The 57,671-nt window shown below is 64.9% G+C and carries 42 protein-coding genes and 1 tRNA gene; 32 read left to right on the plus strand and 11 right to left on the minus strand.

Annotated features, from left to right (window positions below; translation table 11 throughout):
• Positions 1–268: 268 nt before the first annotated feature.
• The 3 genes from B4920_RS18890 to B4920_RS18900 form a co-directional block, all read right to left on the minus strand.
• Entirely contained in the window at positions 269–1,081 is an 813-nt protein-coding gene (locus B4920_RS18890; protein ID WP_216819950.1) for a class I SAM-dependent methyltransferase, read from the minus strand.
• A gap of 86 nt (positions 1,082–1,167) precedes the next feature.
• Complete coding sequence (locus B4920_RS18895; protein WP_254050992.1) at positions 1,168–1,863, minus strand: hypothetical protein; 696 nt, start codon at positions 1,861–1,863, stop codon at positions 1,168–1,170.
• A 96-nt stretch (positions 1,864–1,959) separates the two neighbouring features.
• Positions 1,960–2,436 (minus strand): Lrp/AsnC family transcriptional regulator, encoded by a 477-nt coding sequence (locus B4920_RS18900; protein WP_079436237.1) that lies wholly within the window; start codon positions 2,434–2,436, stop codon positions 1,960–1,962.
• Positions 2,437–2,569: 133 nt separating this feature from the next.
• On the opposite strand from B4920_RS18900, the gene leuA reads away from it, so the two are divergent.
• The 3 genes from leuA to B4920_RS18915 all read left to right on the plus strand — a co-directional run bounded on the left by leuA (position 2,570) and on the right by B4920_RS18915 (position 6,927).
• Positions 2,570–4,270 (plus strand): 2-isopropylmalate synthase, encoded by a 1,701-nt coding sequence (gene leuA / locus B4920_RS18905; protein WP_079436238.1) that lies wholly within the window; start codon positions 2,570–2,572, stop codon positions 4,268–4,270.
• 343 nt (positions 4,271–4,613) lie between these two features.
• A complete protein-coding gene (locus B4920_RS18910) occupies positions 4,614–5,678 on the plus strand; it encodes an NAD(P)-dependent alcohol dehydrogenase (protein ID WP_173862683.1) in 1,065 nt (354 codons plus the stop codon).
• Between the two features lie 61 nt (positions 5,679–5,739).
• Positions 5,740–6,927 (plus strand): porin, encoded by a 1,188-nt coding sequence (locus B4920_RS18915; protein WP_079436239.1) that lies wholly within the window; start codon positions 5,740–5,742, stop codon positions 6,925–6,927.
• A gap of 46 nt (positions 6,928–6,973) precedes the next feature.
• On the opposite strand, the gene B4920_RS30860 is transcribed toward B4920_RS18915, so the two are convergent.
• The 3 genes from B4920_RS30860 to B4920_RS18930 all read right to left on the minus strand — a co-directional run bounded on the left by B4920_RS30860 (position 6,974) and on the right by B4920_RS18930 (position 10,886).
• Positions 6,974–8,293: a PAS domain-containing protein gene (locus B4920_RS30860; RefSeq protein ID WP_216819951.1), complete on the minus strand. Its 1,320-nt coding sequence runs from the start codon at positions 8,291–8,293 to the stop codon at positions 6,974–6,976.
• Between the two features lie 99 nt (positions 8,294–8,392).
• Positions 8,393–9,430, minus strand: a complete 1,038-nt coding sequence (locus B4920_RS18925; protein WP_079436240.1) for a zinc-dependent alcohol dehydrogenase family protein — start codon at positions 9,428–9,430, stop codon at positions 8,393–8,395.
• Positions 9,431–9,635: 205 nt separating this feature from the next.
• A complete protein-coding gene (locus B4920_RS18930) occupies positions 9,636–10,886 on the minus strand; it encodes a GTP-binding protein (RefSeq protein WP_079436241.1) in 1,251 nt (416 codons plus the stop codon).
• A 439-nt stretch (positions 10,887–11,325) separates the two neighbouring features.
• Here B4920_RS18930 and B4920_RS18935 point away from each other — a divergent pair, with 439 nt between their 5' ends.
• Both B4920_RS18935 and B4920_RS18940 read left to right on the plus strand, forming a co-directional pair.
• On the plus strand, positions 11,326–12,492 hold the full coding sequence (locus B4920_RS18935) for an acetyl-CoA acetyltransferase (protein WP_079436242.1): 1,167 nt from the start codon (positions 11,326–11,328) through the stop codon (positions 12,490–12,492).
• Positions 12,489–14,051 (plus strand): class I adenylate-forming enzyme family protein, encoded by a 1,563-nt coding sequence (locus B4920_RS18940; protein WP_079436243.1) that lies wholly within the window; start codon positions 12,489–12,491, stop codon positions 14,049–14,051. Before B4920_RS18935 ends, B4920_RS18940 begins: the two co-directional genes overlap by 4 nt.
• On the opposite strand, the gene B4920_RS18945 is transcribed toward B4920_RS18940, so the two are convergent.
• Together B4920_RS18945 and B4920_RS18950 are read right to left on the minus strand one after the other, a co-directional pair.
• Positions 14,039–14,725, minus strand: a complete 687-nt coding sequence (locus B4920_RS18945; protein ID WP_079436244.1) for a M24 family metallopeptidase — start codon at positions 14,723–14,725, stop codon at positions 14,039–14,041. The genes B4920_RS18940 and B4920_RS18945 overlap by 13 nt on opposite strands.
• A 36-nt stretch (positions 14,726–14,761) precedes the next feature.
• On the minus strand, positions 14,762–15,820 hold the full coding sequence (locus B4920_RS18950; RefSeq protein WP_079436245.1) for an FAD-binding oxidoreductase: 1,059 nt from the start codon (positions 15,818–15,820) through the stop codon (positions 14,762–14,764).
• A gap of 133 nt (positions 15,821–15,953) precedes the next feature.
• Between B4920_RS18950 and B4920_RS18955 the strand changes: the two genes are divergently transcribed.
• The 22 genes from B4920_RS18955 to B4920_RS19060 all read left to right on the plus strand — a co-directional run bounded on the left by B4920_RS18955 (position 15,954) and on the right by B4920_RS19060 (position 46,449).
• Positions 15,954–17,426, plus strand: a complete 1,473-nt coding sequence (locus B4920_RS18955) for a PLP-dependent aminotransferase family protein (protein ID WP_079436246.1) — start codon at positions 15,954–15,956, stop codon at positions 17,424–17,426.
• Positions 17,427–17,689: 263 nt separating this feature from the next.
• On the plus strand, positions 17,690–18,406 hold the full coding sequence (locus tag B4920_RS18960; protein ID WP_079436247.1) for a CoA transferase subunit A: 717 nt from the start codon (positions 17,690–17,692) through the stop codon (positions 18,404–18,406).
• A 3-nt stretch (positions 18,407–18,409) separates the two neighbouring features.
• The gene (locus B4920_RS18965) at positions 18,410–19,045 is read left to right on the plus strand and encodes a CoA transferase subunit B (protein WP_079436248.1); all 636 of its coding nucleotides are present in this window, start codon (positions 18,410–18,412) and stop codon (positions 19,043–19,045) included.
• 620 nt (positions 19,046–19,665) lie between these two features.
• Positions 19,666–21,705 carry a sigma-54-dependent Fis family transcriptional regulator gene (locus B4920_RS18970; RefSeq protein ID WP_216819952.1) on the plus strand — a complete coding sequence of 680 codons (2,040 nt, stop codon included), beginning with the start codon at positions 19,666–19,668 and terminating at the stop codon, positions 21,703–21,705.
• A gap of 186 nt (positions 21,706–21,891) precedes the next feature.
• A complete protein-coding gene (locus tag B4920_RS18975) occupies positions 21,892–22,311 on the plus strand; it encodes a metalloregulator ArsR/SmtB family transcription factor (RefSeq protein ID WP_079436250.1) in 420 nt (139 codons plus the stop codon).
• Positions 22,312–22,561: 250 nt separating this feature from the next.
• Complete coding sequence (locus B4920_RS18980) at positions 22,562–23,137, plus strand: acyl carrier protein (protein ID WP_161493338.1); 576 nt, start codon at positions 22,562–22,564, stop codon at positions 23,135–23,137.
• Positions 23,134–24,417, plus strand: a complete 1,284-nt coding sequence (locus B4920_RS18985) for a beta-ketoacyl-[acyl-carrier-protein] synthase family protein (protein ID WP_216819953.1) — start codon at positions 23,134–23,136, stop codon at positions 24,415–24,417. Before B4920_RS18980 ends, B4920_RS18985 begins: the two co-directional genes overlap by 4 nt.
• The gene (locus tag B4920_RS18990) at positions 24,414–25,550 is read left to right on the plus strand and encodes a beta-ketoacyl synthase N-terminal-like domain-containing protein (RefSeq protein WP_079436252.1); all 1,137 of its coding nucleotides are present in this window, start codon (positions 24,414–24,416) and stop codon (positions 25,548–25,550) included. Before B4920_RS18985 ends, B4920_RS18990 begins: the two co-directional genes overlap by 4 nt.
• On the plus strand, positions 25,547–26,824 hold the full coding sequence (locus B4920_RS18995; protein ID WP_216819954.1) for a beta-ketoacyl synthase: 1,278 nt from the start codon (positions 25,547–25,549) through the stop codon (positions 26,822–26,824). Before B4920_RS18990 ends, B4920_RS18995 begins: the two co-directional genes overlap by 4 nt.
• The gene (locus B4920_RS19000; protein WP_161493339.1) at positions 26,817–28,106 is read left to right on the plus strand and encodes a beta-ketoacyl synthase N-terminal-like domain-containing protein; all 1,290 of its coding nucleotides are present in this window, start codon (positions 26,817–26,819) and stop codon (positions 28,104–28,106) included. Before B4920_RS18995 ends, B4920_RS19000 begins: the two co-directional genes overlap by 8 nt.
• 19 nt (positions 28,107–28,125) lie before the next feature.
• Positions 28,126–31,005: an aminotransferase class III-fold pyridoxal phosphate-dependent enzyme gene (locus B4920_RS19005; RefSeq protein ID WP_079436253.1), complete on the plus strand. Its 2,880-nt coding sequence runs from the start codon at positions 28,126–28,128 to the stop codon at positions 31,003–31,005.
• Between the two features lie 29 nt (positions 31,006–31,034).
• Positions 31,035–31,838 carry an SDR family NAD(P)-dependent oxidoreductase gene (locus B4920_RS19010; protein ID WP_079436254.1) on the plus strand — a complete coding sequence of 268 codons (804 nt, stop codon included), beginning with the start codon at positions 31,035–31,037 and terminating at the stop codon, positions 31,836–31,838.
• A gap of 5 nt (positions 31,839–31,843) precedes the next feature.
• Positions 31,844–32,611: an SDR family NAD(P)-dependent oxidoreductase gene (locus B4920_RS19015; RefSeq protein WP_079436255.1), complete on the plus strand. Its 768-nt coding sequence runs from the start codon at positions 31,844–31,846 to the stop codon at positions 32,609–32,611.
• Complete coding sequence (locus B4920_RS19020; RefSeq protein ID WP_079436256.1) at positions 32,599–33,855, plus strand: DUF1302 family protein; 1,257 nt, start codon at positions 32,599–32,601, stop codon at positions 33,853–33,855. Before B4920_RS19015 ends, B4920_RS19020 begins: the two co-directional genes overlap by 13 nt.
• A gap of 34 nt (positions 33,856–33,889) precedes the next feature.
• On the plus strand, positions 33,890–34,717 hold the full coding sequence (locus tag B4920_RS19025; RefSeq protein WP_161493340.1) for an outer membrane lipoprotein-sorting protein: 828 nt from the start codon (positions 33,890–33,892) through the stop codon (positions 34,715–34,717).
• On the plus strand, positions 34,692–37,301 hold the full coding sequence (locus B4920_RS19030; protein ID WP_079436258.1) for an RND family transporter: 2,610 nt from the start codon (positions 34,692–34,694) through the stop codon (positions 37,299–37,301). Before B4920_RS19025 ends, B4920_RS19030 begins: the two co-directional genes overlap by 26 nt.
• A gap of 426 nt (positions 37,302–37,727) precedes the next feature.
• Entirely contained in the window at positions 37,728–39,665 is a 1,938-nt protein-coding gene (locus B4920_RS19035; RefSeq protein ID WP_079436259.1) for a hydantoinase/oxoprolinase family protein, read from the plus strand.
• A 17-nt stretch (positions 39,666–39,682) separates the two neighbouring features.
• The gene (locus B4920_RS19040) at positions 39,683–40,069 is read left to right on the plus strand and encodes an acetone carboxylase subunit gamma (protein ID WP_079436260.1); all 387 of its coding nucleotides are present in this window, start codon (positions 39,683–39,685) and stop codon (positions 40,067–40,069) included.
• 87 nt (positions 40,070–40,156) lie between these two features.
• Entirely contained in the window at positions 40,157–42,292 is a 2,136-nt protein-coding gene (locus B4920_RS19045) for a hydantoinase/oxoprolinase family protein (RefSeq protein ID WP_079436261.1), read from the plus strand.
• 46 nt (positions 42,293–42,338) lie between these two features.
• A complete protein-coding gene (locus B4920_RS19050; RefSeq protein WP_079436262.1) occupies positions 42,339–44,615 on the plus strand; it encodes a hydantoinase B/oxoprolinase family protein in 2,277 nt (758 codons plus the stop codon).
• On the plus strand, positions 44,612–45,475 hold the full coding sequence (locus tag B4920_RS19055) for a hypothetical protein (protein ID WP_079436263.1): 864 nt from the start codon (positions 44,612–44,614) through the stop codon (positions 45,473–45,475). Before B4920_RS19050 ends, B4920_RS19055 begins: the two co-directional genes overlap by 4 nt.
• Before the next feature lie 191 nt (positions 45,476–45,666).
• Entirely contained in the window at positions 45,667–46,449 is a 783-nt protein-coding gene (locus B4920_RS19060; protein ID WP_079436264.1) for a ZIP family metal transporter, read from the plus strand.
• A 51-nt stretch (positions 46,450–46,500) separates the two neighbouring features.
• Here the strand turns inward: B4920_RS19060 and B4920_RS19065 are convergent, their stop codons facing one another.
• A complete protein-coding gene (locus B4920_RS19065) occupies positions 46,501–49,302 on the minus strand; it encodes a TonB-dependent receptor (RefSeq protein ID WP_161493341.1) in 2,802 nt (933 codons plus the stop codon).
• 70 nt (positions 49,303–49,372) lie between these two features.
• Complete coding sequence (locus tag B4920_RS28920; protein ID WP_139379562.1) at positions 49,373–49,822, minus strand: hypothetical protein; 450 nt, start codon at positions 49,820–49,822, stop codon at positions 49,373–49,375.
• Between the two features lie 247 nt (positions 49,823–50,069).
• Here B4920_RS28920 and B4920_RS19070 point away from each other — a divergent pair, with 247 nt between their 5' ends.
• The 5 genes from B4920_RS19070 (at position 50,070) to B4920_RS19090 (ending at position 56,763) form a co-directional block, all read left to right on the plus strand.
• Entirely contained in the window at positions 50,070–51,086 is a 1,017-nt protein-coding gene (locus tag B4920_RS19070; protein ID WP_079436266.1) for a YCF48-related protein, read from the plus strand.
• Between the two features lie 113 nt (positions 51,087–51,199).
• Positions 51,200–53,584: an RND family transporter gene (locus B4920_RS19075; protein ID WP_079436267.1), complete on the plus strand. Its 2,385-nt coding sequence runs from the start codon at positions 51,200–51,202 to the stop codon at positions 53,582–53,584.
• 91 nt (positions 53,585–53,675) lie between these two features.
• A complete protein-coding gene (locus B4920_RS19080) occupies positions 53,676–55,223 on the plus strand; it encodes a DUF1302 family protein (RefSeq protein WP_079436268.1) in 1,548 nt (515 codons plus the stop codon).
• 22 nt (positions 55,224–55,245) lie between these two features.
• On the plus strand, positions 55,246–56,556 hold the full coding sequence (locus B4920_RS19085; RefSeq protein ID WP_079436269.1) for a DUF1329 domain-containing protein: 1,311 nt from the start codon (positions 55,246–55,248) through the stop codon (positions 56,554–56,556).
• A gap of 130 nt (positions 56,557–56,686) precedes the next feature.
• A tRNA-Met gene (locus B4920_RS19090) sits at positions 56,687–56,763 on the plus strand.
• A gap of 264 nt (positions 56,764–57,027) precedes the next feature.
• Here the strand turns inward: B4920_RS19090 and B4920_RS28925 are convergent.
• Positions 57,028–57,213 carry a hypothetical protein gene (locus B4920_RS28925; RefSeq protein ID WP_139379563.1) on the minus strand — a complete coding sequence of 62 codons (186 nt, stop codon included), beginning with the start codon at positions 57,211–57,213 and terminating at the stop codon, positions 57,028–57,030.
• Between the last annotated feature and the right edge of the window lie 458 nt (positions 57,214–57,671).

The raw sequence follows: 57,671 nt of genomic DNA on the forward strand, positions 1-57,671 counted from the left end.
GTGCTCAACAAGGCCAACGGCACCTACAGCCTGACCGACGGCGGCAACCTGGTCGGCACCGTCGCCAAGCCGGGCTATGACCCGAACGGCTACATGCTGGGTGTGAACCACGTGTTCTAAAACCAGCGCGGCCCTGCGGGGCCAGGCTGGGAAACCGCCTGACCCTGCAGGGGCTCGAGCTTGTTGGGGCGAATTCATTCGCCCTCAGCCGGTTGAGCACAGTCCGCTGGCGAATGAACTCGCCCCCACAGGGTGCCCCGGCCGACGCCTACCTGTTCCCGGCCTTGATGAACTTGAGCGTGAACTTGTCGCTCTCGCCGATGGCCAGGTAGCGCGCCCGGTCCTGGTCCTTGAGGCGTAGCGTGGGCGGCAGCGTCCATACCCCGGCGGGGTGGTCCTTGGTGTCCAGCGGGTTGGCGGCGACTTCGGAGCGGGCGACGAGCTTGAAGCCGGCCTTCTCGATGCGGGCGATGACTTCGTCCTCCCGCAGGTAGCCGGCCTGCAGCTGCTCGGCGGACGGGCGGTCCGTGCGGGCGCGGTGGTCTACCACGCCGAGCACGCCGCCGGGCTTGAGCACCGCGTGGAATTCGCGGAGCACCGCGTCGGCGTTGCCGTCGGTGACCCAGTTGTGCAGGTTCATGAAGGTCAGCAGCAGGTCGACGGAGTCTGGCTTGAGCGTCGTCGTCAGGCCGGGGCTGAGGGCCAGTTCGACCTTGCCGTACAGCGTCGCCTGGCTGGCGATCAGGCCGCCGATGGCGTCGTGCTCGGCGCGGGCGGCGGCGGGGTTGTGGTCGCCGGCGTGCAGGGCGGCGATGTAATGGCCGTGGTCGCGCAGGTAGGGGGCGAGGATCTCGAACCACCAGGCGCCGACGCTGGGCCAGATCTCGACGACCGTCTGGCCGGGCTTGATATCGAAGAATTCGAGGGTCGCCGCCGGCTGGCGGGCGGGGTCGCGCTGGCGGTTCTTCTCGCTGCGCTGGGGGCCGTCGATCCAGTGCTGGAGGGCGTTGTCCGCGTGGGCGGGGGCGATCAGCTGGCAGGCCAGGACGAGGGGCAGCAGAAGGCGTTTGAGGGTGGGCACGGTGTTCCTTTGTCGGGGCATGTTCAGGTCGGGGAGTTTATGCTTATGTGGTGGCAGGAAGCCTTCAGTGAATGGGCTAGGGTGTTTCAGAAGCCGTCCCCGCCGGCATGGCGGAAGTCGTTGTCGATCCAGGCCTGAGCCGTGGCCGGGCTGAGCTTGAAGTCCGGCGTCACCCGCTGCTGGGCGACCAGCTCGCCGTCGGAGCCGAAGGCGTTGAGCAGGGCATGGGGTTCGTATTCGTCGGGCACGATGTCCAGCGTCACGTGCCACTCGGCGTCCTGGGCGAAGACGGTCAGGCGCTTGTGCAGGCGGGCCTGCAACTGCAGGCGCTGGCGCTGCATGGCCTCCTCGGCAGATTTGACCAGGGTGAGGAACTCGCCGTAGTTGAGGGGCTTGGGGTTGCGCAGGTCCCGGTCCAGGTCCCACGGGGCCAGCAGCGCGGGTTCGCTGTCGCCGTCCCGGAGCAGTTCGACGCTCCATTCGCCGTCGTTGCGCAGCACCCGCGCGGTCCAGCCGTTCTCCTGCCACAGGCGGCTCTCACGGATTGCGTCGCCCTTGTCGGTGGGGGCTTCGACGAGCTTGGGCAGGGGCGCCGGGAAGGGGCGCCGTGCTGCCACGGGGGCGGAGGGCGCCACCAGGCCGCCGCTGGCGTTGACGAAGGCCAGCTGGGTGGGCGCGTGTTCGGCGGTCAGTGCGGCACGGGACAGCCGCCGGCGTGGGGCCAGGGCAGGCGGCAGCGGCGCCGCGTCGAGGGGGAAATCGAAACTCATCTGGGCGTTCATGGGCAGCGCGTCATGCGGACGCTTCAAGCAAATGATGTATTGACTGTACAAAATAACACTATTTGCTTCAAGCCCGCGCCGCTACTCCGTCTGCGCCTAGCGACCGTCCAGCCCCACCGGCAGCTCGGTACGATCCACCACCCGGCGCAGCACGAAGCTGGTGTGCACGCCGGTGACGCCCTGGATGCGGGTGATGCGGTTGAGCAGCAGGTCCTGGTAGGCGTCCATGTCGCGGATCACCACCTTGAGCTGGTAGTCCGACTGCTGGCCGGTGATCAGCAGGCATTCGAGCACTTCCGGAATGTCGCTGATGGTGGCCTCCAGGCTGGCGAAGCGCTCCGGTGTGTGCTGGTCCATGGAGATGCCGATCAGCGCCATCAGGCTGAGGCCGAGTTTTTTTGCGTCGAGCAGAGCCCGGTAGCCGGTGATCAGGCCGGACTCCTCCAGCGCCCGGACCCGGCGCAGGCAAGGGGAAGGCGACAGGCCGATGCGCTCGGCCAGATCCTGGTTGCTGATCCGCCCGTCCTGCTGGAGGATGGCGAGAATTTGCCGGTCGTAGCGGTCGAGTTCCATTTAATTGCGTAAATTTGTTTGCGGTTGAAATTTTGTGTCTATTTTAAGGCGATCTTGCACGTAAAACGCAAGCACCTGCCACGCCGCTTTCCGTAAGATTCACCCATCGAATTCAATCTTCCGGAGCACCAAAATGCCGCAGCAGATTCCCGCCAAGTACAGCGCCTTCCCGCCCGTACAACTCACCGACCGCCAGTGGCCTAGCCGCGTCATCGACAAGGCGCCGATCTGGATGAGCACCGACCTCCGCGACGGCAACCAGGCCCTTTTCGAGCCGATGAACGCCGACAAGAAGATGCAGATGTTCAAGACCCTCTGCGCGATCGGCTTCAAGGAAATCGAGATCGCCTTCCCGTCCGCCTCGCAGACCGAGTTCGACTTCGTGCGCGGCTTGATCGACGGCGGCCACATCCCCGCCGACGTGAGCATCGAGGTGCTCACCCAGGCCCGCGAGCACCTCATCCGCCGCACCTTCGAGTCCCTCAAGGGGGCGAAGAAGGCCATCGTTCATGTCTATAACGCCACCTGCAAGACCTTCCGCGACAACGTCTTCGGCATGAGCAAGGCCGAGGTGGTGGCGATGGCTGTCGATGCGGTGCGCCTCATCCGCACCCTTGCCGACGAGATGCCGGAAACCGCGATCACCCTCGAATACAGCCCGGAGCTCTTCACCGCCACCGAGCTCGACTTCGCCAAGGAAGTCTGCGACGCGGTCACCGAGACCTGGGGCGCCACGCCCGAGCGCAAGGTGATCCTCAACCTCCCGACCACCGTCGAGATCGCCACGCCCAACGTCTATGCCGACCAGATCGAGTGGATGCACAAGAACCTCGCCCGCCGCGACAGCGTGATCATCAGCCTCCACCCGCACAACGACCGCGGCACCGCCGTGGCCGCCGCCGAGCTCGGACTCATGGCCGGCGCCGACCGCGTCGAGGGCTGCCTCTTCGGCAACGGCGAGCGCACCGGCAACGTCGATCTCGTCACCCTCGCCCTCAACATGCACACCCAGGGCGTCGATCCGCAGCTCGACTTCTCGGACATCAACGCTGTTGCCCGTACCTACGAGCACTGCACCCAGTTGCCTGTTCATCCGCGCCATCCGTACGTGGGTGATCTCGTCTTCACGGCCTTCTCCGGCTCCCACCAGGACGCCATCAAGAAGGGTTTTTCCGCTCAAAAGGCGGATGCGCCGTGGAACGTGCCCTATTTGCCCATCGATCCCGCCGACGTCGGTCGCAGCTACGATTCGGTGATCCGGGTGAATAGCCAATCCGGCAAGGGGGGCATCGCCTACTTGATGGAGAACGAATACGGCGTGGTGATGCCGCGCCGCTTGCAGGTGGAGTTCTCCGGCGTCGTGCAGCGCTACACCGATGCCCATGGCGGCGAGGTGAGCGCCGACGGCATCTGGCGCTTGTTCTCCGAGACCTACCTCGACACCGCCGCCCCGGTGCGCTACTGCAGCCACCACCTCGTCGAGAACGGTGCGGTGCAGGGCATCCGCTTGAGTGTGGAGATCGACGGCCAGCCGCGCATCCTCAATGGCGAAGGCAACGGCCCGATCAACGCCGCCGTGCATGCCCTCCAGAGCGCCGGCATCCGCGTCCAGGTACGCAGCTACGAGGAACGCTCGATGGTGCCGATCGGCGATGACGGCAACGCCCAGGCCTGCGCCTTCATGGAAATGGCCGGCGAGACCCGCAGCGACTGCTACGGGGTCGGCATCGACGCCAACATCGTCACCGCGTCGATCAAGGCGCTCGTCAGCGGTGTGAATCGCGCCCAGGCGGCGAGCCGCGTGGCATCCCGGGCCGCAGCTCCGGCGGTCTGAGCAGGGCGGGTTCGATACGGCGGCGCGGAGGCACCCAGCGGGCTGCCGACGAGGCTCCGGCCACCGGAATCGACATACCCGACTCACCGTCCGGTGTCGTCCTGAATGCGGACGGCATCGGACGGTGGCGTTGTAAATGCGGTTGCAGAAGGGCGCCGCGAATTGTCCACGAATTGCCCGTGAATCGATTCGCGTGCCGCGGAAATAAAGGCCCCACGTCACTCTAATCCATCCGTTTATTTGTCTGGCACATCGCTTGCTGATTCGGCGCGGCTTTTCCGAAATGGAAAAGCCATTCCGAAAACGACAGCCGCGAGCGGCAAATAAATCTGGAGGAGCAGAAATGGCAAATACGATGAAGGCCCTGGTCATGCGGGGTCTGCACGACGTGGCGGTGCTGGAGCGGCCTATTCCTGAGGCCGGGCCGAACGATGCGATCGTCAGAACCACGGTGGCGATGGTGTGCACGTCCGACTGCCACACCATCGAGGGCGGCCTCGGCGAACTGCAGGACCGGGTCCTCGGCCACGAGGCGGTGGGCGTCATCCACGCGCTGGGCAGCGCGGTGCGCGGCTTCCAGGTCGGCCAGCGGGTCGCGGTGAATGCGATCACCCCCTGCTACAAGTGCGAGAACTGCCAGCGCGGCTTCACCTCCCAATGCCAGGTGATGCTCGGCGGCTACAAGTTCACCGCCCAGAAGGACGGCAACATGGCCGAGTACTTCCACGTCAATGACGCGGAGGCCAACCTGGCGCCGATCCCCGATGGGGTGTCGGACGAGGCCGCGTGCTACACCACCGACATGATGTCCACCGGCTTCAAGGGCGCCGAGAACGCCCGCATTCCGCTCGGCGGCTCGGGCGTGGTGTTCGGCATGGGGCCGGTCGGCCTGATGGCGGTGGCCGGCACGCGCCTGCTCGGCGCCGGCCTGGTGATCGCCGTGGATTGCGTGCCGTCGCGGCTGGAGCTGGCCCGTTACTACGGCGCCGACGTGACGATCAACTTCAAGGAGCAGGACCCGATCGCCGAGATCCTGCGCCTCACCGGTGGCCACGGTGCCGATGCGGCGATGGATGCACTGGGCTCCCAGCCGACCTTCGAGAACTGCGTGAAGGCGACCCGGGCCGGCGGGGTGATCTCCAACATCGGCTATTTCGGCCACGGCGACTACATCAAGATTCCCCGCGCCGAGTGGGGCGTCGGCATGGGCGAAAAGACCATCACCACGCTGCTCTGTCCGGGTGGCCGCGAGCGCATGGGGCGCCTGCTGCGCCTGATCGAGAGCGGGCGCGTCGATCCGACCCGCCTCACCACGCATCACTTCAAGTTCTCGGAAATCGAGACGGCCCTCCACCTGATGACCACCAAGGCCGACGGCATCATCAAGCCGGTCATCCACTTCGACTGAATCGCCACGCCTCTCTTCCGGGCTGAGCGCAGCCCGGTGAATCCAGCAACAGGAATACGACATGAACGCAAAATTCCATGCGCAGCTCTGCGCAGGGGCGGCCCTGTGCGCCCTTTTCGGGCCGGCCGTCGCCGTAGCCGACGAAGGTTTCACCCTGCTCGACGGCGACAAGGGCCGGCTGACGATCTACGGCACCCTCGACGGCGGCCTGCTCAGCCGCAGCGGCAGCAACGGCGCCTACGCGGCCCAGGCCGGCAGCAGCTTCGCCGGCCACAAGTCGGAGCTGACCAGCGGCATCGAATCGGAGAGCCGCCTCGGCTTCAAGGGCAGCCGCGACCTGCGCAACGGCATCACCGCGCTGTTCCAGCTCGAGGCGGGGATCTCCATCGACGACGGCAAATCCACCCTCAGCGATGCCCAGGGCCACAGCCTGTTCCGCCGCAAGTCCTTCGTCGGCCTCAGTGGCGGCTACGGCACGGTGGTTCTGGGGCGCATCGACGGCGGCCGCTACAGCGTGGCCGGCAAGTACGATCCGTTTGCCAACGGCACGGTGGCCAACATGGCGTCGGTGCAGGTGCATGGCACCCGCGCCGACAACGCGGTGGCCTACATCTCGCCGGCCTGGAACGGCCTGTCCTTCCTGGCTGCCTACACCACCAGCCTGGTGGGCCAGGAGAACCCGGGCAACCGGAACGACGGCCGCCTGTGGGCCTTCATCCCGTCCTACTCGAAGGGCCCGCTCAACCTGACCCTGGATTTCGAGCAGCTGGCGCCCAAGGGCAGCGAGGAGCACAAGACCAACATCCTGGTCGGCGGCGCCTCCTACGACTTCGGCCCGTTCAAGCTGCACGGCTATTGGGAGAGCATCAAGACCGACAACTACAAGGACGTCTTCGATGGCAGCTTCGCCACCTATAGCGCGCTCCTGAATCACCGCAGCTGGATGGTCGGCGCTTCGGCGCCGGTGTGGGGCGAGCAGGCCCGGGTGCGGGCGTCCTACGTGGTCCTCGATGACAAGACCTCCCTCGACGCGAGTTGCCGCAAGTGGGGCATCGGCGGCGTGTTCTACCTGTTCGAGCGCAGCGCCTACCTGTATGCCGACGTGGCCAAGATTCAGAACAGCGCCAACGGCATCTGCTCGATCCAGCCCAACCCGGCCCGCACGGCGGTGGACTCGGGCGGCGTCGGCTCGCCGGTGGGCGGCTACGGCACCACCGGTTTCGACCTGGGGCTGAGCTACAGCTTCTGACCAGCCGTTAGTGCGCCCGGCTCCCAGGTGGAGCCGGGCGGACCGTTCAGGGCTCCTCGGTGGCCATCTTGCCGATGCGCGCGGTGGTTTCGCGGGTGCGCTCGGCGAGCTTGCGCACTTCGTCGGCGACCACCGCGAAACCGCGGCCGCTCTCGCCGGCGCGGGCGGCTTCGATGGCTGCGTTGAGGGCCAGCAAGTTGGTCTGATCCGCGATTTCCTTGATCGTGCCGACCAGTTCGCCGATGCGGTGCAGGGTGGCTTCCAGCTTGGCTTGCTGCTTCTCGCGAATCTCCCGCTGTTCGTTCTCGCGCAGCCGGGTGTCGATGTCGGTCAGGGCGCCGACCGCCCGCAGCGGTGTGCCGTCGGCGGCGCGGCGCGTCTGCGCCGAGGCGCGGAACCAGCGGTACTCGCCATTCTTCAGGGCCAGGCGGTGGGCCTCGTCGTAGGGCGTGCGGCCACTGCGGTCGGCCAGGTGGTTGAGGAAGGCCTTCAGCACGCGCTCCCGGTCTTCCGGATGGAGGCGCGAGGACCAGGCTTCGAGCGTATTCGGAAAATCGTTCTCGTCGCTGAAACCGAGCATGCGCCGCAGCTGCTGCGACCACCACACGGTGTTTGACGGGTGAAGGGCGTCGCCGCCGACGATCTCGATGTCCCACAGGCCGTCGCTGAGCAGTTCGCGGACCAGCTCGAAGCGTTCCAGGCTGCGCTTGAGCAGGGCGTCCTGCTCCAGCGTGTCGTGGATGTCCACCAACGAGCCGGCCACCCGCAGCGGTGTGCCGGACGGATCGCGCAGGGTCGTGCCGATGGCCCGGAACCAGCGGTAGCCGCCGTCCTTGCGGGCCAGCCGGTACTGGATGTCGTAGGGCGTGCGGCCGCTGCGGTCGCTCAGGTGGGCGCCGAAGGCCGCACTCACCCGGCGGGCGTCGTCCGCATGCAGGCGCTGGCTCCAGCTCTCCAGCCGGTCGGGGAAGTCCCGTTCGTCCTCGAAGCCGAGCAGGCGCCGCAGCTGGGGCGACCACCACACCACGCTGTCCGGATGGGCCGGGTCGCCGGCGGCCAGGTGAATGTCCCACAGCCCCTCGCCGCTGGCGCTGCTGATCAGGTCGAAGCGCTCGGCCAGTTCGGCGGCCTCGCGGCGGGCTTCGGCGAGGGCTTCGTCGAGGCGGAGGGCGTCCTCTTCAAGGGCGTCCGCGCGACGGCGGGTTTCGGCCGCGCGGTTGAGTGCGCCCTGGTGGGCTTCCTGCAGGCGGGTGTCGAGCTGGGCGAGGCGTCGGGAGCCCCGGAACGGGGTGAGCAGCGGGGTTCCGCCGACAAGGGCGTCGGCGAAGTGCTCCAGGTGGGCGAGCCACTGGCGGTTGGCAAACACGTTGGTCGGTCTCCGTGGAGAAAGGGACTGAAAGAGGGCGCGCGCCGGGGCCGCCCGGTGATGGGCGGCCCCGGCGGGACGTGCTGCGGGCAGATGCCGTCAGGCCGAAATGACGACCTTCAGGGCCTTGCTCCGGGCGGCGCCGGCGAAGGTCTCGTAGGCGTCGAGGGCCTGGTCCAGCGTGAAGCGGTGGGTGATCAGCAGGGACGGATCGAGCTTCTTCGATTCCACCGTCTTCAGCAGCATGCCGGTGGTGGCGGTGTCCACCAGGCGGGTGGTGATGGAGATGTTGTGGGCCCACAGGGTTTCCAGGTGCAGGTCCACCTTGGTGCCGTGCACGCCCACGTTGGCGATCACTCCGCCGGCGGCGACGATGTTCTCGCAGATGCCGAAGGTAGCCGGGATGCCCACCGCCTCGATGGCGGTATCCACGCCGCGTCCGCCGGTGAGGGCCTTGACCGCCTCGGCGGCCTTGCCGTCGCCGCTATTCACTACGTCGGTGGCGCCGAAGCGTTTGGCTACCTCGAGCCGGTTGTCGTCCAGGTCCACCACGACGATGCGGGCCGGCGAGTAGAACTGGGCGGTCAGCAGCGCCGCCAGGCCGACCGGGCCGGCGCCGACGATGGCCACCGTGCTGCCGGGCTGCACCTTGCCGTTGAGCACGCCGCACTCGAAGCCGGTGGGCAGGATGTCGCTGAGCATCACCAGGGCTTCCTCGTCGGCATCGGCGGGGATCGGGTAGAGACTGGTATCGGCGTGGGGCACCCGCACGTACTCGGCCTGGGTGCCGTCGATCAGGTGGCCGAGCTGCCAGCCGCCGGTGGTGCAGTGGGAGTACATGCCCTTGCGGCAGAACTCGCACTTGCCGCAGCTGGTGATGCAGGAGATCAGCACCCGGTCGCCGGGCTTGAAGGTGGTGACGCCGGCGCCGACCGCTTCGACCACGCCAACCCCTTCGTGGCCGAGAACGGTGCCGGGGGTGACGGTGGGTACGTCGCCTTTCAGGATGTGCAGGTCGGTGCCGCAGATGGTGGTCTTGGTGACGCGCACGATGGCGTCGCTGGCATCCTTCAGCACGGGCTTGGGACGTTCTTCCAGGGATTTCTTGCCGGGACCGCCGTAGACGAGGGCCTTCATGGGTTTTTCTCCGATTGTGTTTATGGATTGCCGTACCCCCGCTGCCGGGTGGCCCCGGGGTGGGGCTTTACAGCAGGGGGCATGCCATCCGCAAGGCGCGGCCGCCGTCGGTGGGAAGCATCTTGTTTTGAAAGAAATTTCCTGCGCCGGGGCGGTGGCGGGCGGCGGACCGGCGACCGATCTCCGGACGCCCGCCGTCCGACGATCAGACGCTGGCCGTCCTGCGTGTGAAACGCCGCGGCTGGACGACCCAGCCCTCGAGCTGCAGGCTGCCGGGGGCGGTCAGTGCGACCCGTTCCGAGAACCAGCAACGGGTCGGTAGCAGGGGCGTGGCGGCGGTGGCGCGGATGGCCGCCGAATCGCCGGGCAACTGGGCGAGGGCGGCCCGGATGGCGTCGGCCGCCTCTGCCGGGAGCTGGCGGGTGATGAACACCAGGCGGCCGCGCCGATCCTCGAAGGCGCCTTCGTCCGGCCAGGCCGGCAGCGTGACGGGTGGGTAGGCGACGTTCTGCACGCACTGGACGACCCGCGGCCGGGACTCGCCGGCCACGTTGATCAACCCCTTCACGCGCAGCAGTTGCGGGCCGTGCTGCTGCAGGACGCGCCCCAGCGTCAGCGCAAAACCGAACCATGGCACCGGCGCCTCGAAGCGCAGCACGAAGCTCGACACGCTACCGTCGTGGCGCGCGGCATGGGCCGGGGGCACGGTGGCATGGCTGTGGCCGGCGCGGGTCCAGCTGATGGCCGGCGGGGCATGGCGGGCCTCGGCATCGCGGGTGCGCTCGGCGCCGAGCCAGGCGGCCACGTCGGGCAGCTTGTCACCCGGCGCATAGACGCCGGCGCCGAACAGCCGCTCCGGCTCGATCTGGCCGTGGCGGACCTCGATGCGCGGGGCGCCGGGGTTGAGCTCGGCGAGGCGGGCGTTCAGTTGCGCGCGGCCGTCGGAGTCGGCGAGGTCGCCCTTGGTGATCAGCAGGCGGTCGGCCATCGTCACCTGGCGTACGGCTTCCGGGTGGGTGTCGAGCTGGTCCAGGGCGTGGGTGGCATCCACCACCGTCAGCACGCTGTCGCAGACATAGCGGGCGGCAACGAAGCGCTCTTCCATCAGCGTGTAGACCACCGGCACCGGATCGGCGAGGCCGGTGGTTTCGATGACGACCCGCGAGACCGGCGGAATTTCCCGCCGGGAGCTGCGCTGATGGAGCGTCTTGAGGGCCTGCACCAGGTCGCCCTGCACGCTGCAGCACAGACAGCCGGAGTCGAGCAGCACGGTGCTGTCGTCGATCTTGTCCACCAGGTGGTGATCCACGCCCACTTCGCCGAATTCGTTGATCAGCAGCGCCGTGCCGGCCATCGCCGGGTTCTGCATGAGGGCGTTGAGGAGGGTCGTCTTGCCGGCACCGAGGAAGCCGGTGAGCAGGCTGACCGGGATGCGGTCGACGGGGGCGGTCGTCATGGAATGTCTCCTGTTGTTGTGTTTTGTGGGGTGTCGAGAACACGAGCCTGCCTTCTGTAGGGGCGAATTCATTCGCCCTCGGTCGGTTGCGCAGGCTCTGCGGGCGAATGAATTCGCCTCCACGGGGTGGTGTGTGGCAAGGGCTGTGCCACGGAGACTGCGTGGCGCAGGAGCGCGGCTGGCAAGGCATGGGTGGGGGATGAGCGAGTCCGGGACGTCCGGGAAGCAGCCGCAAAAAACTGGAGATGCGTCCGAATTCCGGTCGTGTCGTCCTGCCGCGGCGGTGGCGAGCTGCTGGCGGCGGTGATTTGCGCCCGCCGATTCAAGGGTTTGGCGGCGAGGGACGGAAATGCCCGGACGGGCATGGCCCTTGCCATTTCGTCGTGGCGGCGGCGCAGGGCGTCGCCCCATCCACACCGTAGAAAATAAAGGAGACGACATGGGGGTTTGCATCATCGGCTGGGCACATTCGCCCTTTGGACGGCTGGACGGCACGGACCTGGAAGCCCTGATCGGCGGTGTCAGCCGCGACGCGCTGGCGCATGCCGGGGTCGATCCGGCGGACGTGGACGGCATCTGGCTCGGGCACCTCAACGGCGGCTTCGTGCCGGACATCTTCTGTTCGTCGCTGGTCCTGCAGGCCGATCCGCGCCTGCGCTGGTGCCCGGCGACCCGCGTGGAGAACGCCTGTGCATCGGGGGCGGCGGCGGTGTTCGCGGCCTGCGACGCGATCGAATCCGGGCGCGCCGGCTTCGCGCTGGTGGTCGGTGCGGAGAAAATGACCGCCGTGTCCGGCCCGGAGGTCACGCGCATCCTCGGCTCGGCGTCCTATGTGCGCGAGGAGGCCGCCCACGGCATGACTTTCCCCGGCCTGTTCGGCGAGCTGGCCACGGCCTATTTCCAGTGCTACGGCGACCACGCGGCGACGCTGGCACGGATCGCCGCCAAGAACCACGCCAACGGGGTGCGCAACCCGTGGGCGCAGATGCGCAAGGATCTCGGCTTCGAGTTCTGCAACAGCGTGTCGGAGCGCAACCCGCGAATCGCCGGGCCGCTGCGCAAGACCGATTGTTCATTGGTGTCCGACGGCGCGGCGGCGCTGGTGCTGGCCGACGATGCCCTGCTCGCCGACGCCCGGCGGGCCATCCGTTTCCGGGCCCGGGCGCAGGTGAACGATTTCCTGCCGATCTCCCGCCGCGACGTGCTGAGCTTCGAAGGGCCGCGGCGGGCCTGGGGTACGGCGCTGACCGGCGCCGGCTGCCGGGTCACCGACCTGTCCTTCGCCGAGGTGCATGACTGCTTCACCATCGCCGAGTTGCTGAGTTACGAGGCGATGGGCCTGGCGCGGCCGGGCCGCGGCGCCGACCGGCTGGCCGACGGCACGGTCTATCCGGGCGGTGCGTTGCCGGTCAATGCGTCCGGCGGCCTCAAGGCCAAAGGCCACCCGATCGGCGCTACCGGCGTGTCGATGCACGTGCTGGCGGCCATGCAGCTGGCCGGCGAGGCCGGCGACATGCAGGTGGAAGGGGCACGCCTCGGCGGCGTCTTCAACATGGGCGGCGCGGCGGTCGCCAACTACGTGAGCATCCTGGAGCGGCACAAATGAACCTGGCCCATATCCTCGCGCGCTCGGCGCGGACCTTCCCCGAGCGCCCGGCGCTCCTCGTCGGCGACCGTCAGCTGCATACCTACGCGGCGCTGGCGGCCCGTTCGGCACGGCTGGCCGGCTACCTGCGCCAGAACCTCGGGCTGGAAGCCGGCGAGCGGGTGGCGATCTACATGAGCAATTGCGCCGAATACCTGGAGTGTCTCTACGGCATCCTGTGGGCTGGCCTGGTGGTGGTGCCGATCAACGCCAAGCTGCATCCCCGCGAGGCGGCGTGGATCGTCGGCAATGCCGGCGCGCGGCTGGTCTGCGTGTCGGCGGACCTGGCCGGCGAACTGGCGCCCGTGCTGCACGACGAGGGGGGCGTGGTGCCGCTGCTGGTGCCCGGCGATGGACATTACCTGCGCGCCGTGACGGCGCTGGCGATCCCGGTGCAGGAGCGGACGCCGGACGCGCTGGCCTGGCTGTTCTACACCTCAGGTACCACCGGCCAGCCGAAGGGGGTGATGCTGAGCCACCGCAACCTGCAGACGATGACCGCCTGTTTCTTCACCGACGTGGATCCGGTGGCCCGCGACGACGCTGCGGTCTATGCGGCGCCCCTGTCCCACGGGGCCGGGCTGTACAGCTTTCCCTACATGCTGCGCGGTTGCCGCCACGTGATCCCGGAGTCCGGCGGCTTCGAGCCGGACGAGCTGATCGCGCTGTCCCGCTCCGTCGGCCGCCTGTGCCTGTTCGCCGCGCCGACCATGGTGCGCCGCCTGGTGGACCGGGTGCAGCGCAGCGGCGCCGATCCGTCCGGCTTCCAGACCATCGTCTATGGCGGCGGCCCGATGTACGCCGACGACATCCGCATCGCCCTCCACGCGATGGGGCCGCGCTTCGTGCAGATCTACGGCCAGGGCGAATCGCCGATGACGATCACCGCCTTGTCGCGGGAGGTGCTGGCCAACAGAGCGGATCCGGACTGGGCCTCGCGGGTCGCCTCGGTGGGCGTCGCCCAGGCCCTGGCCGAAGTGCGCATCGTGGATGTCGAAGGGCGCAGCCTGGCCAGCGACGAGGTCGGCGAGGTGGTGGTGCGCGGCGATGCGGTGATGTCCGGCTACTGGCGCAACCCGGCTGCCAGCGCGGCGACGCTGCGCGACGGCTGGCTGTGGACCGGCGACATGGGGAGCATGGATTCCCATGGCTTCGTGACCCTCAAGGACCGCTCCAAGGACCTGATCATCTCCGGCGGTTCCAACATCTACCCGCGGGAGGTGGAGGAGGTGCTGATCGCCCATCCGGCGGTACGCGAGGTGTCGGTGATCGGCCGCCGGGATGAGGACTGGGGCGAATCGGTGGTGGCCTTCGTGGTTCTGGAGGAGGGTTCCCGGGGGGTTGGGGCCGACGAGCTGGATCGCCACTGCCTCGACCGCATGGCCCGCTTCAAGCGTCCGAAGGAATACCGCTTCGTCGATGCCCTGCCGAAGAACAACTACGGCAAGGTGCTGAAGACCAGCCTGCGCCGCTTGTTGCTTGAGGCGCAGGCCGGTTGTATCCCGGATCAGGCGAAGTAGGCGTCTTCGAGCAGCAGGTCTTCGAAGAAGGCGCCGTATGTCCCGGTCGGGTGACGGATGTGGATTTCCAGTACCCACAGCAGTCTGGAGGGGGTGAAGTCCACCTCGGCCAGCGGACCGTCATGGACTGCCGCGTGGGGGAAGTCGGCCAGGCGGTGTCCCGACAGATCCATGTTCAAGACCCACCCCCGGGCCTCTGCGCACGCCACGGCGTAGGCGTAGAGGTCCCGGCCGGTGGCGCCCTCATCCAGCCACTTGCGGCGTACGGCATGGAAGATTGCCCGGGCGTCGTCGGCGCAGCGCTGCTTGTCGGGGTCGGTTCCGGTGACGAAGCTGTCGCCGCCGTCGCCTTCCCAGTCCTTCCAGACCGGACCGATATCGATGAAGAATATGTCGTCGCTGCCCAGCACGATGCCCGGATCGGAGGGGGCGCCGAAGGTCTTGGTGGTGTTGCTGCCGAAACGGACGTACACGTCATGCCAGCCACGCACCATGCCTGCCGCGGCCAGCATGTCGCGCGCCATCTCGACGGCATCTTCTTCCTGCATGCCGGGCTGCACGGCGGCGGCGATTGTCCGGATGGCATCCCGGGTCTTGTCCCGCACGGCCAGCAGGCGTTCCGGGTCATAGGCGGCGCCAACGCCTTCAAGGCGGGATTGGTCTTGGGTTTTCATGGGATTCCTTTCGTAAGGATGGGTGGAGAAAGAGGGTCAGCCGCAGGCCAGTTGCAGGCCGTCGAGATCTGCAGCCATGCTGATCCGGCAGGCGAGGCGATGGCCGGGCAGGCTGTCGAGGGCGAGCAGCAGGCGGGCTTCCTGGCGGTCGGGGCGCGGAAGCCGCTCGCTCCAGGGCGGGGGCACGAGAACGCGACATGTTCCGCAGGCGGCCTGGCCTCCGCAGACGCCGGCAAGCAGGCCGGCCTTTGCCAGCACCGGCATCAGCGGGCTTCCTGCTGCCGCTTTCAGCGCGTGGGTCTGTCCATTGGCGTGTGCATTGACTGTCAGCGCGGAATGCCCGGAGCTTTCCGCCGTCGCGGCGACGGCCGGGACGAAGGCATCGGCCAGGAAGCGGTCTGGCGCCAGCCCGAGCGTGTCGACCAGTTGCGCGCGGGCGCTTGCCACCATCAGCGGTGAGCCGCAGGCGTAGACCGTTGCATCCGCAAGCGGCGGACGCTCCCCGACGATGCTGTCCTGCACGAATCCGCGCTGGCCATGCCAGCTATCCGTCGGTTCGGCGAGCACGGGAACGAAGCGGAAGTGGGCGTGCCGCCGGGCCAGGGCATCGAAATGATCCCGGAGGTACAGGTCGCTCTCCTGGCGGCCCCCCCAATACAGGGTGATTGGCCGGCGCTCATCTGCCGACAGGGCTTGCTCCAGCAGTGCCTTGAGAGGGGCGATGCCGGTCCCCGTGCCCAGCATGAGGACCGGTGAATGCGGTGTGCCGCAGGCTCGCCAGACGCACTCGCCGTAGGGGCCGCTGACGGACACTACGGAGCCGGTGCGGTCGTCACCGGTGAGCCAGCCCGAGAAGTGCCCGCCGTGCAAGAGACGAATGTGCAGTTCGATACGGCCGTCGTTTCTGCATGGGCTGGCTGGGGAATAGCTGCGCTGCACGCCGTCGGGCAGGCGGAGGCAGACGAACTGCCCTTCCTGGTAGGGAAACGGCGTGCCGTCGACGCTGCTCAGCACGACGCGCCGTACCTCGTCCGAGAGTGGATGGATTTCAGCCAGGCGGAAGAGCTGCTCGCCGGCGGGAGGGATGACAGTCATTGCTGAGGCTCCGCATCAGAAGATGTGAAGCATGCTAGGCTTGCCCTGGCCCCTTAAAAACATCCAGTCTTGTGAATTCTACTGGTCCAGTTCCTGCCCTCCCTGTCGTCACTCCAAAGCCCGCCTGGCAATCATGTTGCGTCCCTGGAAGCTGAACCTGGCGGTCCGCCGGCGAGACGGCCTGCCCGTGCACTTGCAGATCGCCCAGTACTTCATCGACGAGATCTGCCGGGGAAGGCTTCCGCCGGGTACGCCCTTGCCCGGCAGCCGGGCGTTGGCCGAGGAACTCGGCATCAACCGCAAGACGGCGGTGTCGGCCTACGAAGAGCTGATTGCACAGGGCTGGCTGCGCTCCGAGGGGCGCCAGGCGACCTTCGTGGCGCTGGAGCTGCCGCGTACGTCCGCTGCGGATTCACCGCTCCAGGCCGACGAGATGCCGGTGCCCGACTACCCGCTGTATGGGGCGCGATACGAAAGCCCGCCGCTGGAGAACGGTTGCGTGGCGTTTTCGGACGGCGTACCGGATACCCGGCTGATCCCCTTCGAAGTCCTCGGCCGCGCCTACCGGCGGGCCTTGATTGCAACGGCGCGTGCCAATCGTCTGGCCTATGGTGATCCCCGCGGAGAACCCGCCTTGCGACAGGAGCTGGCGGCGATGCTGAGCGCCGAGCGGGGATTGCGGGTCGGCCTGGACAACATCTGTGTCGTCCGCGGCAGCCAGATGGGGATCTATCTGGTCGCGCGCCTGCTGGCCCGCAGCGGTGACCACGTGGCCGTGGATGCCTTGAGTTACCCGCCGGCACGGGAGGCCTTCCGGGCGGCGGGAGCGCAGGTTCACGGGGTGGAGATGGATGCTTTCGGGATGCGGCCGGAGGCCCTCGAGCGCCTGTGCCGGCAGCATCGCCTCCGGGCCATTTACGTCACCCCTCATCACCAGTTTCCCACCACGGTGCTAATGCCGGCCGAGCGGCGCATGCATATCCTGGCCCTGGCCGAGCAGTTTGGTTTTGCGGTCGTCGAGGACGATTACGATCACGAGTTCCATTTCGCGCGGCGCCCGATGTTCCCGATGGCCAGTGGTGATCGCACCGGGCGGGTCATCTATGTCGGCTCCCTGTCCAAAGTGCTGGCGCCCGGTTTGCGGGTGGGTTACGTGGTCGGCTCGCGGGAGGTGGTGGACCGTTGTGCCAACGAGATCCAGTGGATTGATCGCCAGGGGAATGCCGTGACCGAGCTTGCTGTCACGGATCTGATGCAGAGCGGCGAACTGCGTCGGCATATTCGTCGAGCACTGAGGGTCTATCAGGAACGACGACGGCTGTTTGCGGAGTACGTATCCGGATTCAAACCGTGGGCGGATTTCTGTCTGCCGGACGGTGGCCTGGCGCTGTGGCTGCAATTGGACCCGCTGCTCGACGAAGACCTGCTGGTGCGCAAGGCCCGTGAGGAAGGCGTCGTCATTGCTTCCAGCCGCTCTTTTGCCCTCGATGGACGGGCCGTGTCAGGTCTGCGGCTGGGATTTGGCAACCTGACGCCTGAGGCGATGGAGCGCGGCGTGCGCGGCCTTGGGCGCGCGCTGGCCGCAACGCTGAAGCCCCGGAGCTGACGGGTACCTGGCGGGTGAACGGGCGGACGAATTGCCGCCCGAAATCCGAACGAAATACAGCTCGGGGCCGACCGCTATTTAGACGGTAATTGAGAATGAAATGGCGATCTGAAATGGGTTCTTCTTATTAATCATCGGGTTGGTGTGTTTGGCACCTCTCTTGCCTTATGAATGCCGGTGCGAGTGGTCGTTTGCTGCTGATGCCGGGCGCGACCACTTAATGGGACAAGGCAATTCTTGAATAGAGAGGATGCAAGGTGTCTGTGAGAAAAATCCATTCGTCGGCCAGCGCGGCATTGGCCGACGCATTGCGCGACGACATGACCATCATGTCCGGCGGTTTCGGGCTGTGCGGTATTCCGGCGGTGCTGATAGACGCGGTGCTGGAGTCCGGCGCGCGCGGGCTGACGATCATCTCCAACAACCCGGGCACCGAAAGCATGGGCCTCGGCAAGCTGTTCAAGACTCGTCAGGTACGCAAGCTGGTCTGTTCCTACGCCGGCGAGAACGCCGAGTTCGCGCGCCAGTACATGGCCGGCGAGGTGGAGGTGGAGTTCAATCCGCAGGGCACGCTGGCCGAGCGCATCCGCGCCGGCGGAGCGGGCATCCCGGCCTTCTACACGCGGACCGGGGTCGGCACGGTGATCGCCGAGGGCAAGCCGCTGGCCGAGTTCGACGGCAAGCTGTACGTGCAGGAGCGCGGCCTGAAGGCCGACCTGGCGCTGGTCCATGCGTGGCAGGCCGACACCGAGGGCAACTTGGTCTATCGCATGACCGCCCGCAACTTCAACCCGATGATGGCCAGCGCCGCCGCGCTGACGGTGGCCGAGGTGGAGCAGTTGCGGGAGCCCGGTGAGATCGATCCGGACCACATCGTCACGCCGGGCATCTTCGTGGATCGCATCGTGCTGCTGGACAACGTGGACAAGCAGATCGAGCAGCGTACGGTGCGCCGTCGCGCCGCGGTGGTGGAGGAATAAGCCATGCCCTGGACTCGGGACCAAATGGCGGCACGGGCCGCCCGCGAGCTGCGTGACGGCTATTACGTGAACCTCGGCATCGGCATTCCGACCCTGGTGGCCAACCATGTGCCGCCGGGCATGTCGATCCAGCTGCAGAGCGAGAACGGCATGCTCGGCATGGGCCCCTTCCCGTGGGAAGGGGAGGAGGATGCCGACCTCATCAACGCCGGCAAGCAGACCATCACGACGCTGCCGACGACCAGCTTCTTCGACAGCGCGGCGTCCTTCGGGATGATCCGCGGTGGCCACATCCAGCTGTCGATGCTCGGAGCGCTGCAGGTGTCGGAGAAGGGCGACCTCGCCAACTGGGCGGTGCCCGGCAAGATGATCAAGGGCATCGGCGGGGCGATGGACCTGGTGGCCGGCGTCGGCCGCGTGGTGGTGATCATGGAACACACCGCCAAGGGCGAAACGAAGGTCGTCCGCGAATGTTCGCTGCCGCTGACCGGCACCGGTGTGGTGAACATGATCGTGACCGATCTGTGCGTGTTCGAGGTCGGCCCCGACGGCCTGACCCTGGTGGATCTGGCGCCCGACACGACGGTGGACGACGTGCGGGCCAATACCGACGCAGATTTTCTGGTGGCGTTGCAGTAACCGGCAAGCCCGCTATGGCGGGCACCGGGCTTTTTGGGGGCAAGGCGGTATCCAGCGAGGAATCCTTCTCTCTCTCCCTCTCCTCGGAATCCTCTTTGTCTGGAAGCCCCCGTTTTTTTCTTTCATGTGATGGGCGAATGAATTCGCCCCTACGGGTGCTCATTTCGTGGCGATCGAATTCGTCCGGAAATATGCAGCACAATCCTGTGGGGGCGAATTCATTCGCCCGTGGACATTTCCAGACGTACGTCCGTTTTCCGGACGGTCGAGGTGTCCGGAAAGCGGACGCTTTCATGTACCGGAAAGTACCCGATCCGGGCAATGTGGCGAGCTGCAGGTGGTGGCACAAAGACTGCTATGTCCGGATATCGGTTGCGTCGCCGCGCTGTGTCTCTCCATGGTCCACAATACAATCATGGTTGGGCGGCGCGAGCGGAGCGCCGTGGCGACGCGCAGGGACACGCGCCGCCGGCTGGCAGCAAGGCCGGCCGACAAAGCAGGCTTCTTCGGGGGACGACAAGCGGACGGTGAGCCGCGGCGCCGGAGAGCGATACACAGAATCGTGCGCCAGGATGGACTCCGTCGGCGACACGGTCGGACACACATAAAGGAGGGTGGGCATGGCTGCCACAGTTTCATCGGGCCAGATGTTTTCCATTCCGGAAAACGACGGCCACATCATGACGTCCTGGGAGCGTTTCCTCAGCGGTGACGAAACGGGATCCGACGCACTCCGTCGCCTGATCGACGATTCCTGGCGGCGCTGCTACGGCGCCAGTGTCGATCCCGAGCGACATCAGGCGCCGGAGCCGCTGGCCGAGCATTCCCTGCATTCCCTGCGTGACGAGTGCGGCGAACTGCTTACCGCCAGCGCGCCGGTGATGGCTTCGGCGCGGGATTTCCTGTCGGAGACCGGCACCGTGATGGTCCTCACCGATCAGTGCGGCACGATCCTCAATCTCGAAGGCGACATGTCCACGCGCGGCGCGGCGGAGAACGTACACCTGCTGTCCGGCGCCAACTGGAGCGAGCTGGCCTGCGGTACCAACGCCATCGGCACGGCGCTGGAGGTCGGTCAGCCGGTACAGATCCATTCGGCCGAGCACTACTGTGCGGGCATCAAGCGCTGGTCCTGTTCGGCCACGGTGATCCGCGACCCCTACGACGGCACGATCCTCGGCGTGGTGGACGTCTCCGGGCTCAGCGCCTCCTACAGCCGGCACAGTCTGGCCCTGGTGGTCGCCACTGCCGGGCGCATCGAGAACCGCCTGGCCAAGATCGAGCTTGGTATCCGCTACCGTCTGCTGGAGCAGTGCGTCGAGCGTCTGTCGGGCATGTCGGCGGACGGCATCATCGTCTTCGACCGCCGCGGCCGCGCCATCAAGGCCAATGGCCGCGCGTCGGTGGTGATGGCCGACATGGGGATCGGCGAGGCGGCGGTGGCGCCGGACGGGCTGGCCTCCCTGTCGCTGGCCTGGAAGAAGGGCCGGCGCCTGCCCGATGAGATGCCCGACTGGATGCACCGCGAGTGGCTGGAGCCGGTGATCCAGGATGGCGAGCAGATCGGCGCGGTGTTGACCTTGCCGAGTCGCCGCGTGAGCAGTCCGGCGGGCGGACGGATCGTGATGCCGGTGATAGCGGGCGAGTTGTCGTCCGAAAAGGAAGGCTCCTTCGAGCGGGTGGTCGGCGAGTCGTCGGCGCTGATGCAGGCCGTCGGACGGGCCCAGCAACTGGCCAAGTCGCGGGTGCCGGTGCTGCTGCTGGGCGAGACCGGTGTCGGCAAGGACGTTTTCGCGCGCTGCATCCATGAGTTCGGTGCCACCAAGGACGCCCCCTTCGTGGCCCTCAACTGCGGCGGCTTCTCCCGCGAGCTGCTGACCAGCGAGCTGTTCGGCTACACCGAAGGCTCCTTCACCGGCGCCCGCCGCGGCGGCATGATCGGCAAGATCGAGGCGGCCGACGGCGGCACCCTGTTCCTCGACGAGATCGGCGAAATGCCGATCGACCTGCAGCCGCATTTCCTGCGCGTGCTGGAGGAGGGCGAGGTCTATCGCCTCGGCGAGAACAAACCGCGCAAGGTTAATTTCCGCCTGATCGCGGCGACCAACCGGGATCTGCGCAAGGAGATCCAGGCCGGGCGTTTCCGCATGGACCTGTTCTACCGGGTGGCGGTGACCAGCATCAACATCCCGTCCCTGCGCGAGCGGGCCGCCGACATTCCCTTGCTTGGCGAGCACTACCTCGAACGGCTGGCACGCCAGCACGGCCTGGCCCCGCGCCACCTGTCGCGGGGCGCCGTGGAGCAACTCCAGCACTATGCCTGGCCGGGCAACATCCGAGAGTTCCGTAACGTGATGGAGAGCATGCTGCTGACCTCCCAGGAGGCGGTGCTCACTGAGGCGGATCTGCCGCCGGACATCCGCGCTTCTCTCGGCGGTACGCCTGCGGCTGGCGTGGAGTTGTCCGGTGGAGACGGCCGCGACCTGACCTGTCTGGAGAACGCCGAGCGCGACGCAATTCTGCGGGCCATCAAGGGCTGTCGCGGCAACATGACCGCGGTGGCGCGGGAGCTCGGCATCGCCAAGAGCACCGTGTATGTGAAGCTGAAGCGTTTCGGGCTGGAGAGCCTGGTGGACGATTTACGCAATTACCGCGCCTGAGCGCGGCTGAATGCAGCCCTGGATGTCCGGTTGCGGTAGCGCGCCGGACAAGTGTTTTCTTCCGCGCAATAGTGCCTTGTCGATGTTCAAATAGCTGGCTGATACTCAGTGCGGCCAAACTCCGGCCATGTTCGGGTACGCTTCCCGGTGCCCGCGGCTGGAGGATGTCACCGTCGCACGCATTGAATGGAACAGCCAGTGGCTCAACGAGAAGAAGAAACCGATTCGCTCCCGTGCAAGGATGAGCGTCTTTTTGAAGCTATTGCGTCCTTGCAGGATGATCTGGACGCGGGTTTGTTCAAGGCGTTGTCCGATCCCACCCGCCTGCGCATCGTGTCCATCCTCGTGCAGTATGGGCGACTCAGTATTGCCGACATCACGGTTCATTGCCCCCAGGACCGCTCGGTCGTGTCGCGCCACTTGAAGCATCTGCGCGAGCAGGGAATCGTTACTCACTTGAAGGACGGGCGCTTTTCATATTACGAGCTGGATGGCTTCGAGATCATGCGTCGTCTCCAGCGGATTCTTGAGCAAATGCGGGTCCTCATGCGTTTCTGCTATCCGGAGGCGATGCGGGCCTTCGAGGCTGAAAGTGCCGCCAACTGAACTGGCTGAACAGTATTCCGCCCCGAGCCGCATAGATCATCGGACTATGTTGATTTCATGTTGACGAGTGCGCCCTGTTTTCCCTCAATTTATGAATGAGGGATAAACGGCTTTCGAGGCCATTTGTAGAACAAGGCACAGTTTCTTTATGACAAATTAATTGTCGTGATCGGCTCGATTCTATACTATGTGTGCATTGGTGTGCACGTATGCATATGATATTTGGGATATCAATCTTCAGGAGCCGACCGTGAGCAACCCTTTTTCAGAAAGCGACTTGATTGCCGTCGTACAACGTACCCTGGTCAGCGTCCTTGGGTGCACCCCCGGCGATGTGGCCGCTGACGTGGCGATTGCGAATGAGCTGGACGCCGATTCGCTGGATTTCGTGGAGCTGCGCTTCAATCTTGAGAAGCAACTGGGCATCGTCCTGCCTCAAAAGAGCGTGCTCGATCATTTGGTGGCTGTGCTCGGGGACGAGTCGCAGGTCTATGACAAAGGGCGGCTGACCGAACTGGCTGCCTATGCCTTGCGCGAGAGCTTCTTCGCTTATCGTGTCGATCAGGTCGCCGCCGGCATGCAGCCCTATGAGGTGATGGGCTGCGCGACAGTGCGCAACTGGGCCAATCTGTGCAAGGGCATCCTGGACGGGCTTCCCGAGCGTTGTCCTGACTGCGGTCACGACAAGGCGGAGGTCTCTCCGTCGGGCAGGCCGATCTGCGCTGCATGCAGCTCGCCCCTGAAGGCCCGTACGGGTGACGATGCGTTGGCGGCCTCGATTCCCGGGATTGTTTCCCGCTGGTCGGAGACCCGCGTCGCTGCGTGATCAAGGCCATGGAAGAGGTCGTCATCACGGGGGTGGGCGCTGTCTCGGCCGGTACGGTGGGTGCGGACAGCCTGTTCTGGACGCTGGCTGAGGGACGATCGCTGATTCGTTCCTGGTCCAAACTTTCGGCGCTCGGTTTCGGTAATCCGAGCTGTGTGTTCATCGACAACGAGACTTGGCAGGCGGTGGATGCAAGCCTGGGCCCGCTGGAGCCGGAATGGGGCCCGCAAACGCGCCTGGCGTTGTGTGCGGCTACCGAAGCGTGGCAGCGCGCCGGTTTGGGCGAACACCGCGTCGAACGGGGCGGCGTGTTCTTGGCGAGCAACAAGCACACGTTCGATGAGGTTCAGCTGCGTTCACTTGCCCCGCACATGAACTGGGAGCGGGAACGTCTGCAGCTGGATGATTTTCTGCGCTCCGGCGTGACCCGTCCGGAGGCGTATTTCCACAAGCAGCAGGATCAGGCCGCCCTGGCTCTGGCTCATCGATTCGGCTTGCAGGCCAGCCATGGGGCACATGGTGAGGCCTGCGCCGCCGGTGCCATGGCCATCGGGGCCGCCATGCAGTTCATCCGCGCCGGGCTTGTCGACGTCGCGCTGGCTGGCGCAGCCGAGACCATGTGCAATTTCATGCCCTTGGTGGCGTTTTCCGTCGTGGGGGCATTGGCCGACGGAGAGCACCTGAAAGGCGGGGCGATCAGTCGTCCCTTCGATGAAGCACGTTGTGGCTTCGTGATGGGAGAAGGCAGTGCCTTCTTGGTCCTTGAGTCTGCCAGCCATGCTGCACGACGGGGTGCCCAGCCCCTGGCCAGGGTACGCGGTTTCGCAGGTCTGCTGGAAGCCTGTCGCATCACCGCGAGCGCCGATGATGGCAGTGAGTATGCCAGATGCATGGTCGAGGCGTTGCAGGATGCAGGGCTTGCGCCTGATGCGATCGATCATATCAATGCCCATGGGACTTCGACGCCCACCAACGACGCATGTGAGGCCCTGGCCGTGAAGCAGGTCTTCGGCGACCGTATCGCGGAGATTCCCATCACGGCCAACAAATCCGCGCTCGGCCACTCCCTTGCCAACAGCGGTGCGGTCGAGGCGGTCTTGGCGACACTCAGCTTGCATAGACAAATGCTCTTGCCCACTCTGAACTATGAGCGCGCCTGCAGTCCGTGCGCGGGCCTCGATATCGTCACGTCCACCCGTAGTGCCCCAATCAAGAACGTACTCAGCAGTTCTTTCGGTTTTGGCGGTGCCAACGCTTGCCTCGTACTGGAGGCTGCATGAGCGGATTCCGTACCGTCAAGCTGCATCTTCCCCAGCTACATTGTGCAATGGGGGACGACTGGGAAAATGTCTGGGCTGCACTCGGCAGTCCTGCGGTTCCGGGACCTGCGCCCTGGCCGGACGAACTGGCCGCAGCTTCAGCGCACGTGGCCCGGGAGCCGGAACTGGCTCCTTATGGCGTGGATCGCAAGTTGGTCCGCACCATGGAGAAACAGGCACGCATGGCGCTGGTCGGTGCAGGACGCTTGCTGGAAGCCTGGCGCCCCGACCATCTTGCGGACAGGCCTGAAACGGGCCTGTTCATGGGCCTGCCCACCATCGACGAGCCGTTGCCGAGTCTTGCAGTGCTGGAGTCGTGGCATGCCGCCGGAGGGCGTGACGATTGGAATACCACGCTGATGCGTGAGACCCAGCCGTTCTCGGGCCTGAGCTTGCTGAACAGCTCGGCCTGCGCCCATATCGCGGCTACGTTCGGGTTGAACGGTCCCATGGCGGCGTACTCCCCCTTTGCCGATGCAGGGCTTTCCGCCGTGATCGATGGTGTCCACGCGGTCGCCGAGGCGGAGTGCTCCCACGCGGTGATTGGAGCCGTCAGTACCAAGCTCGATCCACTCCTGCCGCTCCAGCACGCCCACTGGGAAGGGCGGGCCGGAGGGCTGCGCGTGCCGGGGGAGGCCTCGGCCTTTCTTCTGGCCTCTGCCGATGCGGGCCGGAACGACCCGGTGCTGCTGGGCTATGCACGGGGCTGCCATCCCCTGCGCGACGACCATGGGGACATGCTGGTGGATTTGATTGCGCAGACTCTCGAGATGGGGCGTTGCACTCCTACAGACGTAGGCTGGGTCCTGAGCAATCAGCCGTGGCAGGCTGCTCACAAGGAAAGTCTGCATCGTGCGCTCTTTGCCTTTGCTCCTCTGCATCTCCCCATCGAGGCCCGCTTTGGCTACGTCGGTCCGGCAGCAGCCACCCTTGCGGTGGGGCTCGTGCTGGAGGGGATGCGCCGGCAGCGTCGCTGGCTGACACATGGGGCGCGCTGGGAAGCGCTCCCCATGGATGCGTCCTGCGCGCTGCTCGTCATGTACAGCCCGATGGGGCAGATCGCAGTCGCGCTCATAGGAAGGGATAGGTCGTGAAGAACAGGGAGCGAGTCGTCGTCACCGGGCTCGGTGCAGTCACGGGCCTGGGAATGGGCTGGAAATCCCTGTGGAGCGGTCTCTGCAATGGGCATTCGGCAATTCGCCCCTGGCGACCGGATGGGGTGGACGATTTTCCGGTGAAGTACGCGGCCCCGGTAGACATGGCGGATTTGGCCCAGCGTTATGGGCAAGCTGCGTGGTGGGAGGCCCCCATGGAGAAACGCACGCGTTTCGGATTGGCTGCCGCGCTTGAGGCTCTTGCCGATGCGGGCCTGGTGCCGGCTGAACTCCCCTTGCGGAGCGGTATCGCCATGGGTTCGGGGGTGCCCGAGCGGGATCCGGCAGACATGCACCTGGCTCTTGGGCCGAATGGTCCTGATTGGCGCCTGCTGCACCAGCGTGCAGCCGAATTGAATCCGAATAGCGGCTTGTTGAACAGCAACGACCATCTGAGCATGAGTCTGGCGCAAGTCCTGGGCATCAACGGTCCGAACCTTAATTTTTCGACCGCATGCGCCGGGGCTACACACGCCATCGGGCATGGCATGCGCATGATTCGCCGGGGCGAGTGCGACCTGATGATCGTGGGCGGCGCGGACTCGGTCCTCAACCTGCCGACCATGATAGGTCTTCACTTGCTGGGGGCACCGTCCACGGCCGAGCGTTTCGGTGATCGCCTGTGCCGTCCGTTCGACCGGGATCGCAGCGGTTTTGTCGCCGCAGAAGGCGCAGGGGTGCTGATCCTCGAGCGCGAAGCCCATGCTCAGCGCCGTGGCGCACAGATTTACGCCGAGATAGCCGGCTTCGGCAGCGGGATGGATGCCTATCGCATCTCAGCCCCTCACCCCGAAGGTCTGGGGGCGCGACTTGCGATGCAGCGGGCCTTGCGTGATGCGAGGCTGGACCCGGCCGATGTCGGTCATATCAATGCGCACGGAACCTCGACGCCACTCAACGATCCTGCCGAAACGCTGGCGATCAGCACCACCTTTGCGAACGGGGATCACTATCGGCGGCTGAGCGTGACGGCCAACAAGTCCATGCTGGGTCACCTGATTGCGGCGGCCGGAGCCCCCGAATGCATTGCCACGGTGCTCAGCGTTGCTGATGGCATCGTCCCTCCCACCCTGAATCTGGAGAACCCGGACCCTTCTTGCTACCTGGACTACGTTCCCGGAAGCGCGCGGAGGCAGGCCCTGCGTGCCGCCCTGTCCAACTCCTTCGGCTTCGGGGGGCTCAATGCCGTTATTGCAGTCAAGGCCTATGACTAGCTCTCTTTCCTCTGCACTACTCACGGGTGTCGGCGCGGTGCTCCCCAGCGGCCTGGGGCTGGATGCAGCCTGGAATTGCTGGCAGTCCGGCCGCAGCACGCTGGGGGCGTTTGTCAGTGATTGGATCGACTCGTACCTGATCGCAGGTTATGGCGCCGTGCCGCAGGAGGCACGGCAGGCGAGCAGGGACGCGGTGCCCTACAAGTTGCGGCGCTACGGGACCGAGCCGAGCTATTGGGCGGTGCATGCCGCCGAGCAGGCCATGGCGGCCAGCGGAATCGACTGGGCCGGCGTTCCGGAGACGCGACGAGGGTTGTTCACGGGGCAGGGGGATTACACCAGTCCGAACATCATGTCTCTGCAGCGGGCACTGACCGCGATCGACCAAGGAGATGAGATCGACTTGTCGAGCCTGACGGCAGAGGCGCTTTACCGCCGCGGTGCCGATCCCTTCATGTCGATCAAGGGCTTGGCCAACAATGCGCTGGCCTTGATCAGCCTCACTCACCGCTTCCGTGGTCCGGGTGCTGCATTCGTGCAGAATGAAAGTGCCGGCATCGGAGCCCTGCAACAGGCCTTGTTCGCGTTGCACGCAGGCCAGTGCGACGTGGCTCTCGTGGTTGCCTGTGGCAGCTACATGGAACCTTTCACCCTCGCCGAGCTGTGGCGGCGCGGTCTTCTGCTGGAGCATGGCGCGGGGCGGAGGGTGGCGAGTTTCGACCGTGAGGCGGCGGGCACCATCCTTGCCGAAGGTGCGGTGGCCCTCCTGCTCGAGCGCCCTGCCAGTGCGGAAGCCCGGGGTGTCAGGTCCGGGGCCGTGGTTCACGCCCCAGGCGGCTTTGCCGCTCCTCGGAATTGCCTGGAAAGCCTGGCTGACGGCGGCTTTGAAGAAGGCTACCGACAGGCGCTGGACAGGCTTGGCGGCATACCCGGGAATGCACCGGAGTTGGTTGTCCTGGCCGATGGGCGGGGTGTCCCTGTTCTCGATGCCTTGGAGTGCCGCCAATTGGCGGCGGCTTTACCCGATGGTGTACCCATTTCCTCGCCACGCCCGCTGTTCGGCACGATCCCCGCCGCCGGAGCCTTGCTCGATGTGGCCCTGGCCGCGCGGGTCCTGGCAACAGGCAGCCTGCCGTCCGTTGCCGGGCTGAGCGCCCCGTTGGCGCCCCGGCTCGACTGGGTTGTCGGAGAGCCACGCCTGGCGAACTTCGAGCAGGTGCTCTGCCTCCAGCAGGGATTTTCCGGCTTTCATTCGGCCGTCCTCGTCTCCGATCAGGCTTAACTTCAGGATGTCTTCCTCCATGCACGACAGCTATGGCCGTTTCGTCAAACCCCGGCTCGCCGGTGTCCTGGAGGCCGTTGGCCTCGACCTGCATTACACCCGTGCCGAGGGCGACTGGCTTTACCATCACGATGCCGATGGTCGGGAGCGGCGAGTCCTCGACTTGCTGGGTGGCTATGGCGCCCTGCTGTTGGGGCACAACCATCCTGTCATCGTGGCTGCAGCTAGGGATATGCTGGAACGCCAGGTCCCGGTGCATGCGCAGTTTTCCCTGCGAGGACGAAGTGGCGAGCTGGCCCGCCGGCTCGACCATATCGCGCAGCGTGAAACCGGGGACGATACGGGGTTTATCACCACCTTCGCCAACAGTGGCGCTGAAGCGGTGGAACTGGCCATCAAGCACGCCGAACTCGAGCGCATGCTGAAGCTGGAAGCCCTGCTGGACAGGATCACCCTCAACATCGAGACTGTCCGTGACGCCTTGCGCCGTGGTGAGATCCGGCTGGATCCGGATCTCTACGAGTTCACCGACATACGTGAGCAGGTCTTCGATGTGCGCAACTTCGACGATCTGATCGTTGCCCTGATCAATCACAACAGCATCCAGCTGGGCAAGCGGCCGGTCTTCCTCGCGCTGGAAAAGTCCTTCCATGGCAAATTGGCCGGCACGGTCCAGCTCACCTACAACAAGAACTTCCGTCGTGCCTTCCAGTATTTCGGGCTCAAGGTGCGTTTCATCGGCATGGATGATGTGGATGCCCTCGAGCGGATCGCACGGGACGAGTACCTGGAGTTGTTCGACCTGTGCATTGATGAAGGGCAGGTCAAGCTGGTTCGTCAGCCGCTGCCGATCTTTACGGCCTTCCTGCTGGAGCCCATCCAGGGAGAAGGCGGTATCCGACCCGTCAGCCAGGATTTCGGCCGTGCTGTCCGCCGCTTCTGCAACCAGCAGGACTGCCCGTTGATCCTTGACGAGATCCAGAGCGGCATGGGACGCAGTGGCCGCTTCTTCGCCGGCAGCCACATCAATCTGCGCGGCGATTACTACACCCTTTCCAAGTCCCTGGGCGGTGGTCTCGCGAAGATCGCGGCAACACTGATCCGGCGGGACCGTTATCAGGACGTTTTTGGTCTGATCCACAGCTCTACGTTTGCCGAGGATGATTTCTCGTCGGGTATTGCGCTGGCGGTTCTCGAGCTGCTCGAGGCGAACGATGGTGCGCTTTACCGCCAGGCGGCCGAACGAGGGGCACGTCTGCGGGAAATGCTGGAGGACCTGCGGCGGCGTTATCCCGATGTGATTCGCGAGGTCCGCGGACAGGGCCTGCTGCTCGGTCTGGAGTTCCATGGGCAGGGGAGGGCGGACTCTCAGATCCTGCGCTCCACCGCCCATGCCGACTCCCTCGGCTATTTCCTTGCAGGCTATCTGCTGCGGGTCGAGGGTATTCGCCTGGCGCCCACCGGCAGTGCCCCGGATGTGTTGCGTCTGGAACCGTCCTTGTACATCCAGGATGAATCCATCGAGCGGCTGCGGGGGGCGCTGGAACGTGTTTGCCTGATCCTCCAGCGACAGGATGCATTGCACCTGGTTTTTCCCGTCACGGATGCGACCCGTCCCGTCCCGCGGGACGATATCCGTGACCATCGCCTGGTCGTCGCGCAATCCCGTCCGGCCAATTCGCCGCCCCATGCCGTCCGCAAGGTTGCGTTCATCAACCATCTGATCAGCCCCGGCTGGTTGAGGCAGGTGGACCCCTCGTTGGCCGAGCTGAGCGATGGCGAGTTGCGTCGCTTCGTGCAGAAGATGTCCGCCAGTCGCAAGAGTGCACCGTATCCGCCGGTGCGCATTGTCTCGACGCTGGGGCGGGCCGTGGATTTCATCCTTTATCCCCTGTGCGTGGATTCCGAGCAGATGGGCCGCTGGCTGCAGACAGGGCAGCTCGACGAAATTCGCAAGGACGTCGACGAGCGTGTACGTACCGCGCGTGAAGATGGCTGTGAGATCGCGGGCCTCGGCATGTACACCTCCATCGTCACCAACAATGGCACTGCGCTGTCCGTCCCGGAAATCGGCCTCACGACCGGCAACGCCCTGACCATCGCCATGTCCCTGGAGGCCATCCAATGTGGCATGGAGCAGCAAGGCCTGGCATGGCGGAACGCCTTGCCAGCCGTCATCGGGGCCGCCGGCAATATTGCCTCCACGTATGCAGCCATGTTGGCGGAGCATGCTCCGGGTTTGCTGCTCGTCGGCAGCGGCCGGGATGGGGCGCAGGCCCGCTTGTTGCAGACCGTGTACAGCATCTATGACGCGGCCTGGCAGGCATTGAAGAACGGCCAGTATGGCCAACATGGTATCCATGCCCGCCTTGCGGAAGAGCCGTTCATCGCGCAGTGGTTGCGTGATGGTGCTCCAGCCCAGGCGCGGGGAAAGCAGATCCACCAGGCGCTTCTCGAACGGTATGGCCATGATCCTTTCCTGCACCTCCATTCCAGCCTGGAGGCGGCCCGGGACTCGCGCATCGTGCTGTGCGCCGCCAATGCGCCGGAGCCATTCGTCGGCAGCGAGCACCTGACCCGTAACGCGTTGGTGTGCGACGTGGCCGTGCCCCATAACGTCCTGCCTTCGGTGCTGCGTGAGCGGCCAGACATTACCTACTTGCAGGGCGGCATCGTTGCCACGCCAGACGGCACGAGCTTGCATCCGGGAGCACGGGCCTTCCTCGGCGAAGGCCAGCTCTTTGCCTGCATGGCCGAGACGGCCGTGCTCGGACTCGCCGGGCACAGTGGCCATTATTCCCACGGTCCTGTCAGCCCGCAGCAGGTCAGGGAGATCGCCGCGCTCGCCCGGCTCCACGGTTTCCGCCTCGCCGACTTGAAACGCGGCAGCTCCCTTTGAACACCACCGTACGACGAGGACGTTTCGCCATGCCCGTTTCCGGCATTCAAGTCTCTAACAATGTCCTGGACGACCTGACTCCCCGCCGGCAGCTTGCCGGCCAGGTCGCCCTGGTGACCGGTGCCAGTCGCGGCATCGGCCGGGCCATTGCCCTGCGGCTGGCCGCCGAGGGCGCCCATGTGGTGCTCCATTACCGCACTGATCCGGCGCTGGCTGAAGCCCTGGCTGCCGAAATCCGGGCACAGGGAGGCCAGGCCACGCCTTACCAGGCCGACCTGGCGGCACCGGAGGGTGTGGATGCGCTGGCAGAAGCTTTCGGCCGTGACTTCGAGCAACTGCACATCCTGGTCAACAACGCCGGCATCACCCGTGACAAGTTGCTCCTGATGATGGACGACGAGGACCTGCAACAGGTCATCGCCACCAACCTGTTGGCCCCGATGCGGATGCTGCGTGAGTTTGCCGGCATCATGCTGCGTCAGCGCTACGGTCGTATCGTCAATATCTCGTCGTCGGCCGCGAGCAAGCCGGGGCGCGGGCAATCGAACTATGCGGCGGCCAAGGGCGGGTTGGAGGCCTTTACCAAAGCCATGGCTGTGGAGTTGGCACCGAAGGGCATTCTGGTGAATGCGGTCGCGCCGGGCGTGATCGAAACCGAGATGTCGGCGCAGATCCGGGCCCTGGGGGAAGGGGAGATCCTTTCCCGCCTGCTGCTCAAGCGCTATGCCACCCCCCTCGAAGTTGCCGACGCGGTGCTCTACCTGGTCAGTCCGCGCAACCGTTATGTCACTGGCGAGGTCCTGCATCTCGACGGTGGCTTGAAGATGGCTTGAAGCATATGCCGACTGAGACACGCCATGCGCTGATCACCGGCGCGGCTCTGGGGATTGGCGCGGCCGTCGCACGGCGCCTGGCGGACGATGGCTGGGTCCTGCTTCTTCTCGATCGCAACGGTGAAGCCCTGGAGGCACTGGCTGACGAATGCCGGAGTCGTGGCGCCACTGCCACGACCCTGTACGCCGAACTGGGCCCGGGCGAGCAGTGGATTCCCCCGTTGAAGGCTGCGCTCGATACGCTCGGACATCTGGATTTGCTGGTCAATAACGCTGGCGTTGCAGACGAGAACGATCCTGACGATGTTGCCGCGTGGCAGCGCGTGCTGGCCATCAATCTCGATGCACCCTTTCGTCTGGGCGCCATCTGTCTGCCCTACCTTCCGGACGGCAGCCGGATCGTCAATATCGCTTCCGTCCTGGCCCGGGCCGGAAAGATCCGCAACACCGCCTATTGCGCCTCAAAGCACGGTCTGATGGGGTACACCAAGGCACTGGCGCTTGATCTGGCGCTGCGGAGCATCACCGTCAATGCGATCCTGCCGGGATGGGTGGATACCCCGATGTTGCAGCGGGAACTCGGTGCCCAGGCCGCCGCTGTCGGCGCCCCCGTTGCTCAGGTGTTGCGCAACGCCCGTCGCCAGATCCCGCTGAAACGGTTCGTCCAGGTGGAGGAGGTGGCCAATCTGGTCCACTACCTGGCGAGCCCTGTCGCCGCCGGCATCACTGCCCAGGGTATCGTGGTGGACGGAGGCTACACGTGCGGCATGTAGCCAGCGCCGTGCTGCTGACCGCGTTTCTGGGTGGCAGCCCCGGCGTTGTCCAGGCCCTCGACGGTTCCGTGGCGGCCATCTGGGGGAGAGGGCTGTCGCAGGGGCCCGACTTCGAGCGGGGCCTGCAATTGCAATTGCGCCACAGTGTCGAGTTTGACGATGCCTTCACCATCAAGGCGGAAGGGCGGTTGCGCCGTAACGAGGCGGCCTGTTCCGGTCGCCTGCAGCCCGACAGCTGTGACGCCTACCGGGAGAATTTCGACTGGCGCGAACTCTACGTCGCCCGGAGAGCCGGCGACTGGCAGATCTCCGCCGGCCTCCAGCAGGTGGTATGGGGAAGGGCGGATGCGCTGAGGGTTTTCGATCTGGTCAATCCACTGGATCTGCGCGACTACGTCCTGCCCGATCTGAATGACTATCGCATCGCCGTTCCCATGCTGCGCGCGTTGGGGCCGCTGGGGGAGTGGACTCTTGAGGCGCTCTACCTGCCCGGTTTCAGAGCGAACCGTTACGCAGCCGCCGGCTCGCCTTTCGATCTGGGTATCCAGCAGCGCTTCGCTGCCGCCGGCATCGACACGCTGGCCGGGCGCCGGCCGGCATCGTCGCCCGGCAACGGCGAGCTGGGAGCCCTGCTGTCTATCACCCGTGGTGCACTGGATCTGAGTCTGCTGGCTTTCTCGACCTGGAACGACGACCCGGTGTATCGCTGGGACAGCACCGCCAGCGGCGCGCTCGCGGTGCGCCCCGTGTTTCGTCGCCAGCATATCTTCGGCGGCAGCGCAGCCTTGGCGCTGGATGGTGGCTGGGTCCTGCGCGGCGAGGCTACCTGGTCGCCGGATGCACCCTACAGCCGTCAGCTTGGCGATGGCACGACCCGCGCAGGGACCTTCACCGGTTTGCTGGGGCTCGATTACAGCTGGCGTGACTGGATGTTCACGACCCAGCTTTCGGACCGCAGCGTCGCAGGATGGCAGGCTGACTTCACGACCCCCCGCCGGGCGTCCATCGCGACCCTCTCGGCCACCGGGACGAGCCTCTCGGGCCGCCTGTCCACCCGTTTTGCGCTGTCATGGATGCCTCAGAACGGTGATGGCAGCTGGGTTCAGCTGCGCGGGAGCTACAAGCTGACCGATCTGTGGGTGGCAGAGGCCGAGCTCGATCTGCTCGATGGTGGGCCGAACGGCTATTTCGGCCAGTTCCGCGAGCGGGACCGCCTTCTGCTCGGGCTGCGCCGCCTGTTCTGAATACCGCAATTTCCAATTCAACGAAGGAGAACGCATGAAGCTGGCGAGATTGTTGCTGAGCGCCGTATTGATGCCTTGCCTGGTGGCCGCAGCGCCAGCAACGGGGGCCTCTGTGGATGCGGAGAGCATCCTTTCGCGGGTGCGCGATCGCAACGACGGTGACGACGTGTACTCGGACCTGAAACTCGTCCTGATCGATGAAAAGGGCGGCACCCGTGTTCGCGAGTTGCTTTATCTGCAGCGCGACTATGGCAAGGATGAAAAGCTGACGCTTTATTTCACCGAGCCTTCCGATGTGAAGGGGGTGGCGTTCCAGAGCGTGACCTACGACGAGAAGCTCGGGAAGGACGACGACCAATGGATCTACCTGCCTGCCTTCCGACAGATCCGGCGCATTGCCTCTGCAGACAAGCGGGGCAGTTTCATGGGCAGCGAATATGCCTACATCGACATGGAGAAACTGCGCGTGGGGGACTACAAGCAGAGGTTGGTCGGTGAAGAGGTCGTCCTGGGCCAGCCTTGCTGGGTGATCGAACGCCTCCCGGTGAGTGAGGAAGTGATCAACCGTACCGGTTACCACAAGACGGTGGTGTGGGTGGACAAGGCCCACGACGTGGTTCTCAAGCAGACGTACTACGACGCCAAGGGCGTCCAGTTCAAGGTCATGACGGCCAGAAAGCTGGAGAAGATCCAGGACGTGTGGACGGTGATGGAGAGCCACATGCAGGATCAGGTGAGCCGCAAGGCTTCCAGCCTCATTTTCAGCAACGTGCGCTACAACGTGAGTCTGGCGGACAAGCTGTTCCGCCAGGCCATCATGAAGACAGGAGTGAGCAATGCAGATCTACCTGCGCTTCGTTGAACGCTTTGCGCTCCCCATCCTTCTGGGGTTGTTGGGAATCACCCTATTCTTCGCCAGTCACTTGCCGGAGCTGACCGCCGACAGCAATCCCTACCTGTTGCCCGAGAGCCATCCTGCGCGCAAGACCATCCTCGACATGCGCAAGGAATTCACCGGGACCTTCGACGCGGCGCTGATCGGGATTCACAATCCGGCGGGGGTCTTCAACCGGGATACCCTGGACGCGGTCTATGACATGACGGCCGCGGCGCGTCGCATCATCCTGGCGACGGAGGACGATCGCCAGCGCCTCGAGGAACTCCGGGCGCGTTTCGGCAAGCAGTCGGAGGTTTGGGCACGGGCCGTGGAGGAGGTGTTGGCCGACGGGCTGACCCAGAACGACTATGCCGGAGCCGAAAAGCTCGTCTCCCTGGCCGAATCCCTGCCGCTGTCCCAGGCGGAGCGTGACTTCATCGCTTTCCTGCCGAGCCGCCTCAATCCGGTGAAGGAGCTGGCCGGCATGGCCGCCACCGAGAACATCGTTGCCCGCGACGGTGTGCTGGTGGTGCGTAACGCCATTCCGGACAAACGGACCGATCCGGAGATCATCCGGCGGGAGGTCATGGGCAACCGCATGATGGTGAAAGGGGTCGTGTCTGGTGACGAGAGCGTCGCGCTGATTGCCGTCGAGCTGTACCTGAAGCAGGAGGACGCGGAAGGGCAGTTGCGCGCCTACGAGGCTTTCCGGAGCATCGTTGCCGACTATGAAAAGGCACATCCCACTTACACCAAGGCCAACCAGACCTATATCGCCGGGGTGCCGATTTTCATCGCGGAGCAGAAGAAACTCATCGACCGGGACATGGAAACCCTTTTCCCCGTCGTGATCCTGGTGGTTCTGGTGATTCTCGTCCTGTTCTTCCGGCGCACGATGGGTGTATTCCTGCCGCTCGCCAACGTGGTGTTGGCCGCCGTCTGGACTCTCGGGCTGATGGCCATCAACCGCGCGCCACTGGACCTCATCACCAGCGCCTTGCCGGTGTTCCTCGTCACCATCTGCGGGGCTGACGCCATCCACATGATGAACGAGTACTACACCCAGCGTGGCGAGGGGCATCCGGTGAAGGAGGCAGTACGGCGGGCAATGCGCGAGATGGTGTCGCCGGTGATCCTCACCACCTTGACCACCATGGCGGGCTTCCTGTTCTCGACTGCGACCAACATCTCCAGCATCCAGTCCTTCGGCATCTACATGGCCATCGGGCTCGTCTTCGCCCAGTTGATTGCGCTGCTGCTGGTGCCGGCCTGGATCAATCTCTTCGGCGAAGGTCGGCGCAAGGGCGCACAGGACGCGGGGCGACCGGAGACCGTTCACCACGAGTGGCTTGGCAACGGCCTCGTTGCAGTCTTCCGCAAGGTCATTGCCCACCGTGTGCGGTTTGGCGGTGTCTTTGCATTGATCCTGGTCCTGGCAGCTCATTCCGCCAGCCAGATCCACGTGGAGGATGCTGGTTCCAGCTATTTTGCGCCGAGCAACCCTTTCCGTCAGGCCGATGATTTCGTGAATACCCATGTGGCAGGTACCAGCCCGGGCTGGGTCTCCGTGTCCACAGGGCGTCCCGGCGGGGTGCTCAAGCTCGAAACCGTACGCTTCATCGAGGCGCTCGACGATTTCCTGGAGAGCCAGCCCAACGTCACTTATACCTACTCCCTGCCCAAGTACGTGAAGCGGATGAACCTGGTGCTGAACGACATGGACCCGACCTACGATCGCCTGCCGAACGAATGGGAGAACATCCGCAGCACCGATCCGGATACCGGAAAGGTCGTGGTCGATAAGGTGAGCGGTGACGAGTTGGTGGCCCAATCCGTCCTCATGTACGAGAACGGCGGCGGTTCGGACCTGACCAACGTGTTGAACAGCGACTTTTCGAAGGCTATCTCGATGTTCACCATGAACACCACACGAGCCTCCGAATATCAGCAACTGCTCAAGGCCCTCGACACGTGGCTGGCAAGCAATACGCCGGCTGGTGTGGAGGTCCGGATCGGTGGCAGTCCGGTGATCTGGACCGGTGTTCTGCAGGAGATCGTCAAGGGGCAGCTGACCAGCTTCCTGCTGGCGCTGTCCGCCGTCACGCTGGTCCTGGTTCTGTGGCTTCGCTCGTTCAGCCAGGGAGTCCTTGCCGCACTGCCGCTGGCCACGACCATGGTGTGCTACTACGGTTTGATGACCGCGCTGGGGATCGATCTGAACATCGGCACCGCCATCATTTCCTTCCTGGTGGTCGGGATCGTGGATTATTCGGTGCACTACCTGCATCGCATCCAGTCGGCACGGGCCCAGGGGATGGATCTCGATACGGCGCTGCTGCACGCGATTCGCCACTCGGGGCGCTCCATCATCTTCAACGTATTGGTGTTCTCCCTCGGATTCCTGACGCTGTTGCTGTCGGAATTCACCCCCATCGTCCATCTGGGGGCTCTGGTTGCCCTGGCGCTGTCGATCAGTGGCTGCCTGTCCCTGTTCCTCATCACGCTGCTGGCGCCGGTATTCCTGCGCGACTCCAAGGCAAAGGTCGACGAGGCCATCAGCATGCAGTGATGTAATCCCCCATAGCCGTCCCTGCGCGCAGGCGCAGCCTGGCCCGGAGCCCCGCTTTCTGTCGCGGGCCTCCGGGCCTTTTTAATTTTTCAAGGTGTTCGCCATCCGGACGGTCCGCTCGTTCGATGTTGCGTTGCATTAATTCAACCGGAAAACGGACGGGTCATCCGCAAAGAAAACGGGGTTAATTCCGTTCTGGCGATGGTGTTTTTGTTTTCTATTTAAAATCAATGGTTTGATTTTCTTTGTGCCTTGGCACGGCCCTTGCCATATCTGTTTGTGGAAAGTCCAGGTTCGTTACCGGAAAAGAAGAAGACGCTCCGGTGGCGCGATAGATAAATGCCTGGGGTTCACACGACCACGGTTTCCTTTTCCTCGATAGGGAACGGTTTCAATCCACAAAAGGATGGCAGGAGGTAATGCGGTATGGCATTGCAAATCAATATCGATAACGGTGGGACGCTCACCGATATCTGCATCATGATGGACGACACCGTCAAGAAGACGAAGGTGTTGACCACCCCCTACGACCTGAGCAAATGCTTCTTCGAAGGGCTGCAGAAACCGTCGGCGGTGATCTACGGCGAGCAGAACGTGGCGCGCCTGCTGGAAGAAGTGGACCTGATCCGCTATTCCACCACCCAGGGCACCAACGCCATCTGTGAGCGGAAGGGGCCGCGCCTGGGCCTGATCATCGACGCCAAGGCCCGCGACCTGCCGGTGCGCCTGGCCGAGCACGATCCGGAAGTCTATGAAGCCCTGGTCGGCGACCGGGTGGTCTTCCTCGACACTGCGGCGGTGACCGGCGCGGAGGCCGATATCGAGGTCGTCAAGGCGATCAATCAGCTTACCGCGGCCGGTGCCAACCGCCTGGTGGTGAGCTTCGGCGGCGACGACTTCCTGGACCTGGAGACCCGCTTCAAGAAGGTCGTGCTGCGCAAGTATCCGCGCCACCTGCTGGGTGCCGTGCCGGTGCTGTACGGCAGCGACCTGACCACCGACCGGGACGTGGTCCGCCGCAGCTGGACGGCGCTGATCAACTCCTTCCTGCACCCGGCGATGGAGGCCTTCCTGTTCAACGCGGAAAACCGCCTGCGCGACTTCCGCACCAAGAACCCGCTGCTGATCTTCCGCAACGATGGCGACGCCTCCCGCGTGGCCAAGACGGTGGCGATCAAGACCTACAGCTCCGGCCCGCGCGGCGGTATGGAGGGCATGAAGACTTTTGCCCGCCTGTACAACATGCCCGATGTGGTGGCCATCGATGTGGGCGGCACCACCACCGACATCGGCCAGTGCCTTGAAGGCAAGGTCGCCGAGGTGCAGCGCGGCCACGTGGAAGGGATCAGCGTGTCCTTCCCGCTGTGCGAAATCATGAGCGCCGGCGCCGGTGGCAGCTCCATCTTCAAGGTGGTGAACCAGCGCATCGTGATCGGTCCCGAGAGCGTCGGCGCAGTGCCTGGCCCGGCCTGCTTCGGCCGCGGTGGCAAGGAGGCGACGATCACCGACGCCAGCCTGCTGTCCGGCATCTTCGATCCGAAGTCCTACTTCGGTGGCGGCATGGGGCTCGACCTGGACCGTGCGGCGACGGCGGTCAGCCTGTCCATTGCCCAGCCGCTGGGCATCGCCCTCGACGATGCGCTGCTGCAGATGGAGCACGCCTACGAGGACAAGATTGCGGTCGAACTGCATCGCTTCACCAAGATCTCCAAGGACACCGTGATGCTCGCCTTCGGCGGCGCCGGCCCGCTCAACGCGTGTGGCGTGGCCGAGAAGGCCGGCATCGACCGGGTTGCGGTGCCCAAGCTGGCGGCGGTGTTCAGCGCCTTCGGCATCGGTTCCTGCGACATCTCCCAGCGCTATGCGGTAGCGCTCGACGAGCGTAGCGAGCAGGCCATCGCGGCAGCCCGGCAGAGCCTCGAAGTGAAGGCCTCCCGCGACATGTTCGCCGAGGGATTCGGCGTCGGTGAATACGACGTGGAAGCCTGGCTGGTGGGCGAGGTCGATGGTGCTGCCGATGTGATCGTGCCGCTGGGCGCGGGCAATGCCTTCCCGGCTGAGCTGGCCAAGGCCAGGTCCGTCGAGCTGGAGCTGCGTGCCGTCAAGTCGCTGCGCAGCGAGGCCGGCAAGACCGCCCGCTTCGTCGAAGGCGAACCGGCCCGGGCCGACGGCACCCGCAACGTGCTGACCCGCGGCCAGGGCCGCATCGACGTGCCGGTGTACCGCCTCTCCCAGCTCAAGCCGGGCGACCACGCCGCGGGTCCGGCGATCCTCGAAGAAGACTACTTCACCTGCCGGGTGCTCGATGGCTGGAGCTTCGTCATCAGCGACGCGGGCGACATCCTGCTCAACAGAAAGGGCTGAGAAAAATGAAAGTACCGATGACCGAATACCTGCGCCTCGACCTGGATGCCGAGCAGTGGGAATGCCGCGTCTGCGATCACGTGATCGGCACGGCGAGCAAGAGCTACAAGGAAGGGATGCTGGTGCATAACCGCGACCCGCGCGAGATCCACCCGCCCATCATCGACCCGGAGAAGTACCGCTTCACCTTCAGCCCCGATCCGGACTGGGTGCGCATCCTCGAGTACTACTGCCCGCATTGCGGCACTCAGGTGGAAACCGAATACGCCGTGCCCGGCCATCCGCCCCTCCACGACATGCAGCCCGACCTGCCGGCGCTGCGCGCCCAGTGGGCCAAGCGCGAGGAGCTGAAGGACGCCGTGGTCGGCCCCGCCGTCACTGCCGACAAGGGCCACGGGCACTGAGCCGAACACCCTGGGAATTTGCCGGCGTCCACCCCTGCATGAGCAGCGAGGCCCTGGGCGCCAGTACGACAAAATTGAGGAGATAGCATGAGGCGCGTATCAGTCGATATCGGTGGCACCTTCACCGATTGTTTCGTGGTCTGGGATGGCAAGTACATCGAAGCCAAGGCCCTGACCACCCATCACAACCTGGCGCTCGGCTTCAACGAGGCCCTCGGCAAGGCCTGCCACGTCCTGGATCTGGACCTGGAGCGCATCCTGTCGGTGGTGGACTCGGTGCGCTACGCCACCACCCTCGGCACCAATGCGCTGATCGAGCACAAGGGGCCGAAGATCGGCATGCTGGTCACCGCCGGCTTCGAGGCCACCGTGCCGCTGAGCCGCGCCCGTGGCTACGGCGAAGGTCTGGACAACCTGGGCCAGCAGGACATGCCCAACGCCCAGCGTCCCGACCCGCTGGTGCTGCCGCACATGATCTGCGGCGTGCGTGAGCGCGTCGATTTCCAGGGCAAGCTGGTGATGCCGCTGGACGAGGACGACGTGCGCACCCAGATCCGTACCCTGGTGGACAAGGGCGCCGAGATCATCGTCGTGGCGCTGGTCAACGCGGTGGTCAATCCCGACCACGAGCAGCGCATCGAGGAGATCCTGCTCGAGGAATACCCGTCCCACCTGCTCGGCGCGATCCCGGTGATCCTGTCCCACCAAGTGGCGGGGCGGAAGGGCGAGTACGTGCGGGCTACCTCGGCCATCGTCGACGGCTACCTGCACTCCACGATGTACCACGCCCTGTCGGCGCTGGAGCAGAACCTGCGCGCCCACCGCTACGAGAAGCCGATGCTGGTCATCCACAACTCCGGCGGGATGGCCCAGCTCAACTCCACCGACGCGCTGCAGACCATCCACTCGGGTCCGGTGTCCGGCATCGGCGCCTCCGAGCACCTGGCCATGCAGGCCGGCCTCGGCAACGTGGTGGCCACCGATATGGGCGGCACCAGCTACGACATCGGTATCGTCGTGGAAGGCGGCATCAAGCACTACGACTTCAACCCGGTGATCGACCGCTGGCTGGTCTCCGTGCCGATGGTGCACCTGGTCACGCTGGGCGCCGGCGGCGGCTCGGTGGCCAGTTACGACCGCATGTACGACACGGTGAAGTGCGGTCCCGAATCCGCCGGCTCCGACCCCGGCCCGGCCTGCTACGACCGCGGCGGCATGAAGCCGACGGTGACCGACGCCGACCTGATCCTCGGCTACCTGGACGCCAAGAACTACGCCGGCGGCTCGATCCCGCTCAATCCCCGGCGTGCATCGGCGGCCATAGAGGACGCCCTGTGCGACGACCTGGACTGCTCGGTGGTCGAGGCCGCGCTGCTGATCCGCGAGAAGGTGGACGACAACATGGCCAACGGCTTGTTCACCGAACTGCGGGCCCGTGGCTACGACCCCAAGGACTTTACGATGCTGGCCTACGGCGGCAACGGCCCGCTGCACTGCTGCGGCATCGCCCAGAACCTGGCCATCGACAAGATCCTGGCACCCCCGCTCAGCTCGGTGTTCTCGGCGGTCGGCGCCGGCAACATGCACCAGCTGCACATCCACGAGCAGTCGCTGTACATGGTGCTGTACGACTCCAACACCCGGCACATCTTCGACGACTACACCCGCTTCAACCGCATCGTCGCCGAGTTGAAGGAGCAGGGCACCCAGGATCTGCTGCGCCAGGGCATCGCCAAGGAAGACATCTGCCACAACCTTGAGCTGGACATGCGCTACGGCAACCAGTTGGTGCAGACCACCGCGGTGATCCCGAAGCACGAGCTGCATGGCCCCGGCGATGTGCTGGCGATGATCTCCCAGTTCTCCAACGACTACGGCAAGCGCTTCGGCGAAGGCTCCCAGGCGCCGGAGGCGGGCATCCGCATCAACACCATCCGCGTGGCCGCCTACGTGCGCCACGAGACCGTCCAGTTCGAGGACATCAAGCCGGTGCCCGCCGAGCAGCGCCGGAATCCGCCGGCCCCGAGCGGCACGCGCAAGTGCTACTTCGTCGGCCACGAAGGTTCCTTCGAGACCCCGGTGTGGAGCCGTGCCGCCATCGAGCCGGGCGTACAGATCCCCGGCCCCGCGATCATCGCCTCGGAAGTGACCACCTTCCTGGTGAATCCGGGCTGGAACTTCGTCGCCGCAAAGCAGGGCGCCTCCTGGTTCCTGCGTGCCTGAGCGCCGCGCGGATCCGATCCAAGCTAACTAGACGACAGGATTGAAAATGAGCGAAATGAATACGCCGGTTGCGGCCAAGGTGCCCAGCCCCGAGGAAGTGGCGCTGATCAAGAAGTTCCTCAACGACACCACCCTGTTCCTGGGCCCCGACCCGGAGATCATGCAGAACCACGACCTGATGCCGCGCAGCGAGGTCGAGGACGAATGCATGCGCAAGGTGGGCGACGCCCACACCATCGCCAAGATCCGCGACCGCATCCAGGCTGGTTGCGACGAAGGCTACGAGATGGTCGAGCAGATGGGCGCCGCCCCCGGCGCCAAGTGGGGCGACGTGATCACCGGGGTGTATTCCGCCTCGGGCGACCTGGCCATCGCCAGTGCCGGCGGGGTGCTGATCTTCTCGGCGCTGGTGCACCACCCGATCAAGTTCATCATCAAGAACTGGGTGAACGACCCGACGGTGGGCGTGAAGGAAGGCGACGGCTTCATCCACAACGACTCCCGCTACGGCAACGTGCACAACACCGACCAGTCGATGATCCTGCCGATCTTCCACGACGGGAAGTTGGTGTGCTGGGTCGCCTCCACTGTGCATGAGGGCGAGAACGGCGCCATCGAGCCGGGCGGCATGCCGTCGATGGCCGAGAGCCCCTGCGACGAAGGCCTCAAGATGTGTCCGTTCAAGGTGGTCGAGAACTACCAGATCAAGCGCGACATTCTGACCTTCCTGCAGAACTCGGTGCGCGAGCCCAAGCTGCAGTACGAGGACATGAAGGTCAAGCTGTTCGCCTGCCTGCGCATCAAGCAGCGCATCGAGGAGACGCTGAACACCGACGGCCCCGAGGCGCTGATCTCGACGCTGCGCACCACCATGGAAAACGTGCGTGCCGAGGTGAAGCGCCGCGTCAGCGAATGGCCCGACATGACCGTGCGGACCTACATCATCCAGGACTCGACGCTGCGCGAGAACTGCGTGGTGAAGATCAACTGCCAGCTCACCAAGACCGGCGACCGGCTGATCTTCGACTTCCGCGGCTCCAGCCCGGAATTCACCAACCGCGCCACCAACACCATCGTGGCCGGCCTCAAGGGCATGCTGGCGCAGGTTTTCCTGTGCTACGTGTGGCCCGATCTGCCGCGCGGCCAGGCGGCCTTCGCGCCGATCGAAGTGATCACCGACCCGCACTCGATCGTCAATTGCTCCTACGACGCGCCGAACTCCCAGAGCCTGATGTCGATCTTCACCGGCTTCACCGCCGGCCAGCACGCGGTCGCCAAGTTCCTGTACAGCTGCCCGGAGAAGTACACCAAGGTCCACGCGCCGACCTTCAACATGATCAACACCTTCATCTGGGGTGGGGTCAGCCAGCACGGCGAGACGCTCGGCAACCTGTGTGCCGACTTGAACGGCATGGGCGCCGGCGCCACCGTGGATCGGGACGGCGAGCACGCGCTGGCGCCGATCTTCGCGACCATGGCAGACATCGGCGAGCAGGAGCTCAACGAGGAGGAAGTGCCCTTCCTGCAGCTCGTCTCCAAGAAGATGACCCGCGACGCCATCGCCCCGGGCAAGTACCGCGGCGGCCAGGGCTACACCATGATGGTGGCCACCAAGGACAGCGAGCAGTGGGGCTTCATGACGGTCTGCCAGGGCGCCAAGTTCCCGCCGCTGCAGGGCCTGTTCGGCGGCTACGCCTGCGGCTCCTACCCGCTGTGCAAGGTCAAGGGCGTGGATGTGTACGACGTGCTGATGAACGAGCCGGAGAAGTTCAAGCACTCCATCGAGGAGATCATGAACGAGCAGCCCTTCGAGGGCGCCAGCTACACCACCCACCACATGGGCATGGGCTTCGAGATCTCCAAGCGCGGCGAGCTGTTCATGATCTCCCAGGGCGCGGGCGCCGGTTACGGCGACCTGCTGGAGCGCGACCCGGCCGGCGTGATCCGCGACATCGAGGAAGGCCTGATGTCCCCGGGCGTCGCCGAGCGGCTCTACAAGGTCAAGTTCGACCCGACGACGCTGGCCATCAACCACGAGGCCACCGCCGCCGCCCGCGACGCCGAGCGCAAGGCGCGGATCGCCCGTGGCGTGCCGTACGCCGAGTTCATCAAGACCTGGAGCAAGCCGACCCCGCCGTCCCACCTGGCCTACTTCGGCTGCTGGGGTGACGACGTGAGCAAGCTCTACATGGGCAGCCCCGACAAGTTCCGCGACGCCGACAGCCCGCGTCCCAACTACATGCCCCATCCGAAGGACGTGCGCATCGCCGAACTGGAAAGCCGTCTCGTCGCCCTGGGCGCCATGGGAGGTGAAAAGCAATGAGCCAGAGCCTCGCCGACAGCCTGCCCGGCAAGGGTGGCAGTGGCCTCAAGGTGTGGTTGAAGGCTTCGGCCTATACCCGCCGGCTGCTGCTGGGGGAAGGGGGCGACCCGTGGCAGGGTGCCGCCCAGTTCCTGGCCTATTTTTCCCAGGCCCAGGGCCTGTTGCGTCCCGACGTGGCCGTGGTGGAAGTCGGCGAGCTCTTCGATGCCTGGCTGGCGCACCACCCCGAGGTGCGCGCCGAGCTGGGGTCGAAGCGGCGCCTGTCCTATCCGCTGCGCAAGCTGCTGGAACAGGACGCGCCGCGTCAGCTCCTGGCCGAAGTGGTGGAGGCGGTGATCGCCAATCTGCGCGGCCAGACCCCGCTGGTGCTGGCCATGCCGTCGCCCAAGCACTGGCTGCTGCATGCCAACCAGCTGGCTGGGCGCAGCGACGTGGAGCTGGACCCGGACGGCATCGAGGACGCCGCGATGTACATGGCGGACCTGTTGCGCGCCGTGTCGGCCAGCCCGGTGGGCGGGGTGCTGCTGGAAGAGCACCCGGATGACGCGACGCTGGGCGAGACGGACCTGGAGCGCTACCGTCCGCTGATCAACGTGGCCCACCACTACCGCTGGTCGCTGGCTTTGCGTCCGCATGGGACGGCGGTGGCCGAATCGCCGGTGCTGGCGGAGTTCGACGCGGTGCTGTCGTCGGCCTTCCAGGCCGCCGTGCCGGTGTCCACCGGCGTGGATGTCAGCAAGCCCCTGTGGGAGGGGGCTGCGCTGCCGGCCCTGGCGGCGGGGCAGTTCTACTTCGTCGAGATCCCTGAGACCCAGCGACCCGAGTTTGTCCTGGAAAGCTTGGCCCGCCTCCGGGCCTAGCCTTGACGGGGGATGGACCGTCCGGCGGCCCATCCCCCGCTTTTTGTTTCTCGCGGATTTTCCTGATCCTCCCCCTTGTAGGGGCGAATTCATTCGCCCTCCATACGGTGATCGATCTCCGCGGGCGAATGAATTCGCCCCCACGGGCCCTCTCCCGCTGTTCCCCATTTAGAAACCCGAAAGCTGCCTGCATGACGCCCTTCACCCTGTGCATGCTGACCTGCCTGGCCGGTGGCCTGTTGTCCGTGGGGGCGGCGGCGATCGTCGCGGTGCACTTCGGCCCGCTGCTGCTGTCCCGCCTGATCAGCTATGCGGTCGGTGCCCTGTTGGGGGCGGCCTTCCTGGAAATCCTGCCCCACGCGCTGGAGGCTTCCGGCGATGCCGGGCAGACCAGCGCGCTGGTGCTGGGGGGCGTGCTGCTGTTCTTCCTGCTTGAAAAACTGGTGTTGTGGCATCACGGGCCCCACGCCATCCATGGGCATGCGGAGGACGGGCATTCCGACGACGGGCATCGGCGCAGCGGCATGCTGGTGATGCTCGGTGACAGTTTCCACAATTTCGTCGATGGCCTGGTGATCGCCGCGGCTTTCGCCGAGAGCGTGCCGCTCGGCCTGATCACTGCGGCGGCCATCATCGCCCACGAGATTCCCCAGGAACTGGGCGATTTCGTCGTGCTGCTGAACGCCGGCTACAGCCGACGCCGGGCGCTGGCCTTCAACCTGTTGTCCAGCCTGGCCATGGCGGCCGGCGCGCTGCTGGCCCATCTGGCCCTGCCGTCCCTGCGCGCTGCGGTGCCGGTGCTCCTCGCGCTGGCCTGCGCCAGCATGCTCTACGTGGCCGCAGCGGGCCTGATGCCCGGACTGCACCGGCGCACCCGCCTCGGTGCCACCGTCGAGCAGAGCGTGCTGATCGCCGCCGGCGTTCTGTCGATTGGCGGCGCCCATTATCTGGTCGAGCAGGCCGGTTTCCTGTGAGCAGGGCGTGGTCGTGGGGGGGCAAACCCCGCGACCACGCCCTGGCTCAGTTCACTGCAGGCGGGTGCTGACGGTGACCCCTATCCAGCGGGGCTGGCTGGGAAAGTAGTTGTTCCAGGTGCCGAGAAAGCCGGAGTTCGTGTTGAACATGTTCTTCACGATGAGGTTCACGTCCACCAGGCGATCCCGACGGCCCAGGCCAACGGCCAGATCGGTCACTCCGAAGGCGTCGACCTCGGAGTAGCGCGACAGGGAAGGATCGTTGTTGAAACTGCTCGTATAGCGATAGTTCACCGTCGAGTGGAATATCTTGTCATCCAGCACGGGACGAACGTAATCGGCGGACAGGTTGAAGGTGTATTTGGCCGAGCCCGGCAGCGTCATGCCGGAGGCGTCGTAATAGGGCGTCGTTGTGCCACCGAGCTCCGCGGGTTTGGCCAGGGTCGGAAACTTCTTGTAGCGCGCGTCGGTGTAGGCACCGGCAAAGCGGATCGTCGTATAGCGCAGTCCCGAATAGCTGACGTCGAGTTCCAGGCCCTTGGTCTGAACCTTGGGTACATTCCCCAGGCCTGCCGTGTAAGCCAGATTGCCGTCATTGTTGAGGACGGTCTGGACCTCGTCATAGAAGTACATGGGTTGAATGTAGTTCTTGATGTCCTGCAGAAATAGCGCAGCACCAACGACCAGATCCTGTTGCGGCAGGCTGGATTTCAATCCCAGCTCGTAGGCATTGCTCTTTTCTGCCTTCACCGGCGCAGACCGTCCCCCGGTAGCGGAGGCCCCCACAATCTGCGAAATGCCGGCTTTTTCCCCGTGTTGCCACGATAGGTAGCCGGTGTGCCGATCGCTGAATTTGTAGCTGGGGCTGATGGTGAATGTGGGCAGCAACTCTTCGAAGGTTTCGGCTTCCGTCTCCCCATAAAGGCTGCCCAGACGGGCGCGACGGATCGCGCGGGCATCTGTGATCTGTTGCTTTTGAGCTGCATTCAGCGCGCTGTAGGAGGCCGCGCCGAAGTACTTGCGGGCCAGCGTGTCGTCCAGCTGCGTCTGAGTGACGCCAGCCGCCGCCAGGCGCACATTGTTGATGCTCAGCGGATTCAGATCCGATCCGTAGCCCTGGTCTTCCACCAGGCGGGTGGAGGTGGTGCGGCGATCCTCCTGCGTCAGGCGCAGGCCGGCGTTGAGCTTGAGCGCTTCGCTGAGGTGCCAGTCGGCGTTTCCGTAGAGGGCGAAGCTGGTGTTGTCGATCTGATCGCGGGTCTTGGTGAACAGGCGGTTGATCGAATCCTGCATCAATACCCGGCCCGTGTTGTCCGCATCCAGACGTGCATATTGCGGAGCGCTGGCGTAGTAGGCCCCGGCATCCGAACCGTGGCGCGCGGTGGTCCAGCGCTCCGGCATCTTGCTGTTGAAGAAGTACAGGCCGGTCTGGTAATCCACCGCGCCGCCCTTGGGAGAGCTCAGGCGCAATTCCTGGCTGATCTGCTGGTATTCGACATGGCCGGTGGACGGTGAGCGGTCGATGTCGAAGACCGAGATCGGGCCGCCGCCCGAGTCGAAATAGAAATCACGATAAGCGCTGATCGAGCTCAGATTGAAGCCGCCGAGGTTCCAGTTCAAGGTGGTCGAGACCCCCTTGGAGCCATAGTTGTTCGGGTTCTGGCTGAGGCGGTTGATCTGATTGGATGTGTAATCGGCGGTCGTGTAGCGTGCTTCGCGGGCGAACCACGGGCGTGACAGCCTGCCGATTGGCTCATTGCGCTGGTCTACGGCGATGAGCTCGCCGCTTGCATTGCGGGAATCGTAATAGGCCGGCGTGGCACGGGGGAAATTGACGTAGTTGTCCGAGAACTCCTTGCTCACGGGCGAAAAGTCGAGGTTCAGCAGGGCCGAGAAATCCGTGGAGGGCGTCAGCAGAAACTGCGCGCGGGCGTAGGTGCGGTCCGTATTCTTGTAGCTGTAGTTGGGGTCGTTGAGGTTCTTGTACAGGCCGTCGGCCTGCTCGCGGGAGAAACTCCCGCGCCAGGCCAGCAGTCCGTCGATGAGGGGGCCGCCGACCGTGGCCTTGGTGCTTAGCGTATTGAGCTGGCCATAGGTGATCGAGGCGCTGGCTTCAGGCGTAAAGCTCGGCACATTGTTCCTGATGACGATCTCGCCCATGCTCGCATTCTTGCCCCCCAGGGTGCCTTGAGGGCCGCGGGCCACGCTGACCGTATCCACGTCGATATGGTTGAACGCGGAGCCCAGGCCGCTGATGCCGTAACTTACCCCATCGACGGTCACGCCCACGCTGGGGTCCAGAGGCCCTGCGCCACTGGCCCAGCCGACGCCGCGAATCATCAGGCTGCCGGCCTGAGGGTTGGTGTAAGTGGCGCCGACATTGCCGATCCGCGTGAGGATGTTGCGGAAGCTGTTGGTCTCGAGTCTGCTGAGTTCCTCTCCCGAGACGACGGAGATGGACTTCGGTGTTTCCTTGAGCGTGGCCAGTGGTGTCTTGCGGCGCGAGGAAACGACGACGTTCTCCAGCGGCTGGCCGGAGGTTTCGGCTGCTTCCGGGCTGTTCCGGCCACCTGGCGGGGGGACTGTCACGCTCTGCGCTGTCGGTGGCGGATTGGCCGGCTGTTGCTCCTTCTCGTTGAGCCGTTTCTTCAGGGCTTCGATCTCCGCGCGCAATTGAGCGTTTTCGGCCTGCAGGGCGGTCGGCGACGCCTGGGAGTCTGCGGCGAGGGCCAGCGGGGCGTTCAGTGCGGACAGGCTGGTCAGAATCCCGAGTGTCAGCGGGGAGAGTGCCCGATAGCTCGCTGGTGTCCGGTTCCTGGCCTGGTGTGGCGAGTTTGAAACGTGTGCTGCCATGAAGTCCCCTTCGTCTTTGGATACATGAGAAATGGGAGGGGGCTTTGCACGGGGCATGCCAAAGAGGGGTTCATTCATGATTTTGGCTTGATCTTGTTGAGGGGAAAGATAAGTCGGGTTCCGTACTGCAATCGGGGGTTTGTTTATTGTTTTTGGTGTTTTTGTGGCACCTCGTTTGTCCGTTCTTAAGAACTGAAATGGATAAGTGGTGCGTGCCTGCCGGATTGTGGCGATAAAGAAGCAGTGTCTGGTCACTGTGCATTGTTCTCAACAGCGTTATGGCAATTGATTCGCTCGGCTCGACTGGCTTGAATTCCGGGGGGCGGTGTGAATCGGCCAGCGTCGTCTGGAAATAAAACCCGTCGTCGCCGATTCGTCCGACAGTCGTTCGATTGGCCGAAGCATTCTCGGACGCTGTCAATCGCTTTGCTGCTACGCCGCAAGTCCGATGGCGGGGTGTCGTATTTCTTAAGATTTTGATTTTTATGGATTGTTTGTTGTTGGCTCGATTGGCACTCAAGTTGCTATTTCTCCGTCAAGGAGGCGTTCGAGCGTTTGGCGCATATCGGCCGGCGGGCGGACGGATATAAGACGGTGCTTGCATTGAGCAGCAAGAGTCTATTGAGACAAATATAAGCGCGCCCCTGGCAGGAAGCGGGCGTCCTCCGAATCGAAATCCACAAATCCAATAAATGGGAATGGAGAAGCCATGGAGACACATCTTTCCTGTCGTCCGGCCTGCGGGCAATCAGCATTGGGGGGCGGACATGCTTAAGGCGATCAATAAACTCGGCAAAGGCGCACGGGCGATCACCTCGGTGGGAACCTCGTCGCTGCCGGTGGCGATCATCGGCGGGTTGCTTTACGCGGCCTTTTTCGTGAAGGCCGAACCGAGCGCGGGTGAATTGAAGGCCCGCCCGCTGGAGCGTCGCGATGCCTTCTACGGGGTGGTGGCCCCCGGCGGGGCGACCCTGTGGGCGGCCGGTTCCAACGGCAAGATCGTGCGCAGCGAGGACGGCGGCCAGACCTGGGGCGTGCAGGACAGCCCGGTGGCGACCCACCTGCAGTCGATCTCCGCGTGGGATGCGCAGCGTGCGGTGGCGGTCGGCAACCGCGGCCTGGTGGTGGTGACGGAGGACGGCGGCAAGACCTGGAAGGAGGTCAAGGTGCCCCACTCGGAAGTCGCCAACAAGCTGCTGCAGGTGCACACCTATGCCGACGGTGTGGCGTGGGCGGTCGGCGAGCTGGGGGCGGTGCTGAAGAGCGCCGATTACGGCGCCACCTGGACCCGCGCGCTGGACGAGAAGGACCAGGCCTGGAACGACATCGCCTTCGTCGGCCAGGCGGGCTGGCTGGTCGGCGAGTTCGGCCAGATCCTGCGCAGCACCGATGGCGGGCAAAGCTGGGCGGCGGTGCCGAGCCCGGTCAAGACCAGCCTGATGTCGGTGAGCTTCCGCGACGCCTTGCACGGTGTGGCGGTGGGGCTGGCCGGCACGGTACTGGTCACGAGCGACGGCGGTGCGAGCTGGAAGGATGTGCCGCCGCCGACCCGCGAGCACCTCAACTGCGTGATCTGGGACGGCGCCGGCTGGGTTGCCGTCGGCGACAAGGGTATCCGCGTGAGTGCCGGCCCCGAGGCCGACACCTGGAAGGCCAGCCGCATCTCCGACCAGGATCTGTCCTGGCACACCCAGATCGTCAAGACCGCCGACGACTACGTGCTGGCCGGCGCCAACCTGGCGCTGCTGCACCAGGACGGGCTGCGCATCCTCGGCCGCGACTGACAGGTGCCCCCACGGCCGGGCTTTGCCCAGCCTGCCCCCCGAGGGGGACAAGAAAACTTGGGGTGGCCCGGCGTTTTCTTGAGTGCCCTCCAATTTCAGACAAGGAAACAGGAATGAAAAACGCGACGTTCAGGGCGCTGGCGCGCCTGATCGATCTGGTCCTGCAGTACCGGGTGATGGTGGTGTCGGCCATCGTCGGCTTCACTTGCGTGATGGGTTATCTGGCCGCGCAGATCGAGGTGAAGACGGTCTTCAGCGACCTGCTGCCCCGCAACCATCCCTACGTGGAGGTGAACAACCGCTTCAAGCAGACCTTCGGCGGCTCCAACATGGTCAGCATCATGCTGGAGGTGGAGCAGGGTGATGTGTTCAACATGACGGTGCTGAAGAAGGTTCAGCAGATCACCCAGGCGCTGCAGAAAGTGGAGGGCGTCGATACCTACCAGATCGCCTCCCTCGCTTCGAAGAAGATGAAGGAGGTCCGCGCCTCCACCGAGGGCATCGAGTCGCGGCCGCTGATGTGGCCCGGCCTGCCGAAGGACGCCGGGGAGATCGCCACGCTGCGCGAGGCGGTGCTCAACAACCCGCTGGTGTACGGGCCCTACGTGTCCATCGACATGCGCGCCACGCTAATCACTGCCGATTTCATCGACGGCGCGGTGGACTACGTGAAGGCCTACAAGCAGATCGAGGAGATCGCCGACGCGGCGCGCGGCGACGGGGTGCTGGTGCGGGTGGTCGGCGAGCCGATCTTGTACGGCCTCGTCAATCACTACCTGGGCGAGACGCTGCAGATCTTCATGGTCACGGTCGGCGCGCTGGTGGTGCTACTGCTGCTCATCACGCGCACCTGGCACGGCACCCTGCTGCCGCTGATCACCGGCCTGGTCAGCGCGATCTGGGCCCTGGGGGCGGCCAAGCTGATGCACTTCCACCTGGATCCGCTGGTCATCGTGGTGGCCTTCCTGATCACCGCCCAGGCCATCTCCAACTCGGTGCAGCTGGTGTCGCGCTTCGACGATGAAGTCGCGGCCGGTGCCACCTCGGCGGGTGCGGCAGCGCGGGCGGCGCTGCTCAACCTGTTCAAGCCCGGCATGCTGGCCATCGTCGCCGACGCCGGCTGCGTGCTGGTGGTGGCGCTGACGCCGATCCCGATGCTGGAGAAGATCTCCTACATCGGCACGGTGTGGATCCTGTCGATCATGCTCAGCGCGATGGTGCTGACGCCGGTGCTGCTGTCCTGGTGCGGCGTGCGCAAGCGCTACGCCCATCCGGTCAACGTCTATCCGCTGCTGCAGAGGATCCTCGGCCTGTGCGCGGCCGTGGTGACCTCGAAGCTGCGTTTCGCGGTGGTGATCGGCGCGACAGTGGCCTTCGCGGTGTCCGGCCTGTACGCCTTCAAGCTGAAGGTCGGCGATGCCAATCCGGGCTCGCCGATCCTGTGGCCGGATTCCACCTACAACAAGGATGCGACGGCGATCAACCAGAAATTCCAGGGTTCCGACCGCATGTTCGTGGTGGTGCAGGGCAAGAAGGAGGGCGCGCTGAAGGAGCCGAGTGTGCTGGAAGGTATGGAGCGCTTCCAGAAATACATGGAGGCCCAGCCCGAGGTCGGCGGCAGCATCTCGCTGGCCGACATCCTGCCGGCGGTGAAGCGGGTGGTGCGCGAGGGCAATGCCCGCTACCAGGAGCTCGGCGGCAGCGCCGACGAGAACGGCGAGCTGGTGTACATGTTCGTCTCCGGTGCCGACCCCGGCGACATGGACCGCTTTGCCGACCCGCAGGCCAAGAACGGCGCGGTGACCCTGTTCTTCCGCGACCACCAGGGCGAGACGATCCGCACGGCGATTGCCCGCGTGAAGGAATATGTGGCGGCCCACAAGCTGGAGGATGCGGAGTTCCTGCTCGCCGGCGGCCTGGTCGGGGTGCTGGCGGCGGTCAATGAGGTGATCCTCGCCGGGCAGATCGAATCCATCGCTTTTGCCCTGCTGGTGCTGGTGGCGTGCTGCATGTTCACCTATCGCTCCACGGTGGCCGGCATGTTCTTCATGGTGCCGGTGCTGCTGTCCAACACGCTGACCTTCAGCTACATGGCCTGGAAGGGCATCGGCATGAACATCAACACCCTGCCGGTGGTGGCGCTGGGCATCGGCCTCGGCGTCGATTACAGCTTCTACATCGTCGATGGCATCCGCGAGGAATTGCACCACCACAAGGATGTGGGCCGCGCCATCGTCAAATCCATCTCCACCTCCGGCAAGGGCGTGCTGATCACCGCGCTGACCCTGGTCACCAGCGTCGTGCTGTGGAGTTTCTCGTCCCTGCGCCTGCAGGCCGACATGGGCGTGCTGATCGCCATCTGGCTGTTCATCTCGGCGGCCTCGGCGCTGTTCCTGATGCCGGCGATGGTCTATGTCTTCCGGCCGGAGTTCATCGTCGGCTCCAAGCGCCATCCCATCGAGCAGGCCGTCGCGGCCGAGCCGATCCAGGCCACCTGATTTTCCTGTCGTACCCGTCTCCATCCCCCGGCGCAGCCGCGCCAGGGGGCGGGGCAAGTCTTGTCCACAACAACAGAAGCGGAGGTGACACATGAAGGCAAACAGAAGGCTGGCGCTCGCCGTCAGCGCGGCCCTCGGCCTGAGCGCGGCGTATCTGCCGGCCCATGCCGAGGACGCGGCGGCCGATCAGGACGGCAACTATTTCCATATCGGCGGCTATGTGCGCGGCTGGGCGGCGTTCAACCTGCAGGACATCCCCGAAACCCGGGGCAACGACAAGGGCAAGCTGTCGATGCTGCGTGGCTCGATATTGCTCGATGCGGATGCCGCCACCGGGCCGATCAAGTGGAAGGCCGTGGCCCGCGTGGACCGGGAGGCGATGACGCCCTACCTGCGCGACCTGGAGGATCTGCGCAAGATCACCGGGACCACCGGTGGCGACCATTCGAGCATCCTCGACAATTACAACACCGGCGACCTGCGCGAGTTCTGGGGCGAGTTCAAGGCCGGTGACCGGGCCACCTTCCGCATCGGCAAGCAGCAGATCGTGTGGGGCGAGTCGGACTTCTTCCACGCGATGGATGTGGTCCATGGCTACGACCTGAGCTGGCGCCTGTTCTTCGAAGGGGAGAACGAGGAGTGGCGCAAGCCCCTGTGGCTGGCGAGCGTGAAGCTCGACGTGCCGGAGGCTGCCGGCCAGATCCACGCCTATGTGCGGCCGGGCCTGGATCGCTGCAAGGACATCGGCAACACCTACGATATCCGCGGCGGACGCTGGTTCTTCCAGCCCTACCGGGGCTTCGACCTGTCGGCGGTGACCACCAACGACTGCAAGCACCCGGAAGGCAACAAGGATGACTGGACTGGCGGCATCCGCTGGTCGGGCGAGGCGGGTTCCCTCAACTACTCGCTGGCCTACGTGAAGACCTTTGCCGCCGACCCGGTGGCCAACTCGGTGTATGCGCCGTGGAAGAAAGTGGCGGCCGGCCCGCTGTTCGATCTGATCCATCCCAAGATCGACGTCTTCGGCGCCACCGTCAGCGGCTATTCCGCCACCTTCGACACCGTCTTCAGCGCAGAAATCGCCTACACCAAGGACCAGCCTTATAACGTCGGGACCGGCGGGCTCACCAATCCGACCCTCGGCGCGGCGGCCGGCCTCGGCTTTGGCGGCATCAAGCTGAAGGACACGGTGACGACGATGCTGCGGGCCGACAAGAACCTGCACTTCGAGGATCTGCTCGGCACCAACCGGCCGTCCTTCTCGTCGGTGCAGATCTTCGATACCTGGATCCGCGACCACAAGTCCTCGGAAGATCTGGTCCGTCTGTTTGCCTATGGCGCGCCGCTCACCGAGCACAACACCATCCTGACGGCGTTCACGGTGCTCAACTACAAGGGCGACACCATCAACCCGGGCATCGCGGTCGGTGTGGACGTCAGTCACGGCGGCGGCTTCGTGATTCCCAGCATCGATCTGGTCCTCGGCGACAAATGGCGTGCCAAGGCCGAGGCCGACATCTTCTGGACGTCCGGCCACACCAGCAAGGCCTTGTTCGACCCCAATCCCGGCGTACAGCTGTTCGGCTACTTCGCCAACAACAGCCAGCTCACCTTCCGTTTGACCCGTCAGTTCTAAGTTCCACAGAGGAGACAAAACGATGAACGCAACAACAAAAGTGAATCCGGCCCGCCGCAAGTTCGCCTGTCAGGCCCTGGCCATCGGCCTCGGCGCCAGCTTCGTCGGCCTTGCCCAGGCCGGCGAGCTGCAGGCTGGCTTCGTCATCACCAAGGACAATTACGACAAGATCAAGAACGACACCTTCGAAGGCAAGACCATCGCCAGCATGGTGCCGGACAAGCTCGAAACGATGATCAAGAAGCATGGCCTGACCATCAAGCTGGCCAACTCGAAGAAGATCGAGATGGACCCGAAGTACGTCAGCGCCACCAAGGACAACGTGAAGAACGTCAAGTTCGACCCGGCCACCCGCACCATGAGCGGCTGGAAGTCGGGCATGCCCTTCCCGCCGGAAACCATCAAGCTCGACGATCCGACCGCTGGCGACAAGGTGATCTGGAACCTGCGTGCCGCCACCTACGGCGCAACGATGGACCTGCGCGACATCTCTTTCGTGTTCATCAGCGGCGCCACCGGCGTCGAGCGCGTGCAGCGCTGGCAGTCCCGCCGCTACTACATGGAAGGCCGCCTGGACGGCGGACCGGTGAGCGAGGGCGATGGCAGCATCGCCCAGAAGACCTACCTGTTCGCCACCAGCCCGCAGGACATCCGCGGCCTCGGTACCTTCTCGATCCGCTACAACGACCCGACCTCCGCTAAGCCCGACGACACCTGGGCCTACCTGAAGTCAGTGCGGCGTACCCGTCGCCTGTCCGGCGGGGCGTGGATGGACCCGATCGGCGGCACTGACCAACTCTACGACGACTGGGACATCTGGGATGCCTTCCCGACCAAGTACCGCGCCAACAAGCTGGTCGACAAGCGCTGGGTGCTGGCCGTCGCCCACAGCCCGCTGGTCAGCGTGGACGCCAAGAAGCGCGACACGCCGGAGGAGTTTCCGTCCGTCGGTCTGACCGAGGCACCGTACTACTTCCCGGCCAAGCACATCGAGTGGGAGCCCCGTGAGGTGTACGTGGTGGAAGGCACACCGCCGCCGGAGCATCCCTACAGCAAGAAGGTGGTCTACATGGAGGTGAACTTCCCGCGCCCCTATCTGGGCGAGATGTATGACCAGAAGGGCGAGTTCTGGAAGTTCATGATCTTCCAGAATCGCCCGGACATTGGCGACGACGGCTACAAGGCGGTGATGCCGGTGGTTGGCCACGTCATCGACGTGAAGCGCAACCACTCCACAACCTGGTCTTCCAACATGAAGGCCAACCCGAAGGGCGTGAAGGAGAACGACGTCTCCCTCAGCAAGCTCGAGGAAGTGGCGACCGGCGGCAAGTAAGCCGCGAAAGTCCCCGGATCGCCCCCGCGGAATCGGCCCAACTGGCCGCTTCGCGGGGGCGTTTTTTTGCGCACCGCAAAATAAAATTTGACGTACCGCGATAACTTGTCTATTATTCGCCCTCTCCAGACGCGGGGTGGAGCAGTCTGGCAGCTCGTCGGGCTCATAACCCGAAGGTCGCAGGTTCAAATCCTGCCCCCGCAACCAGTTTCAAGCGTCAAGGCCCAATCACTCAGGTGGTTGGGCCTTTTTGCTTTGCAGGGAAGAAAACGCGGGGGTGTCCGCATTGGGCGCAAAACGTGCCCGCCTCGTGCCCATGCAAAATCCATCCGTTTGCGCAGGATGTGGCGCGTGATGCGGGCGCCACCTGACGTACGCCGGACAAGTGATCCTTCCTCCAGCCCCCGGAGTGCAGCCGGCGTTCCCCCGCTGCGTAGTCACAAGAGGGGCAGCCCGGCCCCTCAGCTGCGCTTACACGCGTACAGGGTCATCGGGTTCGAAATCATCCGGAGTTTTTCCATCGGCAAGCCAGGTCACCATGACGGCCTGGGTGGCCGAGGATTTCACAAAGAACTCCTGGCTCAGCGCGTCGTAGAAGCGAGTGCCGACCTCAATGTCCGCAAATTTCATTCGTTCGGTGGGGAGAGGCTGGTTCATCGCGACAAGTCCAAAAGCTAAGTATCCGGCAACGCGCCGACGAGGCGTCTTACTTACCGCAGAATCAAAGGGGCCGCATCATACCGGTGAATTTCGCGCGCGGAAACAGCAACGGACTCTTGGGATCTTGGCCTTAGGGGGCACACGGTGTGTAGTGACGGGCTCTGCACAAGGTCCGGATGGCTGCAGTCGGGCAGGTCGAATGGGTGCGGCAGGCCCTGGCTGCCAGCCGTCGGATGCTGGAGTGGGTCGGCTGAGGCTTATTGCATTGCAGCACTGCAAGGCCGGTGCAAGGAGAGGAGGAGGCCTTGCCAAGCCTTCACAACGTGCGCGATTGTCGAACAACCTGTGGCGCTAATCGCGCATAGCACGTATTCGAGCAGTTAATTCGGGCATCGCTATCGTTAATCTAGCCCCACTTCTGAAGCCACCGCGGTGGCACTTTTTCAGTTCCGAAT

The sequence above is a fragment of the Zoogloea sp. LCSB751 genome (assembly GCF_002028455.1).
Lineage (GTDB): Bacteria > Pseudomonadota > Gammaproteobacteria > Burkholderiales > Rhodocyclaceae > Zoogloea.

Excerpts from the sequence above, each read along its gene's own strand:
- B4920_RS28925 (WP_139379563.1), bottom strand. The coding sequence starts at position 57,213 with ATGAACCAGCCTCTCCCCACCGAACGAATGAAATTTGCGGACATTGAG.
- B4920_RS18895 (WP_254050992.1), bottom strand. The coding sequence starts at position 1,863 with ATGAACGCCCAGATGAGTTTCGATTTCCCCCTCGACGCGGCGCCGCTG.
- B4920_RS19000 (WP_161493339.1), top strand. The coding sequence starts at position 26,817 with ATGACTAGCTCTCTTTCCTCTGCACTACTCACGGGTGTCGGCGCGGTG.
- B4920_RS18930 (WP_079436241.1), bottom strand. The coding sequence starts at position 10,886 with ATGACGACCGCCCCCGTCGACCGCATCCCGGTCAGCCTGCTCACCGGC.
- B4920_RS19070 (WP_079436266.1), top strand. The coding sequence starts at position 50,070 with ATGCTTAAGGCGATCAATAAACTCGGCAAAGGCGCACGGGCGATCACC.
- B4920_RS19055 (WP_079436263.1), top strand. The coding sequence starts at position 44,612 with ATGAGCCAGAGCCTCGCCGACAGCCTGCCCGGCAAGGGTGGCAGTGGC.
- B4920_RS18975 (WP_079436250.1), top strand. The coding sequence starts at position 21,892 with ATGGAACAGCCAGTGGCTCAACGAGAAGAAGAAACCGATTCGCTCCCG.
- B4920_RS19060 (WP_079436264.1), top strand. The coding sequence starts at position 45,667 with ATGACGCCCTTCACCCTGTGCATGCTGACCTGCCTGGCCGGTGGCCTG.
- B4920_RS19040 (WP_079436260.1), top strand. The coding sequence starts at position 39,683 with ATGACCGAATACCTGCGCCTCGACCTGGATGCCGAGCAGTGGGAATGC.
- B4920_RS19080 (WP_079436268.1), top strand. The coding sequence starts at position 53,676 with ATGAAGGCAAACAGAAGGCTGGCGCTCGCCGTCAGCGCGGCCCTCGGC.
- B4920_RS19025 (WP_161493340.1), top strand. The coding sequence starts at position 33,890 with ATGAAGCTGGCGAGATTGTTGCTGAGCGCCGTATTGATGCCTTGCCTG.
- B4920_RS19010 (WP_079436254.1), top strand. The coding sequence starts at position 31,035 with ATGCCCGTTTCCGGCATTCAAGTCTCTAACAATGTCCTGGACGACCTG.
- B4920_RS19005 (WP_079436253.1), top strand. The coding sequence starts at position 28,126 with ATGCACGACAGCTATGGCCGTTTCGTCAAACCCCGGCTCGCCGGTGTC.
- B4920_RS19035 (WP_079436259.1), top strand. The coding sequence starts at position 37,728 with ATGGCATTGCAAATCAATATCGATAACGGTGGGACGCTCACCGATATC.
- B4920_RS19085 (WP_079436269.1), top strand. The coding sequence starts at position 55,246 with ATGAACGCAACAACAAAAGTGAATCCGGCCCGCCGCAAGTTCGCCTGT.
- B4920_RS18915 (WP_079436239.1), top strand. The coding sequence starts at position 5,740 with ATGAACGCAAAATTCCATGCGCAGCTCTGCGCAGGGGCGGCCCTGTGC.
- B4920_RS18940 (WP_079436243.1), top strand. The coding sequence starts at position 12,489 with ATGAACCTGGCCCATATCCTCGCGCGCTCGGCGCGGACCTTCCCCGAG.
- B4920_RS19030 (WP_079436258.1), top strand. The coding sequence starts at position 34,692 with ATGCAGATCTACCTGCGCTTCGTTGAACGCTTTGCGCTCCCCATCCTT.
- B4920_RS18965 (WP_079436248.1), top strand. The coding sequence starts at position 18,410 with ATGCCCTGGACTCGGGACCAAATGGCGGCACGGGCCGCCCGCGAGCTG.
- B4920_RS18990 (WP_079436252.1), top strand. The coding sequence starts at position 24,414 with ATGAGCGGATTCCGTACCGTCAAGCTGCATCTTCCCCAGCTACATTGT.
- leuA (WP_079436238.1), top strand. The coding sequence starts at position 2,570 with ATGCCGCAGCAGATTCCCGCCAAGTACAGCGCCTTCCCGCCCGTACAA.
- B4920_RS18945 (WP_079436244.1), bottom strand. The coding sequence starts at position 14,725 with ATGAAAACCCAAGACCAATCCCGCCTTGAAGGCGTTGGCGCCGCCTAT.
- B4920_RS18900 (WP_079436237.1), bottom strand. The coding sequence starts at position 2,436 with ATGGAACTCGACCGCTACGACCGGCAAATTCTCGCCATCCTCCAGCAG.
- B4920_RS18970 (WP_216819952.1), top strand. The coding sequence starts at position 19,666 with ATGGCTGCCACAGTTTCATCGGGCCAGATGTTTTCCATTCCGGAAAAC.
- B4920_RS18935 (WP_079436242.1), top strand. The coding sequence starts at position 11,326 with ATGGGGGTTTGCATCATCGGCTGGGCACATTCGCCCTTTGGACGGCTG.
- B4920_RS18910 (WP_173862683.1), top strand. The coding sequence starts at position 4,614 with ATGGCAAATACGATGAAGGCCCTGGTCATGCGGGGTCTGCACGACGTG.
- B4920_RS19075 (WP_079436267.1), top strand. The coding sequence starts at position 51,200 with ATGAAAAACGCGACGTTCAGGGCGCTGGCGCGCCTGATCGATCTGGTC.
- B4920_RS19015 (WP_079436255.1), top strand. The coding sequence starts at position 31,844 with ATGCCGACTGAGACACGCCATGCGCTGATCACCGGCGCGGCTCTGGGG.
- B4920_RS19050 (WP_079436262.1), top strand. The coding sequence starts at position 42,339 with ATGAGCGAAATGAATACGCCGGTTGCGGCCAAGGTGCCCAGCCCCGAG.
- B4920_RS18950 (WP_079436245.1), bottom strand. The coding sequence starts at position 15,820 with ATGACTGTCATCCCTCCCGCCGGCGAGCAGCTCTTCCGCCTGGCTGAA.
- B4920_RS19045 (WP_079436261.1), top strand. The coding sequence starts at position 40,157 with ATGAGGCGCGTATCAGTCGATATCGGTGGCACCTTCACCGATTGTTTC.
- B4920_RS18955 (WP_079436246.1), top strand. The coding sequence starts at position 15,954 with ATGTTGCGTCCCTGGAAGCTGAACCTGGCGGTCCGCCGGCGAGACGGC.
- B4920_RS19065 (WP_161493341.1), bottom strand. The coding sequence starts at position 49,302 with ATGGCAGCACACGTTTCAAACTCGCCACACCAGGCCAGGAACCGGACA.
- B4920_RS18925 (WP_079436240.1), bottom strand. The coding sequence starts at position 9,430 with ATGAAGGCCCTCGTCTACGGCGGTCCCGGCAAGAAATCCCTGGAAGAA.